This is a genomic window from Streptomyces clavuligerus (assembly GCF_005519465.1).
Taxonomy (GTDB): domain Bacteria; phylum Actinomycetota; class Actinomycetes; order Streptomycetales; family Streptomycetaceae; genus Streptomyces; species Streptomyces clavuligerus.
In genome coordinates this window covers 5905709-5963379 of record NZ_CP027858.1, presented here as the reverse complement: position 1 = coordinate 5963379, position 57671 = coordinate 5905709, and the positions used below count along the sequence as shown (strand labels likewise).

Below are 57671 nucleotides of genomic sequence, written 5' to 3'. Positions count from 1 at the left end.
GCAGCGCGCGATGGCGCCAGGCGAGCGGCAGCATCAGCAGCGCGGCGCCGGTGACCCGCAGCCACACCATGTGCAACGGGTCGACGCCCGCCTCGATCAGCGGTTTGGCCGCGACCCCCGATCCTCCGAACGCGAGCGCTGAGACCAGGGCGATCCCCAGGCCCCTGTTTCTTCCCTGTGACCCGTGCATCGGCACATCATGACAGCACGCCGTCAGGACCGTAACCCCTTCAGGGTGCTGGCTTACGCACCGTCCCCGGGCCCGTTCTCAGGGCGCTTCGGCGCGCCCGCCGAGCCGGACCGTGTCGGCTCCCGCCCACCGCAGCACCTCCACCGCGCGGCAGCCGCCGTCCGCCGCCAGGGCACGGAGCAGATCCTGCCCGGTGGCCCGCCGGGCGCCGCGCGACTCCGCGTACGCCAGTGCCCCTTCGAGCGCGCCGACGGCGGCGGGTGAGACACCCCGGAGGACCGGGCGTCCGCCCGGCGTATCGGCACGGGCCCGGGGCGCCCCGCCGCGAGCGGACGCCGCCGTACCGGGACCGGGCACCGCCGCCGCTCCACCGCCCGGGGCGGCCCGCAGCGCCCCGCGGTCCTCCACCGAGCCCCGCCAGCGCAGCCCGTAGCCGATGCTGCGCTGGGCGAGATAGCCGAGGACCCTGGCGAGCCGGGGGCCGGGGCCGAGGACGGCCCGTACCTCGGCATCCGCCTCGATGAGCGAGTGCAGGAGGTGGGCGGTGTCGATCTGCCGGTCGCCGTCGCGCACCGCCCTGCGCCGGGCCGCCGTCACCACCGAGACCAGCTCGGCGGTGAGTCGTGGATCGTGAGTCGTGGATCGTGAGTCGATGTCGAGACGGACGTCGCTGCGGACATCACTGCGGATGTCACTGTGGATCTCTGCGGGCCTGACGGGCGGTTTCGGCATAGGGAGCTGCACATCTCCCACCTCATCAGGGACAAGCACCCTTTACATCCCCGTAGAGGTCTATGTCCACCTCCCACGCAAGGTGGGCACCACCGCCGGACAATCCTCCTTACGGAGGAGAACCTCAGCCCCCCTCTTTTTCTGACGGTCCGTCAGTCTTGAGTTCTCCACCGGCGGCGGCTACCTTCCGCGACATCGCGACACATGGCCGCGACACCGTGGCGGCAGGACCCGACAGGGAGGGGTGGCCCTATGGCCGAGGTCAGCGCGGAGGCCAGGATCGCAGCGCCCGCGGCGGAGATCTGGGCCCAGCTCACCGACTTCAGCGGCCACCACCGGTGGAGCAGCACACACACCGGGTTCCCCGGGGGCGGACCCGCCACCCTGGAGTCCGGGGCCCGGTACCAGGAGAACATGCGCCTGATGGGCTTTCCCGCCGAGGTGACCTGGACAGTCGTCGAGTACGAGCCGGGCCGACTCCTCGGGATCACGGGCCAGGGCCCCATGGGCGTCACACTCCGCAACCGCTATGCCCTCATCCCCGACGGGGACACCACCGTGGTGCGGATCGAGGGCGAGTTCACCGGCGCCGCCGTGTCGCTGATGGCCGCGAAGCTCACCCAGTCGGCGACGGCGGCGCTTGAGGAGTCCCTGCGCAGGCTCGCGGCGCTGCCCGAGCTGACCCGCTGAACACCCCTCCCGCTCCCGTCGATTCCGCTCAGCTCTCGTCGGCGAGGATCAGATAGAGCTTCTTCCGGGCCTCGCCGATCACCTCGACGGCCTTGGTCCGCTGCTCGGGGCTGCCCGTCTTCCAGACCTGGCCGAAGGCTTCCATGAGGCCCCAGCCCGCCTGCCGGACCTCGTTGAGCGCGTCCCAGTCGACCGTGCGCCCGGCCTCCTCCCACGGGGCGTCCGGACCGGCCTCGGCCTCCTGACGTCCCGCGTCGGTGAGGGTGAACAGCCGCTTGCCGCCGTCCGCGGCGCTCACGATCAGCCCCTCGTCCTCCAGCATCTGAAGGGTGGGGTAGACCGATCCCGGACTGGGCTTCCAGGCCCCGCGGCTGCGCTCGCCGATCTCCTGGATCATCTCGTAGCCGTGCATCGGCCGGTCCTTCAGCAGGGCGAGGATCGAGGCCCGCACATCGCCGCGCCGCGCCCTTCCCCTGCCGCCGCCCCGGCCGTGCCCGCCGCCGCCGAAAGGCCCGCCGAAGGGCGGCCCGAACGGCCCGAACGCGCCACGGCGCCCCTCGAAGCCACCACGTTCCCCGTGGCCGGGCCCGCAGCGACCGCGCCCGAACTCCTGCTCATGTCCATGGGTACACATCACGACACTCCTTCCATCGTGGATCTTGATCTGTCGCGATACCTCAAAGATATATCGGAATAGCTCGTCCGACAAGCGTCGCCCATCGGTATGCGGTCCAGTCATCGCGAATTGGCTTTTTCCCCGGCGTCGGTCCGCTCGCTAGCGTCGGGCACATGCGCATCAGAATCGTCGACGCCTTCACCGACACCCCGTTCACCGGCAACCCCGCCGCCGTCGTACTGCTCCCCGACGCGACGGCGTTCCCCGAGCCCGGCTGGCTCCAGGACGTGGCCCGCGAGGTCAATCTCTCCGAGACCGCCTTCGCCCACCCGCTGCCCGCCGGAGGCGACGCCGACTGGGCCCTGCGCTGGTTCACCCCCGCCGTCGAGGTCGACCTCTGCGGCCACGCCACCCTCGCCACCGCGCATGTCCTGCACACCAGCGGCATCGCCGGCGGCACGGTCCGCTTCGCCTCGCGCTCCGGCGTCCTGCGGACGACCGCCCATGAGGACGGCGCGATCACCCTGGACTTCCCCACGTCCCCGCTCACCCCGCGCCCGACCCCCGAGGGGCTGGCACAGACGCTGGGGGCGCCGGTGGTCTCGGCGCACGACACCGGCCCGCACCTCGGCGATCTGCTGGTGGAGCTGGCGGACGAACGGACCGTGCGCGACCTCGCCCCGGATCTGCGGGCGCTGACCGCGTACGCCGCTCGCGGTGTCGTCGTCACCGCCGCCGCCGAACGGCCGGACCTGCCGTACGACTTCGTCTCCCGCGGGTTCTTCCCCCGGGCCGGGATCGACGAGGACCCGGTGACGGGCAGCGCCCACACCGCGCTGGCCCCGTTCTGGTCGGCCCGGCTGGGCCGCGCGGAGCTGACCGGACTTCAGGCGTCCGCACGCTCCGGACTGGTCAGGACCGAGCTGGCCGGAGAGCGCACCCTGCTCGGCGGACGAGCGGTCACCGTCGTCGACGGCGAGCTGCTGACCCGTCCCTGACCCCGGGGCCCCGGGCCTCCGACCGGCCCCGCCATCCGCGTGCCCGGACCTCGATATCCCCGGGGTCCGGGCATGAAGGGCTCAGGACAGGCCCGGGGCTCAGCGCGGACCCAGGGCTCAGGCCGTGGGCAGCCAGCCGACCTTCCCCGCCAGCAGCGCGTATCCGACGAAGGCCACGATGTCGAGCAGCGCGTGCGCCACGACCAGCGGCCCGACCCGTCCCCACCTGCGGTAGAGCAGGACGAAGACGACGCCCATGACCATGTTCCCGATGAACCCGCCGATCCCCTGATAGAGGTGGTACGAGCCGCGCAGCACGGAGCTGGTCATCAGGGAAGCCGTCGGCGTCCACCCGAGCTGGTCGAGTCTGCGCAGCAGATACCCGACCACGATCACTTCCTCGACCACCGAGTTCTGGATCGCGGAGAGGATCAGGACGGGGAACTTCCACCACACCCCGGGCAGGGACTCGGGCACCACGGTGAGGTTGAGGCCCGTGGCCTGCGCGACGAGATAGAAGGCGAGCCCGGCGCTGCCGATGCCCGCCGCGATCAGGGTGCCGCGGCCCAGGTCGGGCCAGGGGCGGCTGCGGTCGAAGCCGAGCGAACGCAGCCCGCCCGCGCCCTCCCGGGTGAGCAGATGCGCCACCAGTGCCACCGGCACCAGCGCGGTCGTGATCCCGAAGAGCTGCCAGGCGAGATCCAGCCAGGGCCGCCCGGGGGCGGCCGAGCCGTTGAGCTTCGCCGCCTGTTCGCTGAGCCCGCCCGGCCTGGTCAGCGCGCCCGCGAAGCTGATCAGTGAGGACATGGCGCTGGCGCCCAGCGACAGGGCGAGCACCAGCAGCAGTTCGGACCGCAGCACCTTCGGCGGCAGTTCCTCCCGGGGAAGAGCGTCGGCCACGCCCCCGGCCTCCATCCGCACCCTGCCTCCCTGTGACTGGTCCCGCCCCGGACCGCACCGGGCGGCCGGGGACGACCGTCATCCTAGGTCGGGCACCCGGGCGGGCCCGGCAGGGCCCCGTGTCCGGAGCTGCGGGGCGCGTCCGGCCGATGCCCCGGGCATCACTCCCCCGGTCCGCCGTTCTGCCCGCCGGGGAAGCCGACCGGCCAGGAGTGCACGGGCTCGCCCTGGAGCATCAGCTCGCGATAGCGCCGGGTCATCGCGGCGAGCGCCGCGTCCCGCCCCAGCCCTGCCGCACGGGCGCGGTGATAGGTCTCGGACTGCCAGACGGCCCCGTTGACGCGCCGTCGGCACCGCTCCTCGATGACCCCGAGATAGCGGTCGCGGTCGGCGGGGGCCACCTGCCAGGCGTCGAGACCGGCGGCGGCCAGCGGCAGCAACTCGTCACGGACGAGTTTCACGGCGGGCACCCGGGTCACCCCGCCGGTCCGGCCCGGACGGGGCCAGTACAGCTCCGCGTCGATGCCGTGGCGGCACGCAGTGTCAAAATTCTCCTCGGCGGTCCGGAACGGCAGTCGGCTCCACACCGGCCGCGGCTCCTCGGCGAGCGCCCGTACCAGCCCGTAGAAGAAGGCGGCGTTGGCGATGACATCGGTGACCGTGGGCCCGGCGGGGAGGACACGGTTCTCCACCCGCAGATGGGGCACACCGTCCGCGACCGAGTAGACCGGGCGGTTCCAGCGATAGATCGTGCCATTGTGCAGTACGAGTTCCCGCAGCTCAGGGGCGTTTCCCTGGTCGATGGCCCGCAGCGGGTCCTCCTCGTCGCAGATCGGCAGCAGCGAGGGGAAGAAGCGCAGGTTCTCCTCGAAGAGGTCGTACGCGGACTCCACCCACCGTTCGCCGAACCAGGTGCGCGGCCGGACGCCCTGGGCCTGGAGCTCGGGCGGCCGGGTGTCCGTGGCCTGCGTGAACAGCGGTGGCCGCGACTCGCGCCACAGCTCCTTGCCGAAGAGGAAGGGCGCGTTGGCCCCCACCGCGATCTGCACCGCCGCCACCGCCTGCGCCGCGTTCCACACATCGGCGAAACGGCCGGGGGTGACCTGGAGGTGCAACTGCACCGAGGTGCAGGCCGCTTCCGGGGCTATCGAAGCGGAGGTGCAGGTCAGCCGCTCTATACCGCTGATGTCGAGTGAGAAATCCTCGCCGCGGGCGGTGAGGATCTGATCATTGAGCAGGGTATAACGGTCGACGTCCGACAGGTTCCCATGGACCAGATGGTCCTGGGTGAGGGTCGGAAGAATACCGATCATCACGATCCCTGCGCCAACCTCGTTCGCTTTCCGGTCGGCATATCCGAGCCCGGCCCGCAACTCCTCGGCGAGTTGGTCGAGAACACGGCCGCCGAGCCGGTGCGGAACAACGTTCACCTCCAGATTGAACATCCCCAGCTCGGTTTGGAAATCGTTGCTGGCGATTCGCTCAAGAACTTCCGCATTCATCATCCGGGGCAGGCCGTCCGCCCCTGCGAGATTCAACTCGATCTCCAGGCCCAGCAGATTCTTGGGCCGGTCGAACCGCTTCTCGTCCAGCAGTCGCCCCAGCCCCGCCAGGCACTGTTGCAGCTTGCGCCGGTATCTCTGGCGATCGGCCGGCGCAAAGCCTCTTGCCACGTCCTTGTCCCCCATCGAAGTGTCCTTCCTCGACTGGACATCGCGCGGCTCCGGTCGCCCGCGCCCCGGACGATAATGCCCACCCTGGCTGATCGATAACGCCACGGAGACAGCCGGCAACCGGTAGGGTGTCCGAAGTGGCGAGCTGTACGTCACATCGGCGCCATGGGACCGCCTCATGCAGGGCGCAGTACTCACCTACCACTGCCCCCGGCATGGTGAAAAACACCGATGAGTTTCGGCCTACCAGTCACCGGGGAAACGCCCTGGCCGGGAAGGATATTTCCAGGGAGAACCGGCGGATCCGCCGCGCCCGAAAGTCCTGATCCACTCTTGCGGTGAATACACGGCGGCGCTAGCGGAATCACTGGGAGAACACAGGTCGTATAAACTCTGTACAGAAGGCAGATAGTTGGCGCCCAGTGGCCCCTTCGGCCCCTCTGGCCCCGCTCGCTGACAGCGCCGTCCGCACCCTGCCCTGCCTCACCGTGTCTCCCCTAGTGAGAGGCGTCCCACCATGCCGCTGCACGTCCTCCCGGCTCCCGCACCCGCGCTCCGCAGCGTCCTCACGGCACTCGGTTCCCCGACCGCAGTCCGCGAGGACCGCACTCCCGCACTCCGTTCCGCCCAGGGTCCGGTGAGCCCCGAGTCACCGCTCCCGGTCCATGTGCTCGACCAGATCGTCCCGACCCCCGGCGACCGCCCCTGCACCCGGCTCACGGGCTGGCGCTTTCTGATCCGCGGCGGCGAGCGCTATGTCGCCGCCGCCGAGACGGTCCTCACCGCGGACGGCTGGACCTTCTCGCACTTCTTCGAAGGCCCCTATCTCACCTCGACCGAACGCGCCCTGCGCCAGGCGGAGGCGATGACGACCCCCTATCAGCCACGGCTGCTCTCCATCCCCGAGCTGTACATGCTCACCCTCTGGCTGCACCGGGGCACGGACGCCGACGCGGACTCCGGCACTCCGCAGCCCACCGACATCCTGGTACCACTCGCCCCCGCACCGCCGGGCATCGCGGCCCACCGGCCGCACCGGGTCGCCGAACTGCTGCCCCTGATGAGCCTTCGGATCGCTCCCGGACCCCTGCTCGGCTCACCCGCCTGACCGCCGCCGGGCACCCGCGGACGTCCGCCGCCGCGCCCCGCGACCCTTCCGAGGGTCGCGGGGCGCCGTCGTGTGTCCGGGGCTCTTTCGTTCTCTTCCACGCCATCGGTTTTCGGACGGACTAGTCCTTCCCGACCCTCTGAACCACCCGAAAGTACAAGGGACTTGAGTTGAACCAACTCCCCCGGAGGAACGTCTTACATCAGTAGGACGAGCTGCCGCGAAATCCCTGCGAGATAACGCCGACAAGGCGACACTGGGACCGGACTCTACAGATACGGGGGGCGGCCATGAACACCTCAGCGAGCCGCAGCACAGTCACTACTTCGCAGCGAAAGAACCCATCCATGTGCCAGCATCAGCCATCCTGCCCCACATCCGAATCGGCCGACCGGGACGCGGCGCGCCGCGTGGCGCACCACCCCGAACAAGGCTGGAGCCTGTTGTGCAATGGCGTCCTCCTCTTCGAGGACACCGGCGAACTGCTGCCGGACGGCCAGGTCATCGCACCGCACCGGCTCTGCCTCGCCACGGCAGCCGCATAGCACCGCGGCTCCGCCCACCGCACCGGTACAGCGCCACCCCGCACCGACACCTCAGGGCCGGCACGGACCTCTCCGCACCGGCCCCGGACTCCAGGCTCAGGCGCCCCCAGGGGCGCCTTTTGCCGTCCGTCCCCGCGGCTCGCGCCGTCAGCTCCCGTACTCGTCCAGCGGCGGGCAGGAGCAGACCAGGTTGCGGTCGCCGAAAGCGCCGTCGATCCGGCGCACCGGAGGCCAGTACTTGTCGGCGGTGCTCACCCCGGCCGGGAAGACCGCTTCCTGACGGGTGTAGGGGTGCTCCCACTCCCCACCGAGCGAGGCCGCGGTGTGCGGGGCGTTCCGCAGCGGGTTGTCCTCGGCGGGCCACTCGCCCGACGCGACCTTCTCGACCTCCTGCCGGATCGCGATCATCGCGGCGCAGAAGCGGTCGATCTCCTGGAGGTTCTCACTCTCGGTGGGCTCGATCATCAGCGTCCCGGCCACCGGGAACGACATCGTGGGCGCGTGGAAGCCGTAGTCGATGAGCCGCTTGGCGATGTCGTCGACGGTCACACCCGTCGCCTTCGACAGCGGACGCAGATCCACGATGCACTCGTGGGCGACCAGCCCGGCGGGGCCGGTGTAGAGCACCGGGTAGTGCGGCTCCAGCCGCTTGGCGATGTAGTTGGCGGCGAGCACGGCGACCTGCGTCGCCCGCTTGAGCCCCGCCCCGCCCATCAGCCGGACGTACGACCAGGAGATCGGCAGGATGCCCGCGGAGCCCCAGGGCGCGGCCGAGATCGGGCCGACGCCCGTCCTGGGTCCGGCGGTCGGCTGGAGCGGGTGGTTGGGCAGATACGGGGCGAGGTGCTCGCGGACCGCGACCGGGCCGACACCGGGGCCGCCGCCGCCGTGCGGGATGCAGAAGGTCTTGTGCAGGTTCAGATGCGAGACATCGCCGCCGAACTTCCCCGGCTTGGCGAGCCCCACCAGGGCGTTGAGGTTGGCGCCGTCGACGTAGACCTGGCCGCCCGCCTCGTGCACCGTGGCGCAGATGTCGGCCACGTGCTCCTCGAAGACACCGTGCGTGGAGGGGTAGGTGATCATCAGCACCGCCAGCTCCGCGCGGTGCTTCTCGATCTTGGCACGCAGATCGTCGACGTCGATCTCACCGTCGTCGGCGGTCTTGACCACGACCACCTTCATCCCGGCCATCACGGCGCTGGCGGCGTTGGTGCCGTGCGCGGAGGACGGGATGAGACACACGGTGCGCTGCTCGTCCCCGTTCGCCCGGTGGTAGGCGCGGACCGCGAGCAGTCCGGCCAGCTCGCCCTGGGAGCCCGCGTTGGGCTGGAGGGAGACCTTGTCATAGCCGGTGACCTCGGCCAGGCGCTCCTCCAGCTCCCGGATGAGGGTGAGGTAGCCGGCCGCCTGGTCGACCGGGGCGAAGGGGTGGATCTGCCCGAACTCGGGCCAGGTCACCGGCTCCATCTCGGTGGTCGCGTTCAGCTTCATCGTGCAGGAGCCGAGCGGGATCATGCCCCGGTCCAGCGCGTAGTCGCGGTCCGCGAGGCGGCGCAGATAGCGCAGCATGGCGGTCTCGGAGCGGTGCTGGTGGAAGACCGGGTGGTGGAGGTACTCGTCCTCGCGCAGCAGCGCGGCGGGCAGGGTGTCCGCCACGGTGGCGTCCAGGGCCTCGATGTCGGCCTCCACCCCGAACGCCGCCCAGACGGTGGTGAGCGCGGCCCGGGTGGTGGTCTCGTCGCAGGCGAGCGAGACATGGGAGTCGTCCACCAGGTGGAGGTTGACCCCGCCCTCACGGGCCGCCGCGACCACCTCGGCGGCCCGGCCGGGGACGCGCGCGGTCAGCGTGTCGAAGTACGAGCCGTGGACGAGCTCCACGCCGCCCGCCGTCAGCCCGGCGGCGAGCAGGCTCGCGTACCGGTGGGTGCGCCGGGCTATCGTCCGCAGCCCCTCGGGACCGTGGTGGACGGCGTACATACCGGCCATGACGGCGAGCAGCACCTGCGCGGTGCAGATGTTGCTGGTGGCCTTCTCCCGGCGGATGTGCTGCTCCCGGGTCTGGAGCGCGAGCCGGTACGCCTTGTCGCCGTCCGCGTCGACGGAGACGCCGACGAGCCGTCCGGGCAGGCTGCGGGCGAAGGTGTCCCGGACCGCCATATAGCCTGCGTGGGGGCCGCCGAAGCCCATCGGGACGCCGAAGCGCTGGGTGGTGCCGACCGCGATGTCCGCGCCCAGCTCGCCGGGGGAGGTGAGCAGGGTCAGGGCGAGCAGATCGGCGGCGACGGTGACGACGGCGCCGAGGGCGTGCGCCTGCTCGATGACGGGCCGCAGATCACGGATGGCGCCGGAGGCACCGGGGTACTGGAGCAGCACACCGAAGACCCCGCGCTCGGCAACGGAGTCGGGGATGCCCTGGGAGAGGTCGGCGGTGACGACCTCGACACCGGTCGGCTCGGCGCGGGTCCCGATCACCGCGAGGGTCTGCGGCAGGACGTCGGAGTCGACCAGGAAGACCCCGTTCCTGACCTTGCCGATCCGGCGGGAGAGCGCCATGGCCTCGGCCGCCGCGGTGCCCTCGTCCAGCAGGGACGCACCGGAGGTGGGCAGTCCGGTCAGCTCGGCGACCATGGTCTGGAAGTTCAGCAGCGCTTCGAGACGGCCCTGGGAGATCTCGGGCTGGTAGGGCGTGTACGCCGTGTACCAGGCGGGGTTCTCCATGACGTTGCGCAGGATCACCGGGGGCGTGAAGGTGCCGTAGTAGCCGAGGCCGATCATCGGGGTCAGCACGGTGTTCCGGTCGGCGAGGCCGCGCAGCTCGGCGAGGACCTCGGCCTCGGTGCGGGCCTCGGGCAGCCCCAGCGCCTCGGCGCTCTTGATCACGTCGGGGACGGCCGCGGCGGTCAGCTCGTCCAGCGAGCCGTATCCGACCTGTGCCAGCATCTTGGCCTGCGCCTCGGCGTCGGGGCCGATGTGGCGCTGCTCGAAGGGGGTGCCGCGCTCCAACTCGGAGAGGGGCGTGCGGTGAGCGGTCATGATCGGAGGCCTCCTGGTCTGACGCGACCTGTGAGGGGCACCACGGCGCGGGTGCCCCGGACGGCCTCCCCCTCTGTCATCTCAACCTGAGAGCTTCACCGGGCGGCACGCGCTCGGCGCCCGGTTTTCACCGTCGGTGAGAGCGGATGCCGCCGTCCGGCGTCCGCTCTGCTTTCCAGAGTGACCTCACCCATGCGGTACGGGGTGCCTGAGAGATTCCGGGGAGGATTTGCTCCTTCGGCGCCGCCGGCGGTGTGCCGGTGGACTCTCCCGCGTGGGGTCAACAGCCAATGTCAGCCTACCAGCGGACCCCTTCGACGATCGCTCAAGTGGCCGATACCACCGATCTGCTCTTTGGTGGGCCTTAAGGATGGATAGCTGCGAACTCTTGGAGGGACCGTGCAGACCGATGTCGATCCGCGCAGTCTGATCGGCCGCAAGGCGTTCGACCGCGACGGGACCAAGATCGGGACCGTGGACGAGGTGTATCTCGACGACGCGACCGGCTCGCCCGAATGGGCCGCCGTGCGGACCGGACTCTTCGGACGGGACGCCTTCGTCCCGCTTGCCCCGAGCACGCTGGTGGACGACGCGCTGAGCGTGCCGTACGAACGCGCTCTGATCAGGGACGCCCCGGACTTCGGCGTGGGCCGCCACCTCTCCCCGGAGCAGGAGCTCCAGCTCTATCGCCACTACGGCCTCGACCTCCCCGCGGCGGATTCCGGCGATCCCGGTCCCCCGGGGGACCGCTCCTTCGGCCGGGTGGCCGGGGAGGACGGCCGCGCGGCTCCCGCCGGCGACTGAGGCCCCGGGGGCCCGTCGTCCGCCCCGGCCCCGGCGGGGGCGGCCACCAGGGGCAGGGGATCGGACGGTGACAGCTCGGGGTCGTCGACGCGGAAGGTGCGCACCCGTCCGGGCGGGGAGTCCGGCCGTTCGAACCGGACGGTGACCCGGCCCACCCCGCTGCCCTGGACCCACCCCGGACCGTGGGTGCTGTGCCGAACGTCGGAACCGGCGGGCCAGTGGCGCTCGACGGGCTCGGCGGGGCCGGGCCCCTCGGCCGGGGCGGGCGGCGGGTCCGCCCCCGGGTCCCGGTCCGTCGCCTCCTCCACCGCGGCCTGGGCGAACAGATCCTCCTGGGTGTAGTCGGCCAGCCCGGACACCCCCACGCCGAGCAGCCGCACCCCGCCCGTGGTGTCGACGGACTCCAGCAGCCGCCCCGCGGCCTCCCGCACCACGGACGGGTCGTCCGTGGGCCCGCGCAGCGTCTCGGAGCGGGTCAGCGTGGAGAAGTCGTACCTCCGCACCTTCAGGACGATCGTCCGCCCCGAGTGCCCGGAGGCCCGCAGCCGGGCCGTGCAGCGCTCGGCGAGCCGCTCCACCTCGACCCGGATTCCGACCCGGTCGTGCAGATCCACGTCGAAGGTGTCCTCCACCGACACCGACTTGGTGTCCCGCTCGGCCACCACGGGCCGGTCGTCTTGGCCGAGCGCCATCCGGAACAGCGCCGTCCCGTGCGCCCTGCCGAGCAGCCGTACCAGCTCGTCCTCGCCCGCCTCCACGAGATCGGCGCAGGCCGTCATCCCGGCCCGGCGCAGATGCTCCCCGGTGGCGGGCCCCACCCCGGGCAGGATCCGTACGGACAGCGGCCCCAGCAGCTCCCGCTCGGTGCCGGGTTCGATCAGCGCCAGGCCGTCGGGCTTGGCCCGCTCCGAGCCGATCTTCGCCAGCATCTTGGACCCGGCGAGCCCCACCGAGCCGGTCAGCCCGGTGACCGCCAGGATGTCCGCCCGCAGCCGCTCACCGGCCGCTCGGGCCGCCGCCGCGTCGACCGCCCCGGTGGCCTCCAGGTCCACGAACGCCTCGTCCAGGCTCAACGGCTCCACCAGGGGCGACAGCGCCCGCAGCAGCTCCATCACCTGCTCGCTGATGGAGCGGTAGAAGGCGAAGCGGGGTACGAGGTAGGCCGCGTTCGGCGCGAGCCGCCGGGCCTGCGCCATCGGCATCGCCGAGTGCACCCCGAAACGCCGGGCCTCGTACGAGGCGGTGGCGACGACCCCGCGGGGGCCCAGCCCCCCGACGATCACGGGTTTTCCGCGCAGGCTGGGCTTCGCCGCCTGCTCGGCGGCGGCGAAGAACGCATCCATGTCCAGATGCAGGATCGTCGGCGCGGATCTCACATCTCCGATGCTGCCTCACGCCACTGACAGTGCCCCTCCGGCACCCCCGGAGCCCGGCGCGGGCTCAGCCGGCCCGGTTCTGCCGACGGCGCGCCAGCTCGTCCAGCGGATGGTGGCCGGCGAGCGTCTCACCGGTGTCGACCCGCTCCCCGTGGAGCTGCGACAGCGCCGCCTCGACATCGCGCCGGACGACTCCCACGGCGATCCCGAAGACCCCCTGCCCGCCCTGGAGCAGATCCACCACCTCATCGGGCGACGAGCACTCGTACACCGTCGCCCCGTCGCTCATCAGGGTCATCCGCTCCAGGTCGGCGCAGCCCCTCTCCCGCAGGTGCCGGACGGCGGCCCGGATGTTCTGCAGGGCGACGCCGGTGTCCAGGAAACGTTTGACGATCTTGAGGACGACGACGTCGTGGAAGCTGTAGAGCCGCTGGGTGCCGGATCCGTACGCCGGGCGGACGCTGGGCTCGACCAGCCCCGTACGGGCCCAGTAGTCGAGCTGGCGGTAGGTGATCCCCGCCGCCGCGCAGGCGGTCGGCCCCCGGTAGCCGACGGTCTCCTCCGGCCGTCCGGAGCGCTCGGTCGTACCCTCCCCGAGCGGATACGGACCGCTCTCCCCCAGACCTCGTCCGAGGACGCCCCCCACCGCACCGTCGCCGCTGTTTCTCACGCCGACCCTCCGTCCTTGACCTGCCGACTCGACGGTAGGCAGTCACCAGGGGTGCGTCAACGATCGCCGCGCTCGGCACGCCGAGTGATAATCACCCTGAGAGTGGTTTGGAGTGACCAGAACCGGGAAACAGTGCTCGAATGGCCTGGAACCGGCCAGGTGAACCCGCTTCCGCAGCCGCCTCCGGTGACCGCCGGGCCACCGACGGTCACCTGCTCAGCGTGCGGCAGTCACTGATTGCCGGTTCCGAAGTCCTCGGGAGAGATCTGGTCGAGGAACTCGCGGAACTTCTCCACCTCGTCCTCCTGCTCATCGGGAATCGCGATACCCGCGTCGTCGAGGACCCCGTCACTGCCGTAGATCGGCGTACCGGTGCGCAGAGCGAGCGCTATGGCGTCGGACGGACGCGCGCTCACCTCGACTCCGCTGGCGAAGACCAGCTCCGCGTAGAAGACCCCTTCACGCAGATCGGTGATGCGGACCTCGGTGAGCTCCTGGCCCACCGCCTCCAGCACATCCTTGAAGAGATCATGGGTCAGCGGCCTGGCAGGTGCCATGCCCTGCTGGGCAAAGGCAATGGCGGTCGCCTCCCCGGGACCGATCCAGATGGGGAGGTACCGGTCGCCTCCCACTTCACGCAGGAGCACGATCGGTTGGTTGGAGGGCATTTCCACCCGGACACCCACGACGTCGAGCTCGTTCACACAGCAACCCTAGGACGTGCCCGACCTGTTTGGGTAGTCGGGCACGTCCTAGATCACGTGAGACGCACCCCCAGGGCCGTCTGCACCAGGGCGGCGTGCAACCGCACCGACAGAGTCGCCAGCTCCCGGGCGGTGGCCTCGGCATGGGCCCTGGTCTGCGGATTGCGATGCCTCCGCAGCGGTGCGACCACCTGTTCGACCAGTCCGGCCTCCCGCTCGGCCGCGGCCCTCATGGCGCGAAGGTGCCGTGGCTCCAGACCGAATCTGCCGAGATCGGCCACCAGCCTCGCCACGGTCACCGCCTCGGCGTCGAAAGCACCGGCGGCGTCCGGGACGAGCAGGCCGTACGACTCCCACTCGGCCAGCTCCTCCTCGCCCACCTCCGCGGCGGCCAGCAGCTCCGCTCGCCCCACCCGGGCGGCGGTACGGCGCTCACCAACGGCCTCCCACGGGCCCGGCTCCCCCGCCCCGGCCCCGGTGGCCGCCCCGTCCCGCCCAGGGCTCTGAGCGGGCAGCTGGACCTGTTCCCCGCGGTCCGCGGCGTCGAGATGCTCACGGATGACCTTCAGCGGAAGATAGTGGTCCCGCTGCATCCGCAGCACCTGCGCCAGCCGCTCCACGTCCTCCTGGCTGAACTTCCGATACCCGGAGGGGGTGCGCCGCGGCTCGACCAGTCCCTCCGCCTCCAGAAAACGGATCTTGGAAATCGTGACTTCGGGAAACTCGTCCCGCAGCTGACCGAGGACGGTGCCGATACTCATCAGCCGCTCGGCCGCGGGAACCCTTCCCCCCGCGGTGGCGGTGCCACGCCCGGCACCGCCCGTCGGTGTGCGCATGTGCCTTCCCTTGCGGGTTACACGGCCCGCTGGCTCCCGTAGAAGACCAGCCGGTACTTGCCGATCTGGACCTCGTCCCCGTTGTTCAGATAAGCCGAGTCGATCGGCTCGCGATTGACATACGTGCCGTTGAGGCTGCCCACGTCAGCCACGCTGAAGCTGCCGTCGCGGCCCCTGCGGAACTCCACGTGGCGGCGCGACACGGTCACGTCGTCCAGGAAGATGTCGCTCTGCGGATGACGGCCCGCCGTCGTCAGATCGCTGTCGAGCAGGAAGCGGCTGCCCGAATTGGGCCCCCGCCGCACCACCAGCAGCGCCGACCCCAGGGGCAGCGCCTCCACCGCGGCCTGCGCCTCGGGCGACAGGGAGGGCAGCTGGGTCTGCCCCGTCATCTCCGAGTCATAGGCCTCCAGGCCGGAGATGGAGATCGTCGACGTGGTCTCCGAGGCCCGCTCCGCGGCCGGCTGGCCCCGCAGCGGCGCGCCGCAGTTGGAGCAGAACTTGCTCGTCTGCGGATTGCGGTTGCCGCACCTCGTGCAGACCGTGACACCCGTCATGGACGGATCATCCTCCTGCCGCGGCCGCCCCCCGTGGGGATTGGTCGCATACGGATCGGGGGCAAACCCTCCACCCGAGGTCGATGGTTCCCCGAAACCTATGCGTCCGGGACCGGCAGGGTCAACAGCCGACGCGCCCCGCGCCCCGGGAATATCACCGCCCGGACCAGCGAACTCGTCCCGGAAGAGCGGACGCTCCCCGCTCTGGACCTCTTCCTGACCCTGACGCCGCGCACGGTGCCTGGCGTTGCCGCCTTCCTCGCGTGCGCTCTTGCCGAACAACTTCGCAAACAACTTCACGGGCGATTCCCCTTGACCGAAATAGACCCGCCCGTGGGGCAGGACGAACCCTGACTGATCACACCTGCCGACCCGGACATCCTCACAACGTCCGTACCCACCAGACAGTTTCCACCACACGGCACGAGTTCTGTGCGGCGACCCCCCGCGACCTCGTGCCCTCGTCGGCGGAGCACCGTACGCGCCCGCCTCACCGCGCCGACGACCGAGCGTAGTCAGGCCGCTTCGCGGCCCGCAAGGCGTCCACGACGATCCTCTCCGAGCGGACCACCGTGGCAGTGGCCTGCTCCTTCTCCAGTGTCCGCACGACTCCGCCCGGAATGTTCAGGGCAGGTTCGAGATCGTGCGGTTTGCCGATGACCTTGAAGATGTACGGCGCCCCGATCCGGTTCCCGTCGATCTCGACAGCACCCTTCAGGCCGCTGAAGTAACTGTCGGCGACCACCCGGACACCATTGATCTGGATCGCCTCCGCCCCCGCGGCACGCAGCTCCTGGATCGCGTCGAGCAGCATGTCCGGCTCCACGGCACCGGAGCGGTCCGCGACCGTGAGCGTGATGCCCGGGCCCCGCGCGGCGACCGTACCCGCCAGAATGCCCAGTTGCTGCTCCTTCAACCGGGTCTGCTTGCGTGCCTCCTCCGCCTGGTCGGAGCTGTTCTCCAGCTCCGCCCGCTGGGCCGTGAGCCGCTGCCTCTCGTCCTCCAGACGCTCCGTGCGATGGTCCAGCTCGTCCAGAATCCGCACCAGGTCCTCCTGGCGGGCCCCCCGCAACGCGCTGTTGTCACTGGTGGACCGCACCTGGATGGCGAGCCCCAGACCGAGGACGAACAACAGCACCGCCACGGTCAATTGAGCCCGGGTCACCCGCGGCGGCCAGAGCCCGGCCACCAGCCGCTGACGGCCGGTCATCCCCGCCCTCGGACCACCGGGTACCGGCGGCTGCGCCGCACCCGGCGCACCGTCATCGGCGGCCCCGGCGCCCCGGCCGGTCGATTCGTCGTTCATCGGCTCCTCCACCGCACTCACGCCCGGAACACATGCCGGCGGATCGCCGCAGCGTTGGAGAAGATCCGGATGCCCAGCACCACGACGACACCCGTGGAGAGCTGGGCTCCGACACCCAGCTTGTCCCCCAGGTACACGATCAGCGCGGCCACGACCACGTTGGACAGGAAGGAGACCACGAACACCTTGTCGACGAAGATCCCGTCCAGCATGGCCCGCAGCCCCCCGAAGACGGCGTCCAGGGCCGCCACCACGGCGATCGGCAGATAGGGCTCGACCACCGCCGGGACCTCGGGCCTCAGCAACAATCCGGCCACGACTCCCACGACGAGGCCCAGTACGGCGATCACGTTGTGCCTTTCCCTGTCTCTGCCGTGCCCTGTCCACCGTTCCCACGGGCGATGGCGGTACCCGGCTCTGCTGTACGTACGATCAGGCTCGGGGCGGCGGGCAGACGCACCTCGTCCTCGGCGGAGACACTGAAACGGATGCCGTAGTCCTTCCGCAGCAGCTCCAGATACAGGCCGTCGACGCTGTCGCGGAACGCGGTGTCCAGTTTCTCGCCGTCCCCCACCGCAAGCACCGTGTACGGCGGTACCAACGGCCTGTTGTCGACCAGTATGGCGTCTCCGGCGGCCCGGATCGCCGACAGGGCCGTCAGGCGCTGCCCATTGATGGCCATGGCCTCCGCGCCGGACTCCCACAGACCGTTGACGATCCGCTGCATGTCACGGTCGCGCACCCGGCCCGTGTCGCTGAAACCGCCGCTCTCCCGGGGGCCAGAGCCGCTCTGATCGGTGCCCTTGGCATCGTCGATCACCAACCGGACACCCGGCCCCTCGACCTCGGTGGCGCCCGCCAGCAACGAGGCCAGCGGCTCCCCGGCCGCGCCCGCCGACTTGAGCGCCTTCCGCTGCCGCTCCCCCACCTCGTCCCGCAGCCGGTCCACCCGGTCCGCCAGCTCGTCCGCGGCGGCGGTCTTGGCGTCGACCCGGTCGATCAGTTCCTCGCGCTCCTTGGCCAGCACCGGCGCGGATATCCGTGCCTCGGCCGCGCCCACGGTGACCACCGCCGCGGCGAGCACCAGACCGGCCGCAAGCCCCAGTTTCGCCCGCAGCGGGCGGGGCAGTGGAGCGCCCTCGGCCCTCCTGCGGGCAGCCGCCTCGGCATAGCCCTCGTCGAGGCTGTGCTCCATCACATTCGTCAGCAGCGACATGGACGCATCGGGGCGTCCTGGCGTAAAGCCAGTGGTCCGAATGGGGGGCTGCTGCGGCATGCCGCACATCGTCGCACGTCGCGCCCCCTGCCGCCGAATGGCCCCACCGGTGTGCCGGAAGCAACGGTTCCGAAAGCTTCCGGCACACCGGCGGTACCCCTGGCTACCCCCTAGTCACCTGCGCTGTCCACCACCGCCGCCCACTCGTTGAGCAGTGCCTGGGCCGAGGCGTCGTCGGGTCCCTCCGCCCACAAATGGGTGACGGCCTCCGAGGGAGCGGGCAGCACCATCACCCAGCGCCCGTCGGGCTCCACCACACGCACTCCGTCGGTGGTGTCCACCTGCCGGTCACCGGCCGCCTCGACAACCCTCCGCATCACCAGACCCTTGACCGCCCAGGGAGTGGCCAGATCGCGTTTGAGCACATGCGCCCGGGGAATACGGGCGTCGATCTGGCTCAGCGTGAGCTGCGTTCTGGCCACCAGCCCCACCAGCCGCACCAGCGCCGCCGTACCGTCGAAGACACTGCTGAACTCCGGCACGATAAAGCCACCGCGGCCGTCGCCGCCGAAGATGGTGGTCTCCTCCCGGCCCACCCGGGTGAGGTCGTCGGGCGAGGTCGTCGTCCACTCCACCTGCGTCCCGTGGTACGCGGCCACCTGCTCGGCGATCCGTGTCGTGGTCACCGGCAGCGCCACCCGCCCGCTGCGCCGCTCGGCAGCGACCAGGTCCAGCAGGACCAGCAGCGCCCGGTCGTCCTCGATGATCCTTCCCCGCTCGTCCACCAGGGACAGCCGCTCGCCGACCGGGTCGAACCGCACCCCGAAGGCCGCGCGGGCGGACGCGACGATCTCGCCGAGCCGGACCAAACCCGCCCGGCGGGTGTCCGCCGTCTCGGTCGGCCTCGCCTCGTCCAGCCCCGGGTTGATGGTCAGGGCGTCCACACCGAGCCGCCCCAGCAGACTCGGCAGAACCAGCCCCGCACTGCCGTTGGAGGCGTCGACGACGACCTTGAGCCCGGAGTCGGCGATACCCGTGATGTCGACGTTCCGCAGCAATGACCCGGTGTACGAGTCGAAGACACTCGCCGGGAAGCGCAGGTCCCCGATCTCTCCGGGGAAGGCCCGCCGGTACTCCTGCCGCGCGTACACCCGGTCCAGCTTCCGCTGTCCGGCCTGGGAGAGGTCCGCTCCCCGCCCGTCGAAGAACATGATGTCGATGGAGTCGGGGACACCCGGCGTGGTGCGGATCATGATCCCGCCAGCGCTGCCGCGCGCGGTCTGCTGCCGGGCCACGGGCAGCGGTACGTTCTCCAGGTCCCGCACATCGATGGCGCTGGCCTGAAGGGCGGAGATCACCGCCCGTTTGAGTGCCCGGGCACCACGGGAGTGATCGCGTGCGGTGGTGACCGTGGAACCCTTCTTGAGGGTGGTGGCATAGGCCCCGGCGAGCCGCACCGCCAGCTCGGGGGTGATCTCCACATTGATGATCCCGGAAACGCCCCGGGCCCCGAAGAGATGTGCCTGACCGCGTGATTCCCAGATCACCGAGGTATTGACGAACGCACCCGCCTCGATCGTCTTGAACGGGTAGACACGTACGTTTCCCTGGACGATCGACTCCTCGCCGATCAGGCACTCGTCCCCGATGACGGCCCCGTCCTCGATCCGGGCCGCGCGCATGATGTCGGTGTTCTTGCCGATCACACAGCCGCGGAGATTGGAGTGCTCACCGATGTAGACGTTGTCGTGGACCACGGCCCGATGGAGAAAGGCGCCGCTCTTCACGACCACGTTGGACCCCACGACGGTGTCCTCGCGGAGTTCCACATTGGCTTCGACCTTGGCGTAGTCGCCGATGTACAGCGGCCCGCGCAGTACGGCGTCGGGGTGTACCTCCGCGCCCTCGGCCACCCAGACCCCGGGCGAGATCTCAAAGCCGTCGATCTCGACGTCGACCTTGCCCTCCAGGACGTCCGCCTGGGCCTTCACATAGCTCTCGTGGGTGCCGACGTCCTCCCAGTAGCCCTCCGCGACATAGCCGTAGATCGGCTTGCCTTCCTTCATGAGCTGGGGAAAGACATCCCCGGACCAGTCCACGGGAACATCGGGCTCGACATAGTCGAAGACCTCGGGCTCCATGACGTAGATACCGGTGTTCACGGTGTCGGAGAACACCTGGCCCCAGGTGGGTTTCTCCAGGAAACGTTCCACCTTGCCGGCCTCGTCGACGATGGTGATTCCGAACTCCAACGGGTTCGGCACCCGGGTCAGACAGACGGTGACCAGCGCGCCCTTCTCCTTGTGGAAGGCGATCAGGTCGGTGAGATCGAAATCGGTGAGCGCATCGCCCGAGATGACGAGGAACGCGTCGTCCTTGAGTGCTTCCTCGGCGTTCTTCACACTGCCGGCGGTACCCAGGGGCTTTTCCTCATTGGCGTAGGTCAGCTCCATGCCCAGCTCTTCGCCATCACCGAAGTAGTTCTTGACCAGCGAGGCGAGGAACTGGACCGTGACCACGGTTTCCTTGAGCCCATGCCGCTTGAGCAGCCGCAGCACATGCTCCATGATCGGCCGGTTGACCACCGGCAGGAGCGGTTTGGGCATGCTCGACGTCATGGGGCGAAGGCGGGTTCCTTCGCCACCGGCCATTACGACGGCCTTCATGTCGGAAGCGTCCTCCTTGAGAGACGACGGTCAGCCGACTTCACTCGCCCATAGAGGCCCCTCTGGCGTCATGCGGGCCGGCCACGCTGCACGGCTCCCGCATCGACGAGGTCAATCGGCCACTGCGTCCGCCTTGACGAGACGGCGGACCTGGACCACATAGAGAATCCCTGCCCACCAATACAGAGTTGTACCCCATCCGGCGAAAGCCCATCCGAAAATAGCAGCGAGTGACGCAAGCCACCCTGAGCCGTCACTGAGCAGCAGCAAGGGGAAGGCGTACATCAGGTTGAAGGTGGCGGCCTTGCCGAGGAAGTTCACCTGGGGCGGCGGATAACCGTGCCGACGGAGGATTCCCACCATCACCAGCAGCATCAGCTCCCGCGCCAGGAGGACTGCGGTGAGCCAGAGCGGAAGGATCTCCCTCCAGGTCAGCCCCACCAGAGTCGACAGAATGTACAGTCGATCGGCCGCGGGGTCCAGCAGTCTGCCGAGGCTGCTGATCTGGTTCCAGCGCCGGGCCAGCTTGCCGTCCAGATAGTCACTGATCCCGCTGAGCATCAGGACCAGCAGAGCCCAGCCGTCGCTGTTCGGGCCACCGAAGACCGGGCGGAGAATCAGCCACAGGAAGAGCGGCACACCGACGAGGCGGGCCATGCTGAGGATGTTGGGGATGGTGAGTACCCGGTCCGTCTGAACGCGAGTCTCCTGGACCTCCACCCGTGGGCCTCCATATGTGTAACGTGCCGATGACTCCCTCGACCTTACCGTCAGTCAGGGGCGTACCGGACACGGGGTGAACCACCGACCGTGTCCTGTGGAAAAGGGTCCGGACATGCGAAAGGCCCCGCACCATACGGTGCGGGGCCTTCCCCAAAAATTGTTCGGCGGCGTCCTACTCTCCCACAGGGTCCCCCCTGCAGTACCATCGGCGCTGAAAGGCTTAGCTTCCGGGTTCGGAATGTAACCGGGCGTTTCCCTAACGCTATAACCACCGAAACACTATGAAACAATCAACAAACCAGCAATGGGTTGTTCGTGGTTTCAGAACCAACACAGTGGACGCGAGCAACTGAGGACAAGCCCTCGGCCTATTAGTACCAGTCAACTCCACCGGTCACCCGGCTTCCATATCTGGCCTATCAACCCAGTCGTCTACTGGGAGCCTTACCCCATCAAGTGGGTGGGAGTCCTCATCTCGAAGCAGGCTTCCCGCTTAGATGCTTTCAGCGGTTATCCCTCCCGAACGTAGCCAACCAGCCATGCCCTTGGCAGGACAACTGGCACACCAGAGGTTCGTCCGTCCCGGTCCTCTCGTACTAGGGACAGCCCTTCTCAAGACTCCTGCGCGCACAGCGGATAGGGACCGAACTGTCTCACGACGTTCTAAACCCAGCTCGCGTACCGCTTTAATGGGCGAACAGCCCAACCCTTGGGACCGACTCCAGCCCCAGGATGCGACGAGCCGACATCGAGGTGCCAAACCATCCCGTCGATATGGACTCTTGGGGAAGATCAGCCTGTTATCCCCGGGGTACCTTTTATCCGTTGAGCGACGGCGCTTCCACAAGCCACCGCCGGATCACTAGTCCCGACTTTCGTCCCTGCTCGACCCGTCGGTCTCACAGTCAAGCTCCCTTGTGCACTTACACTCAACACCTGATTGCCAACCAGGCTGAGGGAACCTTTGGGCGCCTCCGTTACTCTTTAGGAGGCAACCGCCCCAGTTAAACTACCCATCAGACACTGTCCCTGATCCGGATCACGGACCCAGGTTAGACATCCAGCACGACCAGAGTGGTATTTCAACAGCGACTCCACGAACACTGGCGTGCCCGTATCACAGTCTCCCACCTATCCTACACAAGCCGAACCGAACACCAATATCAAACTGTAGTAAAGGTCCCGGGGTCTTTCCGTCCTGCTGCGCGAAACGAGCATCTTTACTCGTAGTGCAATTTCACCGGGCCTATGGTTGAGACAGTCGAGAAGTCGTTACGCCATTCGTGCAGGTCGGAACTTACCCGACAAGGAATTTCGCTACCTTAGGATGGTTATAGTTACCACCGCCGTTTACTGGCGCTTAAGTTCTCAGCTTCGCCAGAACGAATCCTGGCTAACCGGTCCCCTTAACGTTCCAGCACCGGGCAGGCGTCAGTCCGTATACATCGCCTTACGGCTTCGCACGGACCTGTGTTTTTAGTAAACAGTCGCTTCTCGCTGGTCTCTGCGGCCACACCCAGCTCACCAAGCATGTTGGATCACCAGACATGGCCCCCCTTCTCCCGAAGTTACGGGGGCATTTTGCCGAGTTCCTTAACCATAGTTCACCCGAACGCCTCGGTATTCTCTACCTGACCACCTGAGTCGGTTTAGGGTACGGGCCGCCATGAAACTCGCTAGAGGCTTTTCTCGACAGCATAGGATCATCCACTTCACCACAATCGGCTCGGCATCAGGTCTCAGCCTTAATGTGTGACGGATTTGCCTGTCACACGGCCTACACCCTTACCCCGGGACAACCACCGCCCGGGCTGGACTACCTTCCTGCGTCACCCCATCGCTTACCTACTACCACCTCGGGTCGTCGGCTCCACCACTCCCCCTCACTCCGAAGAGATCAAGGGCGGCTTCACGGACTTAGCATCAGAGGATTCGATATTGGGCGTTTCAAAGCGGGTACCGGAATATCAACCGGTTGTCCATCGACTACGCCTGTCGGCCTCGCCTTAGGTCCCGACTTACCCTGGGCAGATCAGCTTGACCCAGGAACCCTTAGTCAATCGGCGCACACGTTTCCCACGTGTGTATCGCTACTCATGCCTGCATTCTCACTCGTGAACCGTCCACCACTGCCTTCCGGCGCGGCTTCACCCGGCACACGACGCTCCCCTACCCAACCCAGCACCCGTTGGGGCTATCTGCTGGATTGACACGACTTCGGCGGTACGCTTGAGCCCCGCTACATTGTCGGCGCGGAATCACTTGACCAGTGAGCTATTACGCACTCTTTCAAGGGTGGCTGCTTCTAAGCCAACCTCCTGGTTGTCTCTGCGACTCCACATCCTTTCCCACTTAGCGTACGCTTAGGGGCCTTAGTCGATGCTCTGGGCTGTTTCCCTCTCGACCATGGAGCTTATCCCCCACAGTCTCACTGCCGCGCTCTCACTTACCGGCATTCGGAGTTTGGCTAAGGTCAGTAACCCGGTAGGGCCCATCGCCTATCCAGTGCTCTACCTCCGGCAAGAAACACACGACGCTGCACCTAAATGCATTTCGGGGAGAACCAGCTATCACGGAGTTTGATTGGCCTTTCACCCCTAACCACAGGTCATCCCCCAGGTTTTCAACCCTGGTGGGTTCGGTCCTCCACGACCTCTTACAGCCGCTTCAACCTGCCCATGGCTAGATCACTCCGCTTCGGGTCTTGAGCGCGCTACTGAATCGCCCTGTTCGGACTCGCTTTCGCTACGGCTTCCCCACACGGGTTAACCTCGCAACACACCGCAAACTCGCAGGCTCATTCTTCAAAAGGCACGCAGTCACGAGGATACGAGTAAACTCGCATCCCGACGCTCCCACGGCTTGTAGGCACACGGTTTCAGGTACTATTTCACTCCGCTCCCGCGGTACTTTTCACCATTCCCTCACGGTACTATCCGCTATCGGTCACCAGGGAATATTTAGGCTTAACGGGTGGTCCCGCCAGATTCACACGGGATTTCTCGGGCCCCGTGCTACTTGGGTGTCTCTCAAACAAGCCGCCACAATTTCAGCTACGGGGGTCTTACCCTCTACGCCGGGCCTTTCGCATGCCCTTCGCCTATCATGACGGTTTCTTACTTGTCTCACAGTCGGCAGACTGTGAAAGAGAGATCCCACAACCCCGCATGCGCAACCCCTGCCGGGTATCACACACATACGGTTTGGCCTCATCCGGTTTCGCTCGCCACTACTCCCGGAATCACGGTTGTTTTCTCTTCCTGAGGGTACTGAGATGTTTCACTTCCCCTCGTTCCCTCCACACTGCCTATGTGTTCAGCAGTAGGTGACAGCCCATGACGACTGCCGGGTTTCCCCATTCGGAAACCCCCGGATCAAAGCCTGGTTGACGACTCCCCGGGGACTATCGTGGCCTCCCACGTCCTTCATCGGTTCCTGGTGCCAAGGCATCCACCGTGCGCCCTTAAAAACTTGGCCACAGATGCTCGCGTCCACTGTGCAGTTCTCAAACAACGACCAACCACCCGCCACCCCACCACACGACATGGTGAGTTCACCGGGGCCGGCAACCGAAGACACTGGCAGAAGCCCGTGCCCTCAGACACCCAACAGCGCGCCCGGCCCAGCAGACCCCACCCCATCCACGTTCCACGCCGAAGCAGTACTAGTGAAAGAAGCAGACCCTACTGTGCCGAATAGTCAACGTTCCACCCATGAGCAACCGTGCGAGACATTCGCTCGCATCCGGCCATGTGCTCCTTAGAAAGGAGGTGATCCAGCCGCACCTTCCGGTACGGCTACCTTGTTACGACTTCGTCCCAATCGCCAGTCCCACCTTCGACAGCTCCCTCCCACAAGGGGTTGGGCCACCGGCTTCGGGTGTTACCGACTTTCGTGACGTGACGGGCGGTGTGTACAAGGCCCGGGAACGTATTCACCGCAGCAATGCTGATCTGCGATTACTAGCAACTCCGACTTCATGGGGTCGAGTTGCAGACCCCAATCCGAACTGAGACCGGCTTTTTGAGATTCGCTCCACCTCACGGTTTCGCAGCTCTTTGTACCGGCCATTGTAGCACGTGTGCAGCCCAAGACATAAGGGGCATGATGACTTGACGTCGTCCCCACCTTCCTCCGAGTTGACCCCGGCGGTCTCCTGTGAGTCCCCATCACCCCGAAGGGCATGCTGGCAACACAGGACAAGGGTTGCGCTCGTTGCGGGACTTAACCCAACATCTCACGACACGAGCTGACGACAGCCATGCACCACCTGTACACCGACCACAAGGGGGGCACTATCTCTAATGCTTTCCGGTGTATGTCAAGCCTTGGTAAGGTTCTTCGCGTTGCGTCGAATTAAGCCACATGCTCCGCTGCTTGTGCGGGCCCCCGTCAATTCCTTTGAGTTTTAGCCTTGCGGCCGTACTCCCCAGGCGGGGAACTTAATGCGTTAGCTGCGGCACCGACGACGTGGAATGTCGCCAACACCTAGTTCCCAACGTTTACGGCGTGGACTACCAGGGTATCTAATCCTGTTCGCTCCCCACGCTTTCGCTCCTCAGCGTCAGTAATGGCCCAGAGATCCGCCTTCGCCACCGGTGTTCCTCCTGATATCTGCGCATTTCACCGCTACACCAGGAATTCCGATCTCCCCTACCACACTCTAGCCTGCCCGTATCGAATGCAGACCCGGGGTTAAGCCCCGGGCTTTCACACCCGACGTGACAAGCCGCCTACGAGCTCTTTACGCCCAATAATTCCGGACAACGCTTGCGCCCTACGTATTACCGCGGCTGCTGGCACGTAGTTAGCCGGCGCTTCTTCTGCAGGTACCGTCACTCTCGCTTCTTCCCTGCTGAAAGAGGTTTACAACCCGAAGGCCGTCATCCCTCACGCGGCGTCGCTGCATCAGGCTTTCGCCCATTGTGCAATATTCCCCACTGCTGCCTCCCGTAGGAGTCTGGGCCGTGTCTCAGTCCCAGTGTGGCCGGTCGCCCTCTCAGGCCGGCTACCCGTCGTCGCCTTGGTAGGCCATCACCCCACCAACAAGCTGATAGGCCGCGGGCTCATCCTGCACCGCCGGAGCTTTCAACCCAAGGGCATGCGCCCCCGGGTGGTATCCGGTATTAGACCCCGTTTCCAGGGCTTGTCCCAGAGTGCAGGGCAGATTGCCCACGTGTTACTCACCCGTTCGCCACTAATCCCCCACCGAAGCGGGTTCATCGTTCGACTTGCATGTGTTAAGCACGCCGCCAGCGTTCGTCCTGAGCCAGGATCAAACTCTCCGTGAATGCTTCCAGGTAATCCTGGTCGACACACACGGGAGCGGAACCAGGAGCAAGGAATAATCACTCCCGGTCCACAGCGTCCTCGCTGTGTGCGCCCCCGCCACCCCACAGAGGGATGAAACGGAGGACTTTTTCAAAGGAACCTCATCCCGGAGCAGAAGCTCCCGGACGGGGTATCAACATATCTGGCGTTGACTTTTGGCACGCTGTTGAGTTCTCAAGGAACGGACGCTTCCTTCAGGCCCTTTTCACCAGGCCCTCCGGGCAGTTTCCCTTCGGTGTGTTCAAACCTTATCAGGCTTTTTCCGGCTTCCTGACCACCCTCCCTGCCGCATGGCAGAGCGATGATCCGGAGGAGACCGAAGCTCGATGGTTTGCCCGCCTGCCCGTCGACTCGATGTCGTGCTGGACCCTGGCGGGGTTATGACAGTACCCCCTCGTCGAGAGACGAGGCAAATCGTTTCCCGGGCACCCCTAGATCATCCCAACCCAGTGCTTTCAGGCAGAACCGGGACTTCATATGACTTACGCTGCTGAACAGTGCGCCGTCCGGGACAGGTAGTGACGGTGCGTACTGAAATCTCCGCCCCCAGGGAGGCTCCATGACCACAGTGACGTCACCTCTTGCCGGACGTGCCATCGGACTTTCGGCCGTGCCCGATCCGGTGTTCTCGGGTGCGATGGTCGGTCCGGGTACCGCCATCGACCCGGTCCGCGAGCCGTCGGAGGCGCTGTCCCCGGTGGACGGAGTCATCGTCTCCCTTCATCCGCACGCTTTCGTCGTGGTGGACGCCGAGGGGCACGGAGTCCTCGTCCACCTCGGTATCGACACCGTTCAGCTCAATGGCGAGGGCTTCGAGCTGCTGGTCAACAAGGGCGACACCGTGAGCCGCGGCCAGGCCGTGGTGCGCTGGGACCCGTCCGCCGTCGAGGCCGCGGGCAAGTCGGCGATCTGCCCGGTCGTCGCGCTCGAAGCGACCGCCGACGCCCTCGGCGACGTCCGCGAGGACGGCGATGTGAAAGCCGGCGACCCGCTGTTCTCCTGGCAGTGACGCCGACAGAGCAGCACAGAGCAGCACAGAACAACGACGGGCAGTGAAACGCAGTGCGGCGGCGCGGACCGCCGCTCGATCGGAGACGGGTGAGATGGGTACAACGCTGCGAGGCGTCGGTGTGAGCCACGGTGTGGCGATCGGCGAGGTCCGGCACATGGGGACCGCCGTCCTCGAACCGCCGGCCAAGCAGAATCCGGCGCAGGACGCGGAGCGTGAGCAGGGACGTGCTCACCAGGCGGTGGAAGCCGTCGCCGCCGATCTGATCGCCCGGGGCAATCTGGCCGGTGGTGAGGCGCAGGCGGTGCTCGAAGCACAGGCCCTCATGGCGCAGGACCCCGAGCTGATGGCCGATGTGGAACGGCGTATCACCGTCGGCAGCAGCGCCGAGCGCGCGGTGTACGACGCGTTCGCCGCGTATCGGGCGCTGCTGGCGGGTGCCGGTGAGTATCTGGCGGGCCGTGTGGCGGACCTGGACGATGTCCGGAACCGGATCGTCGCCCGGCTGCTCGGGGTGCCGATGCCCGGCGTCCCGGACAGCGACGAGCCGTATGTGCTGATCGCACGGGATCTCGCCCCTGCGGACACCGCGCTGCTCGACCCGGCTCTGGTGCTCGGTTTTGTGACCGAGGAAGGCGGGCCGACGAGCCACAGCGCGATTCTCGCGCGGGCGCTCGGAGTACCGGCCGTGGTGGCTCTGCCGGGCGCCGGGGAGCTGGCCGAGGGCACGCTGATCGCGGTCGACGGCAGCACCGGTGAGATCTTCGTCGAGCCGAGCGAGGAGAAGCGGACCGAGCTGGAGCGCGCCGCGGCCGCCCGGAAGGCGGCGCTGTCCGCCTCCAGTGGCCCCGGGGCCACCTCGGACGGTCACAAGGTGCCGCTGCTGGCGAACGTCGGCGGTCCCGGTGATGTGCCGGCGGCGGTGGAGGCCGGTGCCGAGGGTGTCGGGCTGTTCCGCACCGAGTTCCTGTTCCTGGACGACAGCGAGCGGGCACCGTCCGAGGAGAAGCAGGTCGAGGCGTACCGGAAGGTCCTGGAGGCGTTTCCGGAGGGCCGGGTCGTCGTACGGGTCCTGGACGCGGGCGCCGACAAGCCGCTCGCCTTCCTGACCCCCGCCGACGAGCCGAATCCGGCCCTGGGCGTGCGGGGTCTGCGGACCCTGCTCGACCATCCCGATGTACTGCGGACCCAGCTCACGGCGCTGGCGAAGGCCGCCGCGGGACTTCCGGTGCATCTGGAGGTCATGGCGCCGATGGTGGCGGACCGCGCGGATGCCAAGGCGTTCGCCGACGCGTGCCAGGAGGCCGGGCTGCGGGCGAAGTTCGGCGCGATGGTGGAGATTCCGTCGGCCGCGCTGCGGGCGCGTTCGATTCTTCAGGAAGTCGAGTTCCTTTCGCTCGGCACCAATGATCTGGCGCAGTACACCTTCGCCGCCGACCGTCAGGTGGGTGCGGTGTCCCGGCTCCAGGACCCGTGGCAGCCCGCGCTGCTGGATCTGGTGGCGCTGTCGGCGGAGGCCGCGAAGGCCGAGGGCAAGAGCTGTGGTGTCTGTGGTGAGGCCGCCTCCGATCCGCTGCTCGCGTGTGTGCTCACCGGTCTCGGTGTGACGTCGCTGTCGATGGGCGCCGCGTCGATCCCCTATGTGCGGGCGACGCTCGCGAAGTACACGCTGGCGCAGTGCGAGCGTGCCGCGGCTGCCGCCCGTGCGGCGGACAGCGCCGAGGAGGCGCGGGTCGCCGCGCAGGCGGTGCTGTCCGGGGAGTAGCCCCGGTCCGCTCCTGGGTCGGCTTCCGCTGTGGCGGGAGCCGACCCAGGAGCAGGGGTGGTGGAAGGGCCTCGCGGTGGCGGGGCCCTTCCGCTTTCCCGTTCCCCGGGCGCCGGTGCACGGGGTACGGGGTCGCTTCAGTGATGGGCGTCGGGGTAGTCGTCGGGGATGGTGAATCCCGCCCGGTACTCCACTCCCGGCTCGGGGGAGATGGGTTCTCCGGTGGCGGCGTCGGTGCAGTAGGCGCTGAAGACCTCCGCCTCGGTGAGGGGATGGAGTCCGCGAGGGTGAATCCGCCAGCCGTGGAGGCGGTCGGGCCTCCCAGGAACACTGGTGCGGAGAACCAGTCCGCCGGGTCTGCCGAGTGCGAGGGCAGCCGCCAGTACCGTGACGAACTCCGCTGTCTCGGGCAGGTCCAGTACGGCTGCGCCGGGGTCGGCTCCGACGTCCGCGGGCTCCGGGCCGGTGGACTCCCTGCCCGTGGGCTCCGTTCCGTCGGCGTGAAGAACGGCGATCAGCTGTTCCTCGGGGGCGGACACGCTGCACACGAGGTGGTGTCCGCCGGGCCCGGCCTCGGCGAGCAGGCCGAGCAGCAGATGGGAGGCCCGGTCGAAGGCGGCTTCCCCGATGTCCTGGCCGCAGTCGGCGCACTGTCCGATGTCGGCGAGGAGCAGGGAGGCGTACTCCCAGGTGGCACGGCGGACGGCGGTGTCGATGAGCTGGGGAAGCAGTGCGTCCAGCGGTTGTCCGCCGTAGGGCACGGCGGCGCCCCGGGTGGGGATCTCGGCCGTGTACCGGGCCCGGCTGAGGGCCGAGTCGGGGTCGAGGCCGTGCTCGGAGCAGTACGCGGCGAAGTCCTCGGGGTCGAAGAGGGCGACGGTGGTGTGGAGCTGCCGGGAGGCCAGCGTTCTCAGCAGGGCCTCGGTCTCCCTGAGGTAGTCGGGATGGTCGTCGAAGGTGAAGCTGGGGTAGCGGCGCATCGCGCGGAAGTCGACGGAGTCGGCCAGGACGCCGACCGTCCCGGCGGTTTCCCGGCGCAGGGCGGCGCGGAAGGAGATCCGGCTCCCGGGGCGGCCGTCGTTCTTCCGGCGGCCGGGGCGGCTTCGGGGACCGCGACCGGCCGCTTTCCTTTTCGTATCCGTACGGCCGGTCTTCGGCGTGTCCGGCCCGGCTGCTCCGCCCCTTCCCCGCTCGCGGCGTTCCTCGTCCGGACCCGGAGTGCTGTCGTGCGGCATGCTGGTTCCCCCTCGCGGTCGGTCGACTGCTGATGACCCACCGTAAGGGCCGCCACTGACAATGCCGGGCTCGGACAGTTCTGCCCTGGTCAGCGGGGTCGTCTCAGGCGTTGCGGGTGCGGGCGAGGTCTTCGTAGAAGGAGAGCAGGGCGGCGTCGTCCACCGAGCCGGGGTTGACGGCCTTGGTGAGGGGGGTGCCCTGGAGCAGCCGTTTCACGGGGACTTCGAGGCGTTTGCCGGTGAGGGTGTGGGGGACGGCGGGGATCTCGATGATGTCGTCGGGGAGGTGCCGGGGGGAGAGTTGCTCCCGGATGATCTGTTTGATGCGGTCGCGCAGTGCGTCGTCGAGGGTCGCGCCCTCGGCGAGCTGGACGAAGAGCGGCATCCAGTAGCCGCCTTCCGCTTCTTCCACCCCGATGACCAGGGATTCACGGATCTCGGGGAGGCGTTCGACGGCCTCGTAGATGTCGGCCGAGCCCATGCGGACGCCCTGGCGGTTGAGGGTGGAGTCGGAGCGGCCGTGGATGATCACGGAGCCGCGTTCGGTGAGGGTGATCCAGTCTCCATGGCGCCAGACGCCGGGGAACATCTCGAAGTAGCTGTCGCGGTAGCGGCTGCCGTCGGGGTCGTTCCAGAACCGGATCGGCATCGAGGGCATGGGCCGGGTGACGACGAGTTCGCCGACCTCGCCGACGAGGGGGTTGCCGTGGGGGTCCCAGGACTGGAGGTCGGTGCCGAGGCAGGCGGCCTGGAGTTCGCCGATGTGGACGGGCAGGGTGGGGACGGCCCCGGCGAAGCAGCTGCACACGTCGGTACCTCCGCTGACGGAGGCGATCCACCGCTCGGGGCCCGCCGCGGCGAGTTCGTCGTGGAGCCAGCGGAATCCGTCGGGCGGCAGGGGTGATCCGGTGGTGGCGACGCAGGCGACGCGGGAGAGGTCGTGGTCGCGGGCCGGGTGGACACCGGCCTTGCGGCAGGCCATGACGTAGGCGGCGGAGGTGCCGAAGAAGGTGGCGCCGGTGCGTTCGGCGACGCTCCACTGGGCTCCGGTGGAGGGGTGGCCGGGGCTGCCGTCGTACAACACGACCGTGGTGCCGGTGAGCAGGCCGGAGACGAGGAAGTTCCACATCATCCAGCCGGTGGAGGTGTACCAGAAGAAACGGTCCTCGGGTCCGAGGTCGCAGTGGAGGGAGAGTTGTTTGAGGTGTTCGAGGAGGATGCCTCCCTGCGACTGGACGATGGCCTTGGGCAGCCCGGTGGTGCCGGAGGAGTAGAGCACCCACAGCGGGTGGTCGAAGGGGACCTGCTCGAAGCGGGGCTCGGCGGTCCCGGCGGTGACGGCTGCCCAGTCGAGGGCGCCGTCCGGGGTGTCGGTGCCGATGAGAGGGATGTGGACGACGGCGCGGAGCGTGGGCAGTTCCCGGCGGAGTTCGGCGACGGTGCCGGTGCGGTCGTGGACCTTGCCGCCGTAGCGGTAGCCGTCGACGGTGATGAGCACCACGGGTTCGACCTGCTGGAAGCGGTCGAGGACGCTGCGGGCGCCGAAGTCGGGGGCGCAGGAGGTCCAGACCGCTCCGACGGCGGCGGTCGCGAGCAGCGCAGTGACGGCCTGGGGGATGTTGGGGAGGTAGCCGCTGACGCGGTCCCCGGGGCGTACGCCAAGGGCACGCAGTTCGGCGGCGAGCGCTCCCACCTGGCGGCGCAGTTCGGCCCAGGTGACGGGGGCGGCCTCGTGGGTCTCGTCCACAGGGAGGAGGGCGGGCGCGTCGGGACGTTCGGCGGCGGCGCGCAGGGCGTGTTCGGCGTAGTTGAGGGTGGCACCGGGGAACCAGCGGGCGCCGGGCATGGCGGTGTCGGCGAGGACCGTCTCGTAGGGCGTGGCGAAGCGGATGTCGAACCATTCGGTGACGGCGCGCCAGAAGGTGTCGAGTTCGTCGACGGACCACCGGTGGAGGGCGGGGTAGCCGCCGTGGGCGGGGGCTCCGTGGTGCTCGGCGGCCCATGCCTGGAAGCGGGTGATCCGGGCCGCCGCGACCCGGTCGGCGTCCGGTTGCCACAGGGGTGCGGCGTTCGCTGCTGAGGTCATGGCGGCTCCCGTGGGTGTGGCTGGGTGTGGCTCGGTTCTGCCGGGGGTGGATCGGGCCGGGCGGGGTGTGCGCGGCTGACAGGGACGATGCCATGTGATCGTCTTTCGCACCAGGGATCGCCGGGCTGTCCGGGAACGGCCGGATGTGGTCCCCCGCGAAGGGTGAACGGAGGCTGAACACGGCACGGGGGCGGTGGCGCCGATGGCAGGCTGACGCCATGGACGGTCGGGGACTGGTGCGCACGCTGCGGAGCCTGGGGACGGTACGGGGGTGGCGGGCCGCGCGTTCGGGCTGGCGGATGCGGCGGATCGACGCCCAGGGGCTGCCCGCGCGGGGGCCGCAGCGTGCCAGGGTGCCGGGTGAGGTGACGGGGGCGGAGCCGCTGCCGGGGGGCGGTGTGGTGCGGTTCGCGCGTTCCTCGCTGGTGATCCGGGTGGTCGTGGGCGGGGCGGTGTTCTGGGGCTGGGACGGGGCGGGGCCCGAGCCGTCGTACGCGCTGACGGGTGCGGGGCCTGAGCCGGATTCCCGGGCGGCGCTGGAGCCGGACAAGGACGGCGGCTGGCGGGTCGTGTCCGAGCGGGTGACGGTGCTGGTGTCCCGGCAGGGTGCGGTGGAGGTACGGACCCCGGGCGGGGTGGTGCTGCGCCGGGATCTGCCGCCCCGCTGGTGGGAGCCGGTGGACGGGGCCGACGAAGGCCGGGGCGGGGGCGGCACGGACGGCGTCGGCGGTGGGCCGGTCCGCGGTGGGGGAACCGCGCGGTGGACGCTGCGGACGGAGGTGCCCGCGGACGCCCGATTCTTCGGTCTCGGCGGGCGGTCGTCGGGGCCCCGGCTGCGGGACGGTGTCCATCGGCTGTGGAACACCGATCCGCGGGGTCCGTTCGGGCCGGGGGACGATCCGCTGTACATCACGATGCCGGTGCTGCTGGTGGTCGCGGACGCGGGGACGCATCTGGCGTTCCATGACAACTCGTGGGACGGCCGGGTGACGCTGCGGGAGGGCGAGGAGGGCGCGGGGTCGGGCCATGACCGGGTGGGCGTGTGCGAGGTGCGGATGGAGGGCGGTCCGCTGCGCTGCTGGGTGATCGTGGGGAAGCCGTCCCGGGTGCTGTCGCGGTGGGCGAAGCTGACGGGCGCGCCCGCGGTGCCGCCCGCCTGGGCGCTGGGTCCGCAGCACGCGCGCTGGGGCTTCGGCAGTGAGGCGGAGGTGCGGCGGATCGTGGCGGGCTACCGGGAGCGGGAGCTTCCGCTGTCGGCGCTGCATCTGGACATCGACCACTACGACGGCCACCGGGTGTTCACGGTGGACCGTGAGCGTTTTCCGGCGCTGCCCCGGCTGGCGCGGGAGCTGCGGGAGCAGGGGGTGCGGCTGGTGTCGATCGTGGATACGGCCGTGAAGGCGGAGCACGGGTTCGGGGTGTACGACAGCGGGGTCGCGGCGGACGCGTTCGTCCGGGACGGGCGGGGGCGCGAGGTGCGCGGGGTGGTGTGGCCGGGGTGGTGCGCGTATCCGGACTTCACGGACCCGGAGGTGCGGCGGTGGTGGGGGGAGCTGTACGCGGAGCGGCTGGAGCAGGGGTTCTCGGGGGTGTGGCACGACATGAACGAGCCGGTGTCCTTCTCCCCCGTCGGCGACCGTACGCTGCCCCGCTCGGCCCGGCACTCCCTGGAGGGGCGCGGCGGTGATCACCGCGAGGCGCACAATGTGTACGGCTTGACGATGGCACGGGCGGGGTATGAGGGGCTGCGGTCCCTGCGCCCGGAGGAGCGGCCGTTCCTGTTCTCGCGTTCGGGGTGGGCCGGGATGCAGCGGTACGGGGGGACCTGGTCCGGGGATGTGGCCACCGGCTGGCCGGGGCTGCGGGCCTCGCTGGTGCTCGGGCTCGGTCTGTGTGGAGTGCCGTACTCGGGGCCCGATATCGGGGGGTTCGACGGCAACCCGTCTCCGGAGCTGTTTGTGCGATGGTTCCAGCTGGGTGCTTTTCTGCCGCTGTTCCGTACGCATGCGGCGATCGACGCGGGGCGGCGGGAGCCCTGGGAGTTCGGACCGCAGGCGCTGGAGTGCGCGCGGGTGGCGCTGGCGGAGCGGGAGCGGCTGCGCCCGTACCTGGTGACGCTCGCTCATCTGGCCCGGCTGACCGGTGCCCCGTATGTGCGTCCGGTGTGGTGGGGCGCGCCGGACGACCGTCCGCTGCGGGACTGTGAGGACGCGTTCCTGCTGGGGGACGCGTTACTGGTGGCTCCGGTACTGGAGCCGGGGGTGGAGCGGCGCGCGGTGCGGCTGCCGCGGGGCCGTTGGTACGACACGGCGACGGAGCGGGCGTACGACGGGCCCGCGACGGTGACGCTCGACGCTCCGCCGGCCCGGATTCCGGTGCTGGCGCGGGCGGGTTCGGTGATCCCTGTGCGGGGCCCCGATGGCGGGCTTGAACTGGAGGTGTGGGCTCCGGCGGGTGGGCGGCGGGGCGGCGGTCTGGTGGTGCCGGACGCGGGCGACGGCTGGGAGCGCGCGGAGGTGGAGCGGTACACGGTCCGTCTGGTGGACGGCGGGGTGCGGGTGAAGCAGGTCAGGACGGACGGCTCGGGGCACCCCCGGTGGCCGGTGCGGGTGCGGGGTCTGGGGCTCGTACCGGGTGGTGGGTCCGGTGGTACGGCCCTGCCGTAGCGGCGGTGCGGGACCGTCGGCGGCGGACCGGCCGGGGCGGCGGCGGCCCGTCGGCGGCGGTTCACTCGTAGCGGTGCAGGAACCATCTCCGTACCGCGGTGGTGTGCAGGGGGAAGGCCAGTTCGACGGGGGTGCGCAGCAGTTTCCAGCCAGTGGTCTCGTCCGTCGGCCGGGAGGGCGGCAGGCTTTCGACGGGCAGGGTGGGCAGCAGGCCGAAGACCAGCAGATGGCCGTGGGGTGAGCTGAGGACGTCGGCGAGCCGGACGTCGGCGGCGGCTGTCCCGATGCCGGTCTCCTCCCTCAGTTCGCGGGCGACGGCGTCCCGCCAGTCCTCCCCGTGGTCGATGAAGCCTCCCGGGAGGGCGGTGCCGCCGAGCTGCGGTTCGATGGACCGGACGACGACGACCAGGCCGCTCCCGTCGGCGTCCCGGGCGGGCTGGAGGGCGACGGCGACCGGCAGGGGGTTGCGGTACGCGGTGGCTCCGCAGGCGGGGCAGGTGCGGGGCCAGTCGGCGGCGGTCCCGCGGGGCCGGTGGGGGGCTCCGCAGTCACCGCAGTAGGAGTCCTTGGGCACGCGCGGACTGTATCCGATGAGGTGGGGAGGAGGCTCGCCCGTCCGGGTGAGGCATGGCACACTTCTGACGTATCGTCAGATCAGGTTCTCCGGGGAGGATTCATGGTTCATGTGCCCGTGGTGGCCGGCTGGTTCGCCCAGGACGACGAGACGGGCTTCCGGCTGCTCGGAACGCGCTGCACGGGCTGCGCCGCCGTCTCCTTCCCCCGCGAGGAGGACTTCTGCCGCAATCCGGACTGCCCCGGGGGCGAGCTGGCGGAGGTCCCCCTCTCCCGCCGGGGGACGATCTGGTCGTACACCGACGGGCGCTACCGTCCGCCCCCGCCCTACCCGGGCGACCCGGGGGCCGAGTGGGAACCGTATGTCCTGATCGCCGTGGAGCTGGCCGCCGAGCGGATGGTGGTCCTCGGCCAGGCGGCGCCCGGGGTGTCCCTCGCGGATCTCGCGGTCGGCATGGCGGTGGAAGTGGTTCCGGGGGTGCTGTACGAGGAGCACCGCAAAGACGACGGACACCGCGGAGCCGCGGACGGCCCGGAGGGCACCGGCGCGGACGGAGACGGCGGCGGGACCGTCTGGACGACCTGGCACTGGCGCCCCGTCCGGGAGGGCGCGTGAGCGGCGGCGGCAGCGACATCGCGGTCCTCGGAGCCGGAATGCACCCCTGGGGCAAGTGGGGCCACCGTTTCGTCCGGTATGGAACGGTCGCCGCGCGCGCCGCCCTCGCCGACGCGGGGCTCGACTGGCGGCAGGTGGACACGGTGATCGGCGCGAACACCGTACGCGGCGGCTACCCCGGGCAAGTGGCGGGGGCGACCTTCGCCCGGGCGCTCGGCTGGCAGGGGGCCCGGGTCGCCAGCGTGTACGCGGCCTGCGCCTCCGGCGCGCAGGCCATCGCCGCGGCCCGCGACCGGATTCTGGCCGGGCAGGCCGACGTCGTGCTCGTGGTCGGCGCCGACGCCGCGCCGAAGGGTTTCTTCGCCCCCGCCGGAGGGGAGCGGCCGGACGATCCCGACTGGCTGCGCTTCCGGGTGCTCGGCGCGACCAACCCCGCCTACTTCGGCCTCTTCGCCCGCCGCCGGATGGCTCTGCACGGGGAGACCCCTGAGGACTTCGCGCTGGTCAAGGTGAAGAACGCGGCGGCGGGCGCGCTCAACCCGTACGCCCGCTACCGCACCCCGGTCACGGCCGCGGACGTGGCCGCGTCGCCCGTCGTCGCCGATCCGCTGCGGCTGCTGGACATCTGCGCCACGTCCGACGGGGGCGCGGCGCTGGTGCTGACGGGCCTGGATTTCGCCCGTCGGCACGGTGCGGCCCGGCCGGTCCGGGTCCGCGCGGTGTCGACCGTCACCCCCGTCTATCCGAGGACGGTGCTCGATCTGCCGGACATCGCCACCGACTCGGCCGTCACGGTGGAGCCGCAGGCGGAATCCGGCCTGCCGCAGGACTCCTTCCGGCCCTCGATCGCGCGCGCCGCATACGAGGAGGCGGGCATCGGACCGGAGGATCTGTCCCTCGCGGAGGTGTACGACCTGTCGACGGCGCTGGAGCTCCAGTGGTACGAGGACATCGGCCTCTGCCCACCCGGGGAGGCGGTGAAACTCCTCCGGGAGGGGACGACCTCACTGGGGGGAAGCGTTCCGGTGAATCCCAGCGGCGGGCTCGCCTCCTTCGGTGAGGCCGTGCCCGCCCAGGCCATCGCCCAGGTGTGCGAGCTGACCTGGCAGCTCCGGGGCGCGGCGGGCGGGCGCCAGGTGGCGGGGGCACGGACGGGGATCACCGCGAACCAGGGGCTCTTCGGTCACGGCTCCGCTGTGGTGGCCGTCCGCTGACCGGCCCGCAGTGGCGCAAGGCGTCCGTACGCCTGCCGTCCAGGCGGGCGGACCGTGCGTGGCGTACCCGCGCCACTCCGTCACAAAACCCGCAACTCGCGCTGGCGCAGGTGACCTTGACGACCCATCACCAGGGGTGAACACTGCCCATTCGTCGGCGGTTGCCCCACACCGCCCTCGGAACAGGGCCGCACATCGGCAAGGTCACCACGCTCGTCGGGGGCGCCGGGCGGAGCGCGGAACCGCTCCGGTCCGACTCCCGCGTCCATGGCACCGCCATGGAGTACGCATCCTGTAGGCAGGACCGGGGCCCGGCCCCGGTGAGGGCCCGAGGGCCAAGGAGTCGCCATGAGCAATGGAGACATTTTCGTCGGCGAGGTGCTGGGCACCGCCATCCTCATCATGTTCGGTGTGGGCGTGTGCGCCGCCGTCAACCTCCCCTATTCCAAGGCGCGCGCCACCGGTGCGGGCTGGATCGTCATCACCTTCGGCTGGGGTTTCGGGGTGCTGGCGGGCGCCTACGCGTCGGCACCGCTGTCCGGCGGGCACCTCAACCCCGCCGTGACCCTCGCCCTCGCCATGGACACCGGGGACTGGGGCACGTTCCCCGTCTATGTGCTGGGCCAGTTCGCGGGCGCGATGCTCGGGGCGGTCCTCGGCTTCCTCGTCTACTACTCGCAGTTCCAGGCCAACGGGGAGGAGGACAAGGCGCAGCCGACGCTGGGGATCTTCGCCACCGCTCCCGAGGTGCGCAATCCGGTCACCAACATCATGACCGAGGTGATCGTGACCGTCGGGCTGGTGCTGCCGGTGCTCTCGTTCAACAAGAACGACGGCATCGGCGTCGGCCAGATCGCCGGACAGGACGCCGGGATCTACGGTTCCGGTATCTCGATCCTGCTGGTCTCGCTGCTGGTGGTGGGGATCGGTCTCTGCCTGGGCTCGCCCACCGGCTACGCCATCAACCCGGCCCGTGACCTGGGGCCGCGCATCGTGCACGCCGTGCTCCCGATCCCCAACAAGGGGACGTCGGACTGGGCGTACTCCTGGGTTCCCGTGGTCGGCCCGATGATCGGCGGGGCACTGGCGGGCCTGCTCTTCAAGATCATCTACTGACGGGGGCGCCGGTCATGATGGACAGCTTTGTCGCGGCGATCGACCAGGGCACCACCTCCAGCCGCTGCATCGTCTTCGACCAGCACGGCGCGATCGTCGCCGTGGACCAGCGGGAGCACCGGCAGATCTTCCCCCGGCCCGGCTGGGTGGAGCACGACGCGGCCGAGATCTGGTCCACGGTGCGGGCGGTGGTGGCGGGGGCGATCGACCGGGCGGGGCTGACGGCCGACCGGATCAGCGCGCTCGGCATCACCAACCAGCGCGAGACGACCGTGCTCTGGGAGCGGGCCACCGGAAGGCCCGTGCACCATGCCATCGTCTGGCAGGACACCCGTACCGCCGCTCTCTGCGCCGAGCTGGGCGGGGCGGACGGTCAGGACCGGTTCCGGGAGGCGACGGGGCTGCCTCTCGCGAGCTACTTCTCCGGGCCCAAGGCCGCCTGGCTGCTGGACGAGGTGCCGGGGCTGCGCGCACGGGCCGAGGCGGGCGAGATCGCCTTCGGCACCATCGACTCCTGGCTGATCTGGAATCTCACCGGTGGCACCGAGGGCGGGGTCCATGTCACGGATGTGACCAACGCGTCGCGGACCCTGCTGATGAATCTGCGGACCCTCCAGTGGGACCCGGAGATCCTGGACGCGATGAGGATTCCGCGGGCGATGCTGCCGGAGATCAGATCCTCGGCGGAGGTGTACGGGACGGCGGTCGGCCCGGTGGCGGGTGTTCCGGTGGCCTCCGCCCTCGGCGATCAGCAGGCGGCGATTTTCGGACAGGCGTGCTATGAGCCCGGCACCGCCAAGAACACCTACGGCACCGGGAGCTTTCTGCTGCTGAACACGGGCGAGCGGCCCGTGCCCTCGCGGCACGGGCTCATCACCACGGTCGGGTACCGGATCGGCGAGCAGGCCCCGGTCTACTGCCTGGAGGGTTCGATCGCGATCACCGGGGCATTGGTGCAGTGGTTCCGCGACCAGCTCGGCATCATCCGCAGCGCCGAGGAGATCGAGCCACTGGCGGCGAGCGTCGCCGACAACGGCGGGGCGTATGTCGTCCCCGCGTTCTCCGGTCTGTACGCGCCGTACTGGCGGGCGGACGCACGCGGTGTCATCACGGGGCTCACCCGGTATGTCACCAAGGCCCACCTGGCCCGCGCGGTCCTGGAGGCGACGAGCTGGCAGACGCGTGAGGTCGTGGACGCGATGCACGAGGACTCCGGGGTCCGGATCAGCACGCTGAAGGTCGACGGCGGCATGACCGTGAACCAGCTGCTGATGCAGCACCAGGCCGATGTCCTCGGTGTGCCGGTGATCCGGCCGAAAGTCGCCGAGACGACCTGTCTGGGGGCGGCGTACGCGGCGGGGCTCGCGACCGGGGTCTGGTCCGGCACCGACGAACTGACGACGCACTGGCAGCGGGACGCGGAGTGGACGCCGGGGATGGCCGAGGACGTCCGCGAACGCGAGTACGGCCGGTGGCGCAAGGCGGTGGAGCGGAGCCTCGGATGGGAGGGGACCGTGGGCTGAGACGGCCCGCACGGCCGTCTCCCCGCCCCGGGCCGGATCAGGTGGAGGCGGGCTCCCGTCCGGCGCCCACCCGGACGAGCGCGTGTTCCACCACGGCGGCCAGGACCTCCTTGGCGGACTCGCGTTCGCGGGCGTCGCACATCATCAGCGGCACATCGGGGTCGAGGTCCAGCGCCGCCCGTACCGTCTCGGCGGGGAAGCGGTCCGCCCCGTCGAAGCAGTTGACGGCGACGGTGAAGGGGATGTCACGGCGTTCGAAGTAGTCCACGGCGGCGAACGAGTCCGCCAGGCGGCGGGTGTCGGCGAGGACGACCGCGCCGAGGGCGCCCTGGGCCAGTTCGTCCCAGAGGAACCAGAAACGGTCCTGCCCCGGGGTGCCGAAGAGATAGAGGACCAGATCCTCGCGGAGGGTGATCCGTCCGAAGTCCATGGCGACCGTGGTGGTCGTCTTGCCCTCCACCCCGACGGTGTCGTCCACCGGGCGGCCGATCTCGCTCAGATCCTCCTCCGTGCGCAGCGGTCTGATCTCGCTGACCGCGCCCACCAGAGTCGTCTTGCCCACCCCGAAGCCTCCCGCCACCAGGATCTTCAGGGTGACGGGCTCGACGGGCCGCCGACTGCTAGAGCGCCCGAAGGCCATTGATCACCTCGCGGAGAATATTGACGTCCGGCAGCTCGGCCGGGGGAACAGGACGGGTGACGTGGACCAGGGCGTCGTCGACGAGATCGCCGACCAGGACGCGCACCACTCCGACGGGGAGGTCGAGCCCCGCCGCCAGTTCGGCGATCGACTGCGGGGAGTCCTCGCAGCGCTCGACGATCTCGACATGCTCGGGGGAGAGCGACTGGTCGTGGTCGGGGTGCGCGGCGGTCGGCTCCGGCACGACCAGGGCGATGAGATCGAGCCGGTGCCGGCCCGTACTGCTGGTGCGGCCACGGGTCATGGCGTACGGGCGGACGACGGGGCCCGCGTCGGCGTCGAAGTAGTGGTGCGGTCGCCGGGTGGGGTGAGTCGCATCACTCATTCCGGGCGCCCCTCAGCCTTCGGCGCGACCGGTCCGCGGCACGGTGGCGAGGTGGGCTCCGACCCGTTTGACCATGAGCGTCATCTCGTACGCCACCTGGCCGACGTCGGAGTCCGCGTCCGCGAGGACGGCCAGGCAGCTGCCGTCACCGGCGGCGGTGACGAAGAGGAACGCCTCGTCGAGTTCGACGACGGTCTGGCGGACGCCGCCCACGTCGAAGTGGCGGCCGACGCCCTTGGCGAGGCTGTGGAATCCGGAGGCGACGGCGGCCAGGTGCTCGCTGTCCTCCCGGGTCAGCTCCCGCGAGATGCCGGTGGCGAGGCCGTCGCCGGACAGGACGAGGGCCTTCTGGATGCTGCCGACGCGGTCGACGAGCTCATCGAGCAGCCAGTTCAGTTCGCCGCCCCTGGTGGCCGTGCGGCCACCGTGGGTGTGTGCTGCGGCATGCGGTGCGGTCATCGACCGTCCCCCTCCGGTGTCGTTCGCGGTGCTGTCTGTCCTGGGGCGGTGCCGGTGGTCCGCCCGGCGTCACCGTCCCCCTGTGCGTTCTTGAGCCGACCTCGCTGCCAGCCCCGCTGCATGGCGGCCATCCGGTCCCGGACCTCCTCGGCGTCCCGTTCGTCGCCCGGCCCCTGTCCTTGCGCCTGCGGCTGACCCGGGTCCTGGGGCGGCGGCCGGTCGGCGGGGCGGCCCCCGCGGAGCTGGGGGGCGAGGCTGGCCTGCCGGACCCGGCGGGGCAGTCCGTCGATCGTGGGCGGCCCGTCGGCCGTGGGCGGTCCGTCCGGCCCGGAGACGGGGGCCACGGCGGCCGGAGGAGGCGGAGGGGTACGTTCCGGGCCGCCAGGCCGATGGGCACGGTCCCGGCCGTCCACTCTCCGGCCGTGATCGGCGACGAGGGTCGGGGGCTTGCGGCGGGGCAGCGGTACGGGTGCCGCGGGCTGTTCCGGCTGCCGCGGGAGCGGCTCCAGGGGCGGTACGAGGCGGTGGGGGCCCTCCAGGGCCTCCAGAGGGTCCTGGAGGGGGGCCCGGGGCCGGAACAGGAGGTCGTCCTCGCCGCCGTCACCGTCCGGGCCGGAGCCCGCGGCGCGAGCGAGGCCGGGATCGCGGTCCGGGGTGAGCAGGGTGTCGGGGTCGGTGAGCGCGTCGGGACTGGTGGGGGCGTCCACTCCGGTCAGGCCGGACGGCCCCTGCGGGCGGGGGGACCGGGTGAGCGCGGACAGGCCGGTTCCGGTTCCGCCGCCGCGCCGCCCGGACGTGTCCTCGACCCGCCGGTCGATCCGGAAGCTGCCGCTCCGGTCCTCGGGTGCCTCGGTCAGCAGCCCTGCGGGCAGGAAGACGATGGCGGTGGTCCCCCCGTACGGCGACGGCTGGAGCGATACCCTGACGTTCTGACGCTGCGCCAGCCTGCTGACGACGAAGAGCCCGAGCCGGTCGGTGTCGGACAGTTCGAACTCGGGTGTCTCGGCGAGCCGGAGATTGGCATCGAGCAGGATGTCGGGGGCCATGCCCAGGCCCCGGTCGTGGATCTCCAGCGTGAAGCCGTTGGCGACCCGTTCGCCGACCACCTGGACGGCGGTGTGCGGCGGGGAGTACACGATCGCGTTCTCCAGGAGTTCGGCGATCAGATGGGTGAGGTCCGCGACGGCGGGACCGCCCACGCCGATCCTCGGCAGCCGGCGCACCTCGATGCGCTCGTAGTCCTCGACCTCGGCGACGGCGGCACGGACGACGTCCATGAGCTGCACCGGATTGCGCCACTGCCGGGAGGGGGCCGCCCCGGAGAGGATCACGAGCCCTTCGGCGTGCCGCCGCATACGGGTGGTGAGGTGGTCCAGCCGAAAGAGATCGGCCAGTTCCTCGGTGTCCTCGGTGCGGCGCTCCATGGCGTCGAGCAGGGTGAGCTGGCGGTGGAGGAGGACCTGATTGCGGCGGGCGAGGTTGACGAAGACCTCGGAGACCCCGCGCCGCATCTCGGCCTGGCGGACGGCCGCCTCGACGGCGGCCCGCTGGAGGGTGTTGAGCGCCTGGCCCGCCTGGCCGATCTCGTCCTGGCCGTACTTCAGGCGCGGGGCCTCGGTCTCCACGTCGACCTGCTCGCCGGAGGCGAGGCGGCGCATCACGCTGGGCAGGCGCACACCGGAGACCTCGTGGGCCTCCTTGCGGAGCCGGGAGAGATCGCGGATGAGGGCCCGGCCGATGCGCACGGAGACCACGACGGAGCAGAAGAGGGCGAGGAAGCCGAGCACACCGGCGACACCGGCCTGGATGAAGACGCCGCGGGCGGCGGGGTCGACCCGGTCCTGGTAGCGCTCGCCGCCCGCCCCTGCCTCCCGGCGGAGTTCGGTCAGTACCGGTGTGGCCGCCTGCTGCCACTCCTCGATGTCGGACCTGCCCGCTCCGGTGATGGAGCCGCGCTCGACGAGGCGTTCCTCGGCGTCCCGGAGGGGCTCGGTCCTGGGGCCGCGCCAGAGCTGGACGTAGATCTCGCGCTCCTTGGCGGGCAGCCCCTCCAGATTGATGCTGTAGTACAGCTCGCGGTGGGCGACGAGGTCGGAGAGGAGCCGGATCTCACGGGGGGTGACGCGGCCCGCGGTGAGCGCGGAGGCGATCAGGGCGTCCTCGCGGGACAGCATCTCGGACGCGCGGGCCACGCCGACGAGGGCGCGGCCCTGTCGTTCGATGGAGACGTCGTGGATGGCGTGGAGGATGACGAGGAAGCCGAAACCGGGGTCGACCATGCGGTTGTAGTACTCCAGCGCCTCCGCCCGGGTCACGGTGCCCGACTCCACCGAGCGGCGCAGGGCGGGCAGTCCGTCGAACCCCTTGAGCAGCGAGGACAGCCGCCGTTCGGCGTCGGACCGCATGTCGTCGCGGATCTCCTGGCGGGCGGCGTTCCGCTCCAGGGTCGCCAGGGCCCGGTCGGTGGCCAGGCGCCGTTCCCGCAGGTCGGGCAGGGCACGGGACGCGCTGCGGTCCGCCAGGTAGACGAGGGTCTGGCGGCGTTCGTCCTGCATGACCTGGAGGGTGACAGCGACCGGGCGGCCGAGTTTCTCGGTGACCTCGCCGACCTCCCAGAGGTCGTTGGCCTCACGGCCGGTCAGAACGGTGGCGAAGGCCCACAGGGCCGTCATGGAGACCAGGGGGACGAGCAACAGGGCCACGATCTTCCGGCGGATGGACTTCCCGCGAAAGCGCATGGCCTCCCCTTGTTCAACGCCGCCTTCCGGCAGCGGTGTTGCTGTGTCGTCAACAAACGGCGCGAGCCTACTACTGCCACAGAGACAACTCGAAGGCACATCCGGGCGATTTTCAGCCGGACGGATCGGTGTCGTTCACAGCTTGTCCCCGTATTCAAGGAGTTGGCATTCCCGGCGTGCCGTGCGATGCCCGGTGAGGGGGCGTGTTCCGGACGCAGGGAGATGGCTGGAATTCTCCCCTCGGTTCTCCGCCGCGTGCGGGCGGGGCCGGGACGCGTGTCCGACTCGCCGCCGGGAGCAGGCGGTATCACCGGCCGCCGGGGGCCCGGGGAATCTTTCGGCGGCGCCGTTCGTCTGGGTACATGAGAGGTCCTCAGAAGGTTCCGCGGGTCCGGCGGGAGGCCGCAGGAGCCACGGGGGTGGCTGTGCGGCGCAAGGAGCCGTCCGGGCGGGTACCGGCTCCACGCGGCGCGCGACGGTGTGTTCGCGCCACTCCCCGCGCCTTCTGCGGCGTGGTGGGGTTCAGGGTGCGCGCGGCAGCGGGGACACTGGGGGTGGCGGGGATGCCGGAAGACCGGGGGCCGGGGGGACGCGGGGCGGCGATCACTCACTCCCGCCCACGAAGCGGCCCCGGGCGGACGGAGGCGGTGCCCGGGCAACCACGCGGGGCCGCAGGGGCATGAGACGCAGTGGAGCGGTGGTACCGGGCGGCGGTCGGCCGCGGCCCACCGGGAGACATGGGGGTTGTGGGGAGTGAGCAGAGCCATGGAGACGGACGGGTCCCACGGGGAGGGCAGAGCGCGACGGGGCGCACCACCGCCCCTGCGGCCGTCGCTGTGGGTGGAGGAACCCACGGGGCTTCGCCGGTTGCCCGACCCGGTGCGCACGGCCGCGGTCCGGGCCGTCCTCATCGTCTCGCTGACCATGATTCAGGCGATGGTCGCCTTCTTCTGCACGCTCGCGGGGTCCTGGCTGGCCTTTCCGATGGTGCTCAGCAGTGTGGCGAGCACCGTCGCGGCGACCTGGAGCGTGCTGGACGTCTGGGTGACGCGTCAGGCGTGGCGGCAGCGCCACGGTGTGGTGTCGGAGCCGAGCAGCAGCGCGCGTCAACTGCGGCGGGAGCGCCGCCGGGAGCGGCGGGAGGTCCGTCGGCGGGCCCGGCGGGACGCGCGAATACGACCGCGGAGGCGGCTGCCGGGCGCTCGGGGGCAATCGGGGCACCCGGGTCCTGGACAGCGGATCTCGGAGCTGTCGGAAGCCTGATGCCCGGCGGGCCGTCGGCCTTCCTCCGTCCTCGGTCCGGCTCCGGCCCTGGCGGACAAGGGCCCGGCCCCGCCGGGTGGGTCCCGGCGGGGCGGAGGGCTCACCGGGAGGTCGGCCTTCCGTCGTCCGTCGGCGCCGGTGCTCCGGTGGTCTGTGGACCGGGGTGCTCCGGCTCGGCCGGGTTCCCGGCGGGGACGGTCTGGGAGCGTTTGAACATCCGGGTCGCGGTGATCTCACCGTGCACGGCGTCCCCCGAGGTTCCCGGCTGGGGCAGGCCCGGCCGCAGATGCTCCTCGACGCTGATGTACTTCAGCCCGGCCCGCAGATCGGCGTCGTTGCGCAACCGGATCACCAGGGGGAACTCGGCCAGGGCCGTGGTGTCGAACAGCCCGGTCGTGTAGAGCAGCTGGACCCCGAGGGCGTCGGAGACCGCGCGCTGGAGTTCAAGCAGATAGGTCGCGTTGGCCCGGCCGATGGGGTTGTCGAGGAAGAGCGTGCCCGCGTGGCGGTGGCGGTCCCTGCCCCGGTCGTTGCTGCGCAGCGCCGCCATCGTGCAGTAGAGCGCGATGGCCGCCGTGAGGAGCTGACCGCCGGAGAAGACATCGCCCATCTGGCCGACGGGGACGCGTTCGGCGCGCAGCACCGCGTCGGGCTTGAGGATCTCCACGGCGATGCCCTTGGGTTCCAGGGACGCCTGGACGCCGCGCAACAGCAGGGACATGCCGTCCCGGCGGCTCTCGCCGTACGCGGCGGCGGAGTTCTTCCGCACGGCGGAGCGGGTCGCCTCGTCGATGACCTCGCCCAGCCGTTCCGCGAGGGCCGCCTGGTCGGGTTCCTCGAAGCGGATGCGCAGGAACTCCTGTCCCGACCACTCCCCCAGCCCTTCGGGGAGCCGGGAGAGCCGCTGGGCGGAGCGCAGGGTGGCGAGGGCCGACTCCACCAGGCCGCGCAGCCGGTCCACGATGGTGTCGCGGTTGCGCTCAAGCTGCTGGAGCTCGTCGGTGAGCACCCGCAGCCGGGGGGCGAACGCCTCCGCCCACTTCTCCGCGTGCTCGGGGAGGGCTGTGGCGGGCAGCTCCCGGATCTGCTGGCGGGCGGGGGTGCGCACCTGCTCGTACCGGGTGGAGTTGGCGTGCCGGACGAGGACGTCGCTCGCCTCGCGGACGGACGCCTCCGCGGCGGAGAGGTCGGCGGCACAGCCGCGCAGGGAGCGGCGGGTCTCGGCGGCGGACCGGCGGGCCTCGGCGAGGCTGCCGGGGTACGGCTCCGGCCCGTCCTGTGCCATCTCCTCGTCCTCACGCTGCTCCCGCAGCAGATCGCGCAGGAGGGCGGCGGTCTCGTCGAAGCCGCCCACCGCGTCCTCGGCGGCGCGGTGCGCCTGGAGGAGGGCGGTGTGGGCCTCGCGGGCGGTCTCCAGGGCGTCGGTGCGGGCCGCCAGTTCCGTGGTGGCGCCGCGCAGCAGGGTCTGGGCGTGCTCGGCGTCGGCGGGGGCGAGGTCGTCGGGAAGGTCGGTGTGCGCCTCGGCCTCGTCGGCGGGGGCGAGGCGTTCGGCCTCGCCGCGGAGCCGGCCCAGCTTCTCGCTGGCCTCGGAGGCGCGGGTCTCCAGCATCTGCACCAGGGACTCGGCGCGGGCGGCCGCGGCCTGCCGGGAGGGGCCGTCGGCGCCGTCGGGGCTCTCCAGGAGCTGGGCGGCGCGGGTGCGGACCTTGTTGGTGAGCCGGTCCAGCTCGGCGAGGGCGGCGCTCTCGTCGCTCTCGGCACGGGCCTGTTCGGCGCGGAGGTCGGCGCCGACACCGACCTTCTCATAGACCTGGGAGGCGGCGCGGTATGCCTCGCGCAGGGCGGGCAGGGGGATGCGCGGGGCGTCGGGGTCGGCGGCGGGGAGCTGCTCGGGGGCTCCGGCGATCTCCGCGCGCTCGGCCCGCAGGGCGCGGGCGGTGCGGTGCGCGTCGTCGGCCGCGCGCTGGGCGGCCCTGCGGTCCTCGTCGGCGGCTCTCGCCCGCTCCAGGCAGGTGACGGCGCGGGCCTCGGCCTCGGCGGCCTCGTCGGCCAGTTCACGGAGCTTGACCTGCCAGCCGGCCCGTTCCCGCAGCCGGAAGGCGAGTCCGGCGAGGGCGTCGGCGGCGCGGCGGGCGCGCTGGGCGGTGTCCTGGCGTTCCTCGCGGACGCGGGCGGCCTCGGCGGCGGCTTCGTCGGACTCCGCGCGCAGGGTGCGGGCCTCGGCCAGCTCCGCGCGCGCCGTCCCGGCGGCGGTCCGGGCGGCGGCGGCGCCCTCGGCCAGCTCGGTGAGCATGCCGGGCGGGCAGTCCGCGCGCCAGGAGCCGATGCGGGCGGCGAGCGAGCGGTCCCCGGCGAGCCGGGCGGCGAGCGTCCGTATCTCCTCGTCCCGTGCGGCGGCCCGGGCGCGCAGGGTCTGCCGTTCCTCGTCGGCGGCGTGCTCGTCGTGCATGGCCGGGTTCGGCGGGACGAGGAAGACCTCGGTGTCGTCGCCCTGCGGGGGGACGGGGGCGAGCAGCGCGGCGGCGGTCCCCACGGCCACCGTGGACCGGGGCAGGAGGGCGGCACCGGCGAGGGCCGCGCGGGCGCGGGCGTGCGACGCCGGGTCGGTGATCACGACTCCGTCGACCAGCTCGGGACGGGCGGCGAGCACGGCGGCGTGGTCGGCCGGGGCGACGGCCTGGGCCAGATAGCGCCACCCCGGGAGGGCGGGGATGCCGTGCTCGCCCAGGAACTCGACGGCCGCCAGCACATCGGGCCCCGGCGGCAGCAGCCCGCCGTCGCCGAGGGCGCCGAGAATCCGGGCGTCGTCGGCCGCCGCGGTGCGCAGGTCGAAGAGCTGGCGCTCGGCGGTGGTCACGCACTCGTCCAGCAGCTCGCGCAGGTCGTCGGCGCCGCGGTCGAACTCCTCGGCGGAGAGCGGGGCGCGCCGGGTGCGTGCGGGCGTCCCTGCGAACGGGTCGTCGGCGCATGCCTCGACGGCGGGGCCGGGCCCGGCGGGGGCGATGCCCGGGTCGGCCGTGCCGGTGCCCGGAACGCGGGTGTCCTGCGGGGACGTGGGCGCGGCGGTTGCCGTGCGAGGGCCCGGTACGCCGGCCGTTCCGGCGGTCGTGGAGCCCGTGCGAGGTCCGTGACCCCGGCTCTCCGGCGGAGTGCCGGCCGGGGAGTGCGTGGCGGCGGCAACGGGGGCGGAGTCCGCCGTGCCGGTGCCCGGAACGCTGGTGTCCGGCCGGGGCGTGGGCGCGGCGGTCGTGGAACGCGTGGCGTGCCCGTGGCCGCGGGCCTCCGGCGCGGCGGCAGCCGGAGGGTACGCGCCAGTGGACAGGCGGTCGGCGGTGGCGGTGCCCGAGGCGGCCGTGCCGGTGGCGGGTGTGCGGGCGTCCGGCCGGGACGTGGACGCGGTGTCCTGCCAGGACGTGGACGCGGCGGTCGTGGAGCCCGCGCGGGGTCCGGTGCTCCCCGGCGACGGGGCGGCCGGGGGGTGCGCCTCGGCGGACGGGCCATCGGCGCATGCTTCGGCGGAGAGGCCCGGGACCACAGAAGCGGACTCGCCGGAGGCGCCCGGAACGGCGGTGGTCCCGGAGCCGGTGGAAGCCGCAGCCGGGACGTGCGGGTCGGCGGACCGGGAAACGGACTCAGCGGAAGCGGTGCCCGGTCCAGCGGCGGCCTGGGAGCCGGTGGAGTCCACGACCGGAGCATCCGCCTCGGCGGGCGGGGCCGGGGGCGGTGTGGCGTCGATCCGGGCGTGGACGGCGCGGGGCCGGTCCTCCGCCGCGACCGGGCTGCGTTTCCGCGACACCGCCGCGGAGTTCCCGTCGGCGGGGAAGGGCTCTTCCGCCGCCGGAAGCTCGTCAACCCGGATGTGCACGGCCCGGCGGCGGTGCTCGGCCGCCACCGGGCCGCGCTTCGGCGGGCGCGCGGCGGCGGGGCCGGTACCGGAGCCGTGAGCGGGGCCGGATTCGGGTTCGGGTTCGGGTTCGGGAAGGCTGAGCAGTTCGGCCAGGCGCGGTTCGGCGGCGATGGCGGCGGCGGCACGGTGCTCGGCCTCGTACGCCTGGTCGGCGGCCTGGGCGGCGTCGGCGGCGCGCGCCGCGGTCAGCTCGGCGCGGGACTCGGCGGCGGTGGCCTCCCTGGACCGCTCGGCGGTGACCCGGGCCGCCTCGCGGGCGGTGTCCCAGGCGGCGACGGCTGTCTTCTCCGCGTCGCTCGCGGCGAGCGCGGCGCGGGCGGGGTCGGCGTCGGGTGCGGTGTCGTCGAGCCAGCCCGCGCGGACCGCTTCGGCGGTCTCCTGCTCCACCTCCGCGAGGCGCTGCCGGAGGTGGCCCGACTCGCTGCGGGCGCGCTGCGCCCCGGTGGCGGCGGCGGTGGCGTCACGGTGGGCCGCCTCCCCCGCCTGCTGGAGCACGGCGGAGCGTTCCTCCTGCTCCTGGGCGAGGCGTTCCCCGCCCTCGGCCGCCGAGTGCAGGGCGCGGACGAGGTCGGCGGCGGCACGGGCACGGGCGGCGAGGGCGGGGGCCGCGTCCCGCTCGGCCTCGCGGATCGCGGCGGCGACCCGGGCGGAGCGGTCACCGGCGGCGCGGTGGCGGAGCACGGCTTCGGCCGCCTGCCAGGCGGAGTGGAGGGTGCGGGCCTCGATCAGCTCACGGCGCTGGGCCGCGGCTCCCTTCTCCCCGGCGGTCAGGGCGAGTGAGGCGTGCCGGTAGGCCAGTTCGGCGGCGACGAGCGCGCTGCGTCCCCGGCTGTGGTCGGCCGCGGTGACGGTGTGGGCGGCTGCGGTGACCTGCTGGGCGAGGTCGGCGGCGCGGGTCCGCTCGGCCGCGGCGCGGACGGCGAGCCTGCGGGCCAGGGCGCGGGTGCGCCGCTCGGCGCCGGTGTGGACCTCCCGGGCGCGGGCGCGGGACTCGGCGGCCTCCACGATACGGCCGAGCAGATCGACGGAACCGGCGGTGAAGTCGCGTTCGGCGGTCAGCTCCGCCCGGCGGCCGAGCTTGTTGCCGAAGCCGCTGACGAGGTCGGCGAGGCCGTCGGTGTCCCGGGTGTCGGTGACGGCGCGCAGCAGCAGATCGGTGAAGTCGGAGTCCTTCTTGACCGCGAAGAGGCCGGCGGCCTCGCCCTCGTCGGCGTTCATCTCACGCTGGTAGCGGAAGAGTTCGGGGTCGAGGCCCAGCTCGCCGAGGTGCTCGTTCCAGCGGTCGTGGATCTCCTCCCAGACGACGTCGAGGTGCGGGTAGAACTTGCCCGCCTCGGTGATCGCGTCGCGGAAGCCCTTCATGGTGCGGCGTCGGCCCTGGGCCCCGGAGGAGCCTTCGGCGGACGGGCGGACGGCGGTGGACTCCGCGACGGGCAGGGAGTCGAGGCTCAGCCCGGGGCCGGGGCGGAAGGAGTACCACGCCTCCGCGAACTTGCGGGGGTCATTGGAGACCTGGCGGCCCCGCCACTCGCTGACCTTGCCGACGACGACCAGTTCGCCGGTGAGGGTGTGCTGCCACTCCAGGGCGACATGGCCGCAGTCGTCGGCGAGAAGGAACTTGCGCAGGACGCCGGAGCTGGCGCCGCCGAGGGTGTTGCGGTGGCCGGGCAGCATCACGGAGAAGATCAGCTTCAGCAGGACGGACTTGCCGCCGCCGTTCTCCAGGAAGAGGACGCCCGCGGGGGCGGGGCGGCGGGGCGGACCCACCGGCTCCGCCGCGAAGAACTCCGCCTGCGCCGGGGCGGGGTTCGGCACCGGTTCGCCGACTCCGCGCAGGTCCAGCACGGTGTCGGCGTAGCGCGCACCGGCGGGCCCGATCGAGTAGAGGCGGACGCGGGACAGCTCGTACATGGCGGCGGACTCTCGTGATGGGAAGATCGGGCGGTCGGTACGGGGGCGGTCGGCGGTGACCGGTCCGGTGCGGCGGTGGCCGGTGGTGCGGTCAGGCGTGGAACGGGAGCCCGGCGTCGGCGGCCAGCTCCAGGTCGTCGCCGTCGGGCGGCGGCAGCAGGGTCGCGGTGCCGTCGCTGACCGGGACGACGCCGAGTTCGAGCAGTTCGGCCATGGCGGCGCCGCCCGCCAGATCGCGGACCTGGAGCTGGTAGCGCGCGGTGGTGCGGTACGTGCCTCCGGCGTCGTCCCCGGTGCGCTGGAGGAAGCCGGAGTCGGTGAGGAAGACGACGGCCTTGCCGACGATGCCGGTGGTGGACCCGGCGAGGCGCCGGGCGTCCTTGGTGGCGCCGGTGGCGCTGCGGCGGGCGTAGACCCGCCAGGCGGCCTCCAGTCCGGGGGCGCCGGAGGTGGGGTCGGTGTTCTCGCCGTCCTCGGCCGCGCGCTCTTCGAGCCGGCGGCACGCCTGGCGGACGAAGGCGTCGACGCCGTTGACGGTGATCCGGCCGATGTAGCCGTCGTCGGCGAGGTCCTCGGGGCGGGGGAAGGCCATGGCGGCGACCGCGAGATGGGCCAGGCCGTGCAGAAAGCGGTCGGCGGAGTCGGCGGACGCGCGGCGGGCGTAGTCGCCCATGCGGACGGCGAAGACGGAGTCCTCACCGGCCGCCAGGGCCATGCCGGCGCGGGGCGACACCTCCAGGACGACGAGACCGAGGCCGGTGGCGACGGCGTCGGCGAGCCGGGCGAAGGGGGTGTCCTCGCGGTAGCGGCGGAGCAGATCGGCGTATTCGGCGTCGCGGGCCGGGAGGAGTTTCGGCTGGAGTCCGAAGGAGACCAGCCGGGCGGCGTCGGCCGCGTCGGCCGGGGTCAGCCGGGCGGCGGGGGCCGTTCCGGGGCTTCCCGCGGATGCCTCGGCGGTGGCCGGGTCACGCCAGGGGTCGCGCTCGGCGTGCGGGTCGGTCACGGGTTCGGCTCCTCGTCGCGGTGGTGTCGGTGTGGCGGAACGGATGGGAGTGGCGGGGCGGACGGCCCGCGCCCTGCGGTGCGGGCGGCCGGGGCGGTGCGACCGACGCGGGCGGACGGTGCGGCGCAGTCGGCTCGTGCGGCCTGGGAACCCGGTGCGTCGTGGGCCACTCGTCCGGCGCGGGGGCCGCCGCGGGCCGGGCTGTGCGGGCCCGGACGAACACGGACGCGGGTCGGGGCGGCTGCGTCCAGGGCCCGCGCCGGGCGGTGCGGCGGCGCGGGACGGCGTCGCGCGCGGGCCGTGCCACCGGGGCGCGGACGGTCCCCGGCCCGGCGGTACGAGCGCGGCCGGGCGGTCATGCGCCCTCCGTACGGTCCGCGGCCATGCCCACCGCGTCCAGCAGTGCGGTGCCCACGATCAGATCGGCTCCGCCGAACTCGTGGTCGTCCAGCTCGGTGCCGTCGTCGACGGCGAAGAGCAGGCGCTCCTCGCCCTGCCGGTAGGCGGTGCCGACCGGGGGGCTGGCCGCGTGGACGGCGAGGAGTGCCACCAGGTAGGGCAGGTCGGGGTCGCGGCGGCGCGCCTCGGCCAGCAGCCCGGAGAGTCTGCGGGGGGCGTCGTGCTCCAGGGTCAGCAGCTCCATGGCGCTCGCGAGCTGTTCCTCGGTGAAACGGCTGTCGTCGGGGGTGGCGATCAGATCGGGCTCGGGCATCTCCGCGCCCAGGTGTTCGCGCTCCACGGGCGGGGTCAGCAGCAGTTCCACCAGGTCCCCGACGCGGACCGCCGACGGGGTGCGCGGGCCGGTGCCCCGGGCGAAGAACGCGTCGGTGACCCGGATCGCGGACTCCAGGGGGAGCGGCAGCACGGGGGCGACGAGCTGGCCGTAGAGGTCGAGGCCGGTGCGCGCGGAGGGCCGGGCGAACGCCTGCCGGTCCTGCTCGGCGCGGAAGAGGGGACCCGCCTCCAGCAGCCGGGACTGGAGCTGGGTGTGGCGGCGTATGCAGTCCTTGACGATGTCGACCAGCTCGGCGGCGCGGCGCTTGTGCTCGGCCGTCTTCGGGTCGGACGCGGTCTCCATCTCGTCGCGCGCCCGGCGGATGTTGGTCAGGATCGCGTTCTCGTGGCGGTAGCGGTCGGCGACGTGGTCGAGCGCTTCGGCGATCATGTCCGGGACGGTGTTCAGCCAGTCGACCGCGCGGACGTTGCGCCGGGTGGCCTCCAGGGTGCGACGCAGGGTCTCCGCGTACTGCACGGTGCGGTAGCGGGCCTGCTCGGCGGCGAGCTGGGCGTCGGCCAGCCTGCCCCGGCTGACGAGGATCTCCAGCTTGACCTCGGCGGCGATCTGCGCGCTGGTGACATCGGTGTCGAGGGCTCCCACCAGGACGTTGACCGCCTCGTCGGTCGTCCGGAGATAGACCGCGCCGCCGTGGCCGGGGACCTCCTCGACCAGCTTGAAGTCGTAGTCCCGCCGGGTGTAGACGCCGTCGGGGCCGAAGGTGCCGTAGACGGCGCGGAAGCCGCGGTCGACACTGCCGACGTTGATCAGGTTCTCCAGGACCCAGCGGGCGACCCGCTCGTGTTCGGCGGCGGGGCGGCCGGGGGCCTGGGCCGCGACCCGGGGTATCAGCCGGGCGACGACCTGATCGTGGTCGGCGCCGGTGTCGAAGTCCATGTGGAGGGTGACGAGGTCGATGGCGGCGAGGGCGACCTCCGCCATCGCGTAGACCGAGTACTCACCGGCGAGATTCGCCTTGCGCGTGTCCAGGTCGTGCAGCGGCGCGGTGCAGGCGAGCGCGCGCAGCCGCCGTGCCAGCCCCTCGTCGGCGGCCGGGCCCGGTGCGGGGCGCGGCCCCGCGCTGAGCTGGGGCGGAACGAGGTCCGGCGAGGCAGGCGAAGTCACGTTGCACAGATTAGGTCCTCGCACTGACAACGGTCGAAACGGCGGCCGACCGGTCCCCGGGGCACCCCGGCCCCGCCGTCCCGCGCCTCCCCCGGACCCGCCGGATGGCTCGCCCCGCAGCGGGGACCTGAGGCCCGCGCCGCTCCTGCACCACCTATTCACACCACTTCACACGCTTATAGGCGATTCAACCGCCATAGGGAGATATATCGACTGCCGAAGTCGAGCGGTCGGGCCGCTCCGCGATCCCCGGAGCGCGCCTCAGACGTCCTCCTCCACGACCAGATGGGCGTAGGTCTCCACCATCTGGGCCCGCGAGTCGTCGAGGTACTGGGCGAGCAGCCGTTCGGCGTCGGTCCTGTCCCCCGAGCGCAGGGCCTCCAGGATGGCTCGGTTGCGGACGAGGTAGGGCTGGTGCAGTCCGCGCGGATCGTCGACCACGTGGAAGGCGAGGCGCAGCTCCGCGAGGACTCCGCGCATCAGCTCGTCGGTGCGGGCGCTCCCGGCGAGGGCGACGAGTTCGCGGTGGAAGTGGATGTTGGCGGTGGAGACGCCCTTCCAGTCCTGTTCGAGCGCGGCCCGCTCGCCGCCGTCGACGGCGCCGTCGAGCCCGTCGAGAGGGTAGGGCGGCTCGCCGAGGTCATGGACGACGGCGCATTCGACCAGGAGGCGGGTGCGGTAGATGTCGATGACGTCCTGGACCGCGAGTTTCCGGACGAACACCCCCCGGTTGAGCCGGTGGATGAGCAGCCGCTCGTGCGTCAGCAGCCGGAAGGACTCCCTCAGGGTGTTGCGGGAGACGCCGAGGGCCTTGCCGATGGCCTCCTCGGAGAGCCGTTCCCCGGGCTGGAAGTACCCTTCGGCGATCCGGGTGCGGAGAATGTCCGCGACCCGCTCCACCGTGCTGGTGCGCCCCAACAGCGCTCGGTCCCCGGCCAGTTCGCCGAGCCCCCCCGTGTGGTCCGTGGCGCCCGGCTCCGTCGTCCTCACGGCACTCCCTTGGTTGTCGCCGCCGGTCCAAACCGGCGCACGGTCTCCATCCTAGAAGGGGGAACGAGCCCACACGCCCCTTGTCGGATCGTTGAACAATCCCCTACGTTGAAACGACCGCACATCTCTCCCACGGCATGGGCCGGCGGCACCATCTCCCCTTCTGCGAGGTGCAGATGAGCACGACCAAGACGGAGCCGGACACCGGCGCGCCGCACGAGGACACCGGGGCGTTCGCCTGGCTGAGGGCGCTCGGCCCACGGGGCCGACGGGCCTTCGGGGGCGCGTTCGGAGGCTATGCCCTCGACTCCTACGACTACTTCACGCTGCCACTCTCCATGGTGGCCATATCCGCGTACTTCAGCCTCGACAACGGACAGACCGGGCTGCTCACCACCGTGACCCTGGTGGTCTCGGCCGTGGGCGGCGCGCTCGCGGGCATCCTCGCCGACCGGATCGGCCGGGTGAAGGCCCTGATGGCCACGGTGATCACCTACGCGGTCTTCACCGTCGCCTGCGGCTTCGCGCCCAACTACGAGACGCTGCTGGTCTTCCGCGCCCTCCAGGGCCTCGGCTTCGGCGGGGAGTGGGCCGTCGGCGCGATCCTGGTCGCCGAGTACGCCTCGGCGAAGCACCGGGGCCGCACCCTCGGGGCGGTGCAGAGCGCGTGGGCGGCCGGCTGGGGGCTCGCCGTGCTCGTCTATACGCTGGTGTTCCACTTCCTGGACGACGACATCGCCTGGCGGGTGATGTTCTGGACGGGCGCCCTCCCGGCGCTGCTGGTCATCTATGTCCGGCGCCATGTCCGTGACGCCCCCGAGGCCGCCGCACGGCGGGCCGCCAGCGCCGAGCGCGGCTCCTTCGGCGCCATCTTCCAGCGGGGTCTGCTGCGCACCACGCTCTTCGCCACCCTGCTCTCCACCGGGGTGCAGGGCGGCTACTACACGCTGGCCACCTGGGTACCGACCTATCTGAAGGACGAGCGGGGCCTCTCGGTCGTGGGTACCGGCGGCTATCTCGCCTTCCTGATATCCGGGGCCTTCATCGGCTATCTCACGGGCGGCTATCTCACCGATCTCATCGGCCGCAAACGGAACATCGCCCTCTTCGCGGTGCTCTCGGCCTTCGGGGTGCTGGCGTACGCCCAGATACCGGAGGGTGCCGACGGAGTGCTGCTCGTCCTCGGCTTCCCGCTCGGCTTCTGCATGTCGGCGATCTTCAGCGGTTTCGGCTCCTTCCTCAGCGAGTTGTACCCGGCGGAGCTGCGCGGCACCGGTCAGGGGTTCACGTACAACAGCGGCCGTGCGGTGGGGGCGTTCCTGCCGACGCTCGTGGGCTTTCTCTCCGAGAGCTGGGGGGTGGGCGGCGCGCTGGCGCTGGGGGCCGTGGGCTACGGCCTGGCGGTGGTGGCGCTGTGGGGGCTGCCCGAGACCCGGGGCAGGGAACTGCTGTGACCGCGTATCGGGCCGCGTACCGGACCGCATCGGTGCGGCCGTCGGAGACGGCAGCGGTGACCCGGGCGTCCATCGATCTCAACGCGGATCTGGGCGAGGGCTTCGGCCGCTGGCGGCTGACCGAGGACGCGGAACTGCTCTCCGTCGTCACCAGCGCCAATGTGGCCTGCGGCTTTCACGCGGGGGACGCGGTCACCATGCGGCGGGTCTGCCGACTGGCGGCCGAGCGCTCGGTGCGGATCGGAGCCCAGGTGTCGTACCGCGACCTCGCCGGATTCGGGCGGCGGTCCATGGAGGTGCCCGGGGAGGAGCTGGCGGCCGAGATCGCCTATCAGATAGGGGCGTTGCAGATCTTCGCCCGGGCGGCGGGATCGCGGGTCTCGTACGTCAAACCGCACGGCGCGCTGTACAACCGGGTGGTCCATGACGAGGAGCAGGCCGCCGCCGTGGTCGAGGGGGTGCTGCTGTCGGGCGAGCGGCTGCCGCTGCTGGGGCTGCCCGGGTCCCGGCTGCACACCCTGGCGGAGGAGGCGGGGCTGCCGGT

The 57671-nt window shown here is 70.8% G+C and carries 42 protein-coding genes, 3 rRNA genes and 1 riboswitch (2 of these 46 running past the window's edge); of the genes, 15 read left to right on the top strand and 30 right to left on the bottom strand.

Annotated features, from left to right (window positions below):
- Positions 1-190: the beginning of an EamA family transporter gene (locus CRV15_RS25215; RefSeq protein ID WP_003957171.1), read on the bottom strand. It extends 911 nt beyond the left edge of the window; the window shows 190 of its 1101 coding nt (coding positions 1-190); the start codon lies at positions 188-190; its stop codon lies beyond the left edge, outside the window.
- 78 nt (positions 191-268) lie between these two features.
- Positions 269-922 (bottom strand): Clp protease N-terminal domain-containing protein, encoded by a 654-nt coding sequence (locus CRV15_RS25210; RefSeq protein WP_003957169.1) that lies wholly within the window; start codon positions 920-922, stop codon positions 269-271.
- Positions 923-1174: 252 nt separating this feature from the next.
- Between CRV15_RS25210 and CRV15_RS25200 the strand changes: the two genes are divergently transcribed.
- On the top strand, positions 1175-1612 hold the full coding sequence (locus tag CRV15_RS25200) for a type II toxin-antitoxin system Rv0910 family toxin (protein ID WP_009995444.1): 438 nt from the start codon (positions 1175-1177) through the stop codon (positions 1610-1612).
- Between the two features lie 28 nt (positions 1613-1640).
- Here the strand turns inward: CRV15_RS25200 and CRV15_RS25195 are convergent, their stop codons facing one another.
- Positions 1641-2246 carry a PadR family transcriptional regulator gene (locus tag CRV15_RS25195; RefSeq protein WP_003959661.1) on the bottom strand — a complete coding sequence of 202 codons (606 nt, stop codon included), beginning with the start codon at positions 2244-2246 and terminating at the stop codon, positions 1641-1643.
- A 155-nt stretch (positions 2247-2401) separates the two neighbouring features.
- Here CRV15_RS25195 and CRV15_RS25190 point away from each other — a divergent pair, with 155 nt between their 5' ends.
- Positions 2402-3226: a PhzF family phenazine biosynthesis protein gene (locus CRV15_RS25190; RefSeq protein WP_003957166.1), complete on the top strand. Its 825-nt coding sequence runs from the start codon at positions 2402-2404 to the stop codon at positions 3224-3226.
- Positions 3227-3343: 117 nt separating this feature from the next.
- Here the strand turns inward: CRV15_RS25190 and CRV15_RS25185 are convergent, their stop codons facing one another.
- Positions 3344-4141 (bottom strand): CPBP family intramembrane glutamic endopeptidase, encoded by a 798-nt coding sequence (locus CRV15_RS25185; RefSeq protein ID WP_003959662.1) that lies wholly within the window; start codon positions 4139-4141, stop codon positions 3344-3346.
- 146 nt (positions 4142-4287) lie between these two features.
- Positions 4288-5814, bottom strand: a complete 1527-nt coding sequence (locus CRV15_RS25180; RefSeq protein WP_003957164.1) for a glutamate-cysteine ligase family protein — start codon at positions 5812-5814, stop codon at positions 4288-4290.
- Between the two features lie 502 nt (positions 5815-6316).
- Here CRV15_RS25180 and CRV15_RS25175 point away from each other — a divergent pair.
- Together CRV15_RS25175 and CRV15_RS25170 are read left to right on the top strand one after the other, a co-directional pair.
- Complete coding sequence (locus tag CRV15_RS25175) at positions 6317-6907, top strand: hypothetical protein (RefSeq protein WP_003957163.1); 591 nt, start codon at positions 6317-6319, stop codon at positions 6905-6907.
- 347 nt (positions 6908-7254) lie between these two features.
- Positions 7255-7452 carry a DUF5999 family protein gene (locus CRV15_RS25170; protein ID WP_003957162.1) on the top strand — a complete coding sequence of 66 codons (198 nt, stop codon included), beginning with the start codon at positions 7255-7257 and terminating at the stop codon, positions 7450-7452.
- A 147-nt stretch (positions 7453-7599) separates the two neighbouring features.
- Here CRV15_RS25170 and gcvP read toward each other — a convergent pair whose 3' ends face one another.
- Complete coding sequence (gene gcvP, locus CRV15_RS25165) at positions 7600-10485, bottom strand: aminomethyl-transferring glycine dehydrogenase (RefSeq protein WP_003957161.1); 2886 nt, start codon at positions 10483-10485, stop codon at positions 7600-7602.
- 185 nt (positions 10486-10670) lie between these two features.
- Positions 10671-10768: riboswitch (glycine riboswitch) on the bottom strand.
- 116 nt (positions 10769-10884) lie between these two features.
- Between gcvP and CRV15_RS25160 the strand changes: the two genes are divergently transcribed.
- Positions 10885-11289: a PRC-barrel domain-containing protein gene (locus CRV15_RS25160; protein ID WP_003959665.1), complete on the top strand. Its 405-nt coding sequence runs from the start codon at positions 10885-10887 to the stop codon at positions 11287-11289.
- Here the strand turns inward: CRV15_RS25160 and CRV15_RS25155 are convergent.
- The 13 genes from CRV15_RS25155 to CRV15_RS25095 all read right to left on the bottom strand — a co-directional run bounded on the left by CRV15_RS25155 (position 11178) and on the right by CRV15_RS25095 (position 26634).
- Positions 11178-12665, bottom strand: a complete 1488-nt coding sequence (locus CRV15_RS25155; RefSeq protein ID WP_003959666.1) for a DNA polymerase IV — start codon at positions 12663-12665, stop codon at positions 11178-11180. The genes CRV15_RS25160 and CRV15_RS25155 overlap by 112 nt on opposite strands.
- Positions 12666-12729: 64 nt before the next feature.
- Entirely contained in the window at positions 12730-13335 is a 606-nt protein-coding gene (locus CRV15_RS25150; protein WP_003959667.1) for a MerR family transcriptional regulator, read from the bottom strand.
- 230 nt (positions 13336-13565) lie between these two features.
- The gene (locus CRV15_RS25145) at positions 13566-14039 is read right to left on the bottom strand and encodes a bifunctional nuclease family protein (RefSeq protein WP_003959668.1); all 474 of its coding nucleotides are present in this window, start codon (positions 14037-14039) and stop codon (positions 13566-13568) included.
- Between the two features lie 53 nt (positions 14040-14092).
- Complete coding sequence (gene ftsR / locus CRV15_RS25140) at positions 14093-14875, bottom strand: transcriptional regulator FtsR (RefSeq protein WP_003959669.1); 783 nt, start codon at positions 14873-14875, stop codon at positions 14093-14095.
- Between the two features lie 17 nt (positions 14876-14892).
- Positions 14893-15840, bottom strand: a complete 948-nt coding sequence (locus CRV15_RS25135) for an FHA domain-containing protein (RefSeq protein WP_230864205.1) — start codon at positions 15838-15840, stop codon at positions 14893-14895.
- An 82-nt stretch (positions 15841-15922) separates the two neighbouring features.
- Positions 15923-16738 (bottom strand): DUF881 domain-containing protein, encoded by an 816-nt coding sequence (locus CRV15_RS25130; protein ID WP_003959671.1) that lies wholly within the window; start codon positions 16736-16738, stop codon positions 15923-15925.
- A 17-nt stretch (positions 16739-16755) separates the two neighbouring features.
- Entirely contained in the window at positions 16756-17088 is a 333-nt protein-coding gene (locus tag CRV15_RS25125; RefSeq protein WP_003957155.1) for a small basic family protein, read from the bottom strand.
- Positions 17085-18014 carry a DUF881 domain-containing protein gene (locus tag CRV15_RS25120; protein ID WP_044955754.1) on the bottom strand — a complete coding sequence of 310 codons (930 nt, stop codon included), beginning with the start codon at positions 18012-18014 and terminating at the stop codon, positions 17085-17087. Before CRV15_RS25120 ends, CRV15_RS25125 begins: the two co-directional genes overlap by 4 nt.
- Positions 18015-18124: 110 nt before the next feature.
- Positions 18125-20620 carry a mannose-1-phosphate guanyltransferase gene (locus tag CRV15_RS25115; protein WP_003957152.1) on the bottom strand — a complete coding sequence of 832 codons (2496 nt, stop codon included), beginning with the start codon at positions 20618-20620 and terminating at the stop codon, positions 18125-18127.
- Between the two features lie 111 nt (positions 20621-20731).
- The gene (gene clsA, locus CRV15_RS25110) at positions 20732-21340 is read right to left on the bottom strand and encodes a cardiolipin synthase ClsA (RefSeq protein WP_003957151.1); all 609 of its coding nucleotides are present in this window, start codon (positions 21338-21340) and stop codon (positions 20732-20734) included.
- A 162-nt stretch (positions 21341-21502) separates the two neighbouring features.
- Positions 21503-21619: ribosomal RNA gene (gene rrf, locus CRV15_RS25105) — 5S ribosomal RNA — on the bottom strand.
- A gap of 75 nt (positions 21620-21694) precedes the next feature.
- Positions 21695-24820: ribosomal RNA gene (locus CRV15_RS25100) — 23S ribosomal RNA — on the bottom strand.
- Between the two features lie 286 nt (positions 24821-25106).
- Positions 25107-26634, bottom strand: a 16S ribosomal RNA gene (locus CRV15_RS25095).
- The 16S, 23S and 5S rRNA genes sit together here, the layout of an rRNA operon.
- A 599-nt stretch (positions 26635-27233) precedes the next feature.
- Here CRV15_RS25095 and CRV15_RS25090 point away from each other — a divergent pair.
- Entirely contained in the window at positions 27234-27683 is a 450-nt protein-coding gene (locus tag CRV15_RS25090; protein WP_003959047.1) for a PTS sugar transporter subunit IIA, read from the top strand.
- Between the two features lie 94 nt (positions 27684-27777).
- Positions 27778-29448: a phosphoenolpyruvate--protein phosphotransferase gene (ptsP, locus tag CRV15_RS25085; RefSeq protein ID WP_003959048.1), complete on the top strand. Its 1671-nt coding sequence runs from the start codon at positions 27778-27780 to the stop codon at positions 29446-29448.
- Positions 29449-29585: 137 nt separating this feature from the next.
- On the opposite strand, the gene CRV15_RS25080 is transcribed toward ptsP, so the two are convergent.
- Together CRV15_RS25080 and CRV15_RS25075 are read right to left on the bottom strand one after the other, a co-directional pair.
- On the bottom strand, positions 29586-30683 hold the full coding sequence (locus CRV15_RS25080) for a hypothetical protein (protein ID WP_003959049.1): 1098 nt from the start codon (positions 30681-30683) through the stop codon (positions 29586-29588).
- Between the two features lie 103 nt (positions 30684-30786).
- Complete coding sequence (locus CRV15_RS25075; protein WP_003959051.1) at positions 30787-32769, bottom strand: acetoacetate--CoA ligase; 1983 nt, start codon at positions 32767-32769, stop codon at positions 30787-30789.
- 218 nt (positions 32770-32987) lie between these two features.
- On the opposite strand from CRV15_RS25075, the gene CRV15_RS25070 reads away from it, so the two are divergent.
- On the top strand, positions 32988-35435 hold the full coding sequence (locus tag CRV15_RS25070) for a glycoside hydrolase family 31 protein (protein ID WP_137986979.1): 2448 nt from the start codon (positions 32988-32990) through the stop codon (positions 35433-35435).
- Between the two features lie 61 nt (positions 35436-35496).
- On the opposite strand, the gene CRV15_RS25065 is transcribed toward CRV15_RS25070, so the two are convergent.
- Positions 35497-36009: an NUDIX domain-containing protein gene (locus CRV15_RS25065; RefSeq protein ID WP_009995452.1), complete on the bottom strand. Its 513-nt coding sequence runs from the start codon at positions 36007-36009 to the stop codon at positions 35497-35499.
- 102 nt (positions 36010-36111) lie between these two features.
- Here CRV15_RS25065 and CRV15_RS25060 point away from each other — a divergent pair, with 102 nt between their 5' ends.
- The 4 genes from CRV15_RS25060 (at position 36112) to glpK (ending at position 40477) form a co-directional block, all read left to right on the top strand.
- Positions 36112-36624, top strand: coding sequence for a Zn-ribbon domain-containing OB-fold protein (locus CRV15_RS25060; protein WP_003959677.1), 513 nt, complete (start codon positions 36112-36114; stop codon positions 36622-36624).
- Positions 36621-37838 carry a lipid-transfer protein gene (locus CRV15_RS25055; protein ID WP_003959678.1) on the top strand — a complete coding sequence of 406 codons (1218 nt, stop codon included), beginning with the start codon at positions 36621-36623 and terminating at the stop codon, positions 37836-37838. Before CRV15_RS25060 ends, CRV15_RS25055 begins: the two co-directional genes overlap by 4 nt.
- A gap of 348 nt (positions 37839-38186) precedes the next feature.
- Positions 38187-38954 (top strand): MIP/aquaporin family protein, encoded by a 768-nt coding sequence (locus tag CRV15_RS25050; RefSeq protein WP_003959679.1) that lies wholly within the window; start codon positions 38187-38189, stop codon positions 38952-38954.
- A gap of 14 nt (positions 38955-38968) precedes the next feature.
- Positions 38969-40477, top strand: coding sequence for a glycerol kinase GlpK (gene glpK / locus CRV15_RS25045; protein WP_003959680.1), 1509 nt, complete (start codon positions 38969-38971; stop codon positions 40475-40477).
- 37 nt (positions 40478-40514) lie between these two features.
- Here the strand turns inward: glpK and CRV15_RS25040 are convergent, their stop codons facing one another.
- The 4 genes from CRV15_RS25040 to CRV15_RS25025 are packed head-to-tail and all read right to left on the bottom strand — an operon-like array spanning position 40515 to position 44699.
- A complete protein-coding gene (locus CRV15_RS25040) occupies positions 40515-41117 on the bottom strand; it encodes a GTP-binding protein (protein ID WP_003959681.1) in 603 nt (200 codons plus the stop codon).
- Complete coding sequence (locus CRV15_RS25035) at positions 41098-41502, bottom strand: DUF742 domain-containing protein (RefSeq protein WP_003959682.1); 405 nt, start codon at positions 41500-41502, stop codon at positions 41098-41100. The genes CRV15_RS25040 and CRV15_RS25035 overlap by 20 nt, the downstream gene beginning before the upstream one ends.
- Positions 41503-41514: 12 nt before the next feature.
- Positions 41515-41961, bottom strand: coding sequence for a roadblock/LC7 domain-containing protein (locus CRV15_RS25030; protein ID WP_003959683.1), 447 nt, complete (start codon positions 41959-41961; stop codon positions 41515-41517).
- Positions 41958-44699: a nitrate- and nitrite sensing domain-containing protein gene (locus tag CRV15_RS25025; protein ID WP_003959684.1), complete on the bottom strand. Its 2742-nt coding sequence runs from the start codon at positions 44697-44699 to the stop codon at positions 41958-41960. Before CRV15_RS25025 ends, CRV15_RS25030 begins: the two co-directional genes overlap by 4 nt.
- Positions 44700-45464: 765 nt before the next feature.
- Between CRV15_RS25025 and CRV15_RS25020 the strand changes: the two genes are divergently transcribed.
- Positions 45465-45962 carry a hypothetical protein gene (locus tag CRV15_RS25020; protein WP_009995454.1) on the top strand — a complete coding sequence of 166 codons (498 nt, stop codon included), beginning with the start codon at positions 45465-45467 and terminating at the stop codon, positions 45960-45962.
- A 100-nt stretch (positions 45963-46062) separates the two neighbouring features.
- Here CRV15_RS25020 and CRV15_RS25015 read toward each other — a convergent pair whose 3' ends face one another.
- The 4 genes from CRV15_RS25015 to CRV15_RS25000 form a co-directional block, all read right to left on the bottom strand.
- Complete coding sequence (locus tag CRV15_RS25015) at positions 46063-51780, bottom strand: hypothetical protein (RefSeq protein ID WP_003959686.1); 5718 nt, start codon at positions 51778-51780, stop codon at positions 46063-46065.
- Positions 51781-51871: 91 nt separating this feature from the next.
- On the bottom strand, positions 51872-52783 hold the full coding sequence (locus tag CRV15_RS25010) for a hypothetical protein (RefSeq protein WP_003959687.1): 912 nt from the start codon (positions 52781-52783) through the stop codon (positions 51872-51874).
- Between the two features lie 355 nt (positions 52784-53138).
- The gene (locus CRV15_RS25005) at positions 53139-54683 is read right to left on the bottom strand and encodes a hypothetical protein (protein WP_003959689.1); all 1545 of its coding nucleotides are present in this window, start codon (positions 54681-54683) and stop codon (positions 53139-53141) included.
- A 261-nt stretch (positions 54684-54944) separates the two neighbouring features.
- Positions 54945-55673, bottom strand: a complete 729-nt coding sequence (locus CRV15_RS25000; protein ID WP_003959691.1) for a GntR family transcriptional regulator — start codon at positions 55671-55673, stop codon at positions 54945-54947.
- 176 nt (positions 55674-55849) lie between these two features.
- On the opposite strand from CRV15_RS25000, the gene CRV15_RS24995 reads away from it, so the two are divergent.
- Both CRV15_RS24995 and CRV15_RS24990 read left to right on the top strand, forming a co-directional pair.
- Entirely contained in the window at positions 55850-57127 is a 1278-nt protein-coding gene (locus CRV15_RS24995) for an MFS transporter (RefSeq protein ID WP_029182840.1), read from the top strand.
- Positions 57128-57183: 56 nt separating this feature from the next.
- Positions 57184-57671, top strand: the 5' portion of a protein-coding gene (locus CRV15_RS24990) for a LamB/YcsF family protein (protein WP_029182841.1). The gene runs 277 nt beyond the window's last position; the window shows 488 of its 765 coding nt (coding positions 1-488); it begins with the start codon at positions 57184-57186; its stop codon lies off the right edge, out of view.

Coding starts and splice junctions, on each gene's coding strand:
- CRV15_RS25210 (WP_003957169.1), bottom strand. CDS start 922: ATGCCGAAACCGCCCGTCAGGCCCGCAGAGATCCACAGTGACATCCGC.
- CRV15_RS25200 (WP_009995444.1), top strand. CDS start 1,175: ATGGCCGAGGTCAGCGCGGAGGCCAGGATCGCAGCGCCCGCGGCGGAG.
- CRV15_RS25195 (WP_003959661.1), bottom strand. CDS start 2,246: ATGTGTACCCATGGACATGAGCAGGAGTTCGGGCGCGGTCGCTGCGGG.
- CRV15_RS25190 (WP_003957166.1), top strand. CDS start 2,402: ATGCGCATCAGAATCGTCGACGCCTTCACCGACACCCCGTTCACCGGC.
- CRV15_RS25185 (WP_003959662.1), bottom strand. CDS start 4,141: ATGGAGGCCGGGGGCGTGGCCGACGCTCTTCCCCGGGAGGAACTGCCG.
- CRV15_RS25180 (WP_003957164.1), bottom strand. CDS start 5,814: ATGGGGGACAAGGACGTGGCAAGAGGCTTTGCGCCGGCCGATCGCCAG.
- CRV15_RS25175 (WP_003957163.1), top strand. CDS start 6,317: ATGCCGCTGCACGTCCTCCCGGCTCCCGCACCCGCGCTCCGCAGCGTC.
- CRV15_RS25170 (WP_003957162.1), top strand. CDS start 7,255: ATGTGCCAGCATCAGCCATCCTGCCCCACATCCGAATCGGCCGACCGG.
- gcvP (WP_003957161.1), bottom strand. CDS start 10,485: ATGACCGCTCACCGCACGCCCCTCTCCGAGTTGGAGCGCGGCACCCCC.
- ftsR (WP_003959669.1), bottom strand. CDS start 14,875: ATGCGCACACCGACGGGCGGTGCCGGGCGTGGCACCGCCACCGCGGGG.
- CRV15_RS25130 (WP_003959671.1), bottom strand. CDS start 16,738: ATGAACGACGAATCGACCGGCCGGGGCGCCGGGGCCGCCGATGACGGT.
- CRV15_RS25120 (WP_044955754.1), bottom strand. CDS start 18,014: ATGCCGCAGCAGCCCCCCATTCGGACCACTGGCTTTACGCCAGGACGC.
- CRV15_RS25115 (WP_003957152.1), bottom strand. CDS start 20,620: ATGAAGGCCGTCGTAATGGCCGGTGGCGAAGGAACCCGCCTTCGCCCC.
- CRV15_RS25090 (WP_003959047.1), top strand. CDS start 27,234: ATGACCACAGTGACGTCACCTCTTGCCGGACGTGCCATCGGACTTTCG.
- ptsP (WP_003959048.1), top strand. CDS start 27,778: ATGGGTACAACGCTGCGAGGCGTCGGTGTGAGCCACGGTGTGGCGATC.
- CRV15_RS25080 (WP_003959049.1), bottom strand. CDS start 30,683: ATGCCGCACGACAGCACTCCGGGTCCGGACGAGGAACGCCGCGAGCGG.
- CRV15_RS25075 (WP_003959051.1), bottom strand. CDS start 32,769: ATGACCTCAGCAGCGAACGCCGCACCCCTGTGGCAACCGGACGCCGAC.
- CRV15_RS25070 (WP_137986979.1), top strand. CDS start 32,988: ATGGACGGTCGGGGACTGGTGCGCACGCTGCGGAGCCTGGGGACGGTA.
- CRV15_RS25060 (WP_003959677.1), top strand. CDS start 36,112: ATGGTTCATGTGCCCGTGGTGGCCGGCTGGTTCGCCCAGGACGACGAG.
- CRV15_RS25050 (WP_003959679.1), top strand. CDS start 38,187: ATGAGCAATGGAGACATTTTCGTCGGCGAGGTGCTGGGCACCGCCATC.
- glpK (WP_003959680.1), top strand. CDS start 38,969: ATGATGGACAGCTTTGTCGCGGCGATCGACCAGGGCACCACCTCCAGC.
- CRV15_RS25040 (WP_003959681.1), bottom strand. CDS start 41,117: ATGGCCTTCGGGCGCTCTAGCAGTCGGCGGCCCGTCGAGCCCGTCACC.
- CRV15_RS25035 (WP_003959682.1), bottom strand. CDS start 41,502: ATGAGTGATGCGACTCACCCCACCCGGCGACCGCACCACTACTTCGAC.
- CRV15_RS25030 (WP_003959683.1), bottom strand. CDS start 41,961: ATGACCGCACCGCATGCCGCAGCACACACCCACGGTGGCCGCACGGCC.
- CRV15_RS25025 (WP_003959684.1), bottom strand. CDS start 44,699: ATGCGCTTTCGCGGGAAGTCCATCCGCCGGAAGATCGTGGCCCTGTTG.
- CRV15_RS25020 (WP_009995454.1), top strand. CDS start 45,465: ATGGAGACGGACGGGTCCCACGGGGAGGGCAGAGCGCGACGGGGCGCA.
- CRV15_RS25015 (WP_003959686.1), bottom strand. CDS start 51,780: ATGTACGAGCTGTCCCGCGTCCGCCTCTACTCGATCGGGCCCGCCGGT.
- CRV15_RS24995 (WP_029182840.1), top strand. CDS start 55,850: ATGAGCACGACCAAGACGGAGCCGGACACCGGCGCGCCGCACGAGGAC.